This is a genomic window from Arthrobacter sp. A2-55, assembly GCF_025548615.1.
In the GTDB taxonomy this organism is placed as follows: domain Bacteria; phylum Actinomycetota; class Actinomycetes; order Actinomycetales; family Micrococcaceae; genus Specibacter; species Specibacter silviterrae.
Genome location: NZ_JAJLOZ010000014.1, coordinates 1 through 57,671, shown reverse-complemented (window position 1 = coordinate 57,671; position 57,671 = coordinate 1). Strand labels below are relative to the sequence as shown.

The window sequence follows — 57,671 nt, the reverse complement described above, 5'->3', positions numbered from 1 at the left end:
GATCTAGGGTAGCTCACCCTGTCTTCTTGCGGAATCAATACGCAACAAATTGGCGTAATTCCTACATACATTGTCTCCGCTGGGTTGATGCGGCTATCATTACTGCGTCGCTCACTGCAGCCCAACTTGCAAGATTCGGCTTCGATAAGTCAGATTTGAAAATCGGGAATATGACCGTGTCGTACTGGGCGTGCGGCATCCTGCTCGGTCTTGCGTGGTACGTCATGCTTGGGGCATGGGACAGTCGGAAGATTCGAATAATTGGATCTGGAACTGAAGAATTCAAACTTGTCGTGACCGCGACGTCATGGCTATTTGGCACGGTGGCTATTATATCCTATGCATTCAACCTTGACACCGCAAGAGGATATATACTCCTTGCCCTTCCCTTGGGCAGTGCAGGAATCCTTTTGGCGCGTTGGATCCAGAGACAACTTCTACACCGAAAGCGCCGATTTGGACTCTCAACAGCCCGCGTAATGGTTGTGGCGGGGCCGTTTTCAGCGGCTCACCTAACCAAATCACTGGCTCGCCAGCCCTTCGCCGGTTTCACACCCGTCGCAGTTCATGTTCCGGGGCTGTCAATAAATGTAAAGGGCGACGCCGATGTTGCCCTAGGAGCACCTTTAGCTGGGACAGGCGAATCCGTGGAGGATATCCTGGATTCAATCTCCCGCTTTGAAGCTGACACAGTGGCTCTTTCATCTGGTCTAGCCATGCCTCCCCACAAAATTCGGGATCTGGGATGGGCACTTGCCGACCGTCACATCCGCCTCATCATGGCACCGGCACTAACGGACATAGCTGGCCCACGGATACATGTTCAACCGGTTTCAGGCCTCCCTCTGGTCCATGTATCGACCCCACAGTTCAGCTCTGGAGCACGCTTCGCGAAGCGAATTTTTGATATCGTCTCGTCATCATTGCTCATTATCGTCCTCAGTCCGCTATTCGTGGTTCTAGCCTCGGTTGTAAAGGCCACAGGTGGTCCCGCATTGTTCAAACAGCCCAGAGTCGGCCTCCAGGGACAGATTTTTGAGATGCTCAAGTTTCGGTCAATGGTTGTCGGCGCAGATGAGCAGGTTGCGGGCCTCATTGACGAATCAGATGGCAATGGCGTCATGTTCAAGATGAAAAATGATCCGCGTGTGACTTCTACAGGCAAATGGATGCGGCGATTTAGCCTGGACGAACTTCCACAACTTTTCAACGTCATAGCGGGAAACATGAGCCTGGTCGGCCCGCGCCCTCCCCTGGAGAGCGAAGCTGCCGTCTACGAGAAGCACGTTCACAGACGTTTCATGGTCAAGCCCGGGATTACAGGACTTTGGCAGGTTAGCGGCCGATCTGATCTATCGTGGCAGGATACCGTTCGGCTTGATCTGTACTACGTGGAAAATTGGTCGTTAGCAGGCGACTTCATCATTCTACTCAAGACTTTGAAAGCTGTCATGAGATCGGGCGGGGCCTACTGAGCATGGAAATCTTAGGTCAGAAGCCCCAAAGGAGGATTGCGAGGGAAGATATTGCTCTTATTCACGAAATCGGCTCAGGGCGAGCTGCAATCCTAAGCCTGAGTTCCAATCAACCTGTCATCCTGAAAGGTACCGCGGTTGAACTTTGGCTCCTCATTACTTCCGGGATGACTCCTCACGAGCTGATTCAGCACCTGATGAATAAATATGAATTGGACTTGAATGAAAGCCGAATTCAAATCAATGGCTTCATCCAATCGATGATGGTATATGGGTTCATAGCCGACCCAATCGAAATTGCGATAGACAAAACGAGTTGGGTTGCCGAAAAACATTATTAGAAATAAACTTAACTCTTTTATATAATCAAATTTCTTTCTTCATATTGACGGCATTGTAGATCCTAGAGGTAGTTGCAATGAGAAATCGCCGTGGAACACAGTCCAGGCGATATTGGCGACAACATTGATAGTATCTCCAATCGAATCCAAACTTTTAGTGTGAATATAATTTTCAAAGTTGAGACTCGGAACAATACAAGGCCACTCGGCCAACCCAAACGCCTTACAGTTCGAGACATCAATACTTAAATTCAATTAGGACAAAATGGCACTACTGACAACGAGCAACTTACTTACGAAAGCAAGAGTCTCATGGGGCCTTTATGGCATATTGTGTTGCTGTCTGGCTGTCATGAACCCTCTCATCGGATTGGGTATGATCATTGGCCCCCTCTCCATTTGGCTCCTTGCTTGGAAGTCTTGGATACGTATTAGTGTCGTTATTGGAGGTGGATTTTTCGTCCTCGGATCAAGCACCGATGTCGGCCCTTTGAAGATTGCGTACATGGTCACAGTAGTGCTGTGTTTTATTATATCTACTTGTCGTCTGATAACGAATCCCCCCATTTGGATTGGTCGATTTAGTACCACATTCAAATGGGGAATTCTATTCCTTATTTGCATGCTCATAGGCATGCTCGTTGGAGTTGCGATATTACCAACATTTGACTTGCTAACGACTCTTCGCCAGAGTGTATTTTATCTGCTGGTCATCGCATCACCTGTTGTTGGCCTCGATGCCGGGCGTGATCTGACTCCAAGAATTGTAGTCAATTCAATAGGATTCATCGGAACAATTTCCGCTATCGGATTCGCCGCAGACTGGCTTCAACGTCGAAACATCTCTAGCGTTGAAGTCGGTCGATTCATGCTGTCGAGCCTTGTCGTGCCAGCACTGGCTTTCTCTCTTGCGCTGGTTTGCGTTACCTATACAAGGAAATTCAAGCGCTTATTGTGGTTAATATCAATTGTAATTGTCCCGGCCGCAATGATTGTTACTGGCACTAGAACTAATCTCATAATTTTCGTGGGAATTTTAGGCGTTGCGGGCGCTCGCAAATTTATGCGTGTCCCTTTACGTAAATTGCTTATTGCAATGACCGTCGCTTTCGCAGTGATGCTTTCATTGATTCCATTATTGGCTTCAAATCTCCTTCGAGATCCGGAATTCTTGGATTCCCGTTTTAGATCAATCCTTACAATTATTGGTGGAAATCCGGAATCCGATGAATCATTTCGACTTCGGGCTGATCAGTATCAGTATGCGTGGGATCACATAAAAATGAGTCCTTACTTTGGGTTTGGCCCCGGCTTTACCGCAGATATTCCCATGGACACTCCGTTGATTACTGTAGTTAAGTACGGATTTATTGGAACATCTGTTCTTATGATATTCGTATTCTCTGCAAGTCGTGCCGCGAAACATTTAGCCCGGATCTATGGTTACCATGAAATCCATTCGGCAATTCGCGGATTTGAGCTAATTTTTCTTGCCCTGATTCCATTTGGGACTCCGTTCGAGGACCGAGGATTTGGATTCACTTTGATGCTCGTTTTCATGGGTTTAAGTTCGGTTGCAGAATATCGGATCAAGATGTCTCAAGGTCGGCTGGCTTCCAGACGGCAAGAAACACAGCCTTTAGCATCGACAGCTCATTCAATCATTCCCAGACGGTCAGAAGAGTCGTCAGCCGCTAGGTCGAGTCAATTGCGAAATAATAGTAATGATCTACCCCGACGATGAAGTTTAATTCCCTCAACAGTTCTACACATTGAGATAAAAATACGCGAGTCTGAATTTCAGCAAACCCTCCGGTATTTTTCTCCAACGCGGGAGACCTCGAAAGTTGGTCACCGCATTAACCACCAATTACAATTTCCGCGAAAACCTGTAATAGCAATTTTCTGTGCAGTTGCTTTCCGTGATATTTATCGTTCCTTAACGTAACCATTGCATGCTGCCGGGATATTCGATTGCGATGTCGGCGAATTATTTGCAGAGGTCGGCAGCAGCCTGCACCCATGTCAGTATAAGTATCCGGTCAAAGTAGTGGTCAGGTGGCCTGGGCCGGTGGGGCCGAGACTGCTAGGCTCACGGCTTCGGTCATAGCGTTCTTAAGGTTGCTACCGTGCTCTTCGACTCCCAGCTGGGTTAGGCCTCAGGGCTCCGGTCATGGTCGGGGACAGACATTTGAAGTTCGTTGATTTTCGGGGGTTTTGACTGGTTGAAAGGCTGTTAATTTTGCCCGACATACGATAAAATAGAGTTAGTATTTTGTCGTCTATCGAGGGGTGAAATGATGGTTTTCATGACTGCTCAACTTCCCCTGCCTGTGACGATGGATCCTGTTGCCGTGTCGGTGGGCTTGGCGGTGTCGCTGATGGAAAACGACCATGGCGGGGAAGTTTATATTCGCGGGCAATTGTGTGACGTGTGGGATGCCGAAGACACTGCAGCACGCCGGTGGGCGGCAGTGAAATTGGTACGTCTGGGCGCGGCCTCCCAGGAGCAGATCGCGGCAGCTTTCGGTGTTTCCTCGGTGGCGGTGTGGAAATGGGCCCAGCGGGCGGCCGCCGGTGGCATTGCTGCGTTGGTGCCGGAAAAGAAGGGCCCGAAGAAGGCATCCCGACTCAGCGACACTGTCATCGCCCAGATCGTGGAACTACGCAGCACCGGCCTGTCCCAGCAGGCCGTCGGGAACGCGGTCGGCGTCTCTGAGTTCAGTGTCCGCCGGGCCCTGAAAATCGCTGCCGAGCAAGCCGCTGCTGACGCTGCGGAAATAGCCGCCGCGGGTGAACCCAGGACTCCGGACATGGTGAGGTAATGGCTGTGGCTATCAAGCACGGTTCTTGACTTCGTAGCGCAGGATGAGCTCGGTGCCTGGGTAGCGGGTTTGGGTGGTGGTGAGGTGGTCGCAGAGCTCGGCGACGGCCTGGGTTTTGGCTTGGGTGGGCAGCGGGTCCAGCCGGATCGTGAGGAAGCCGGGTTCGGTGGGGTCGATGTCGCCTGATGAGTGGAAGGCCTGGCGCATCAGGGCGTGGGCCTCATCGCCGGCGCGTTTGTAGCCGGTGTTGGTGCGGATCTCCCGCGCGATCGTCATCGCGGTGTTGTAGGCTGCCATGCGGATGCCGGTGTGGATGAGCTTGGTCTCGGTGTCCAGGACCTGCTGGCCAGGGGCCAGCTTCCCGAGCCGGATTTTCGCGGGGATCCGCTTGTGGGCAGCCTCGGCCGCCTTGAGGGCGGCTTCGGCCTTCCACAACGGCTTCGTGATCGTGTTGTGCATCGTGCTGGTCACCACGACTTTGAGTTCGGCCTGTCCCGGCGGCGCGGTGCGCAGGGCTGTCAGCGCCTCCTGGACGTCGGCGGCAACCTCGGCATGGTGCTTCCGGGCGGTGAGGACCTTTTGGTAGGAGGCTGCCTTGGCGGGGTTGGGCACCAACCGCTTCGGGTCATCATCGTCACTGGCGTAGGAGTCGTGGGAGTCAAGCTCGAAGTGCATGCGGCCGTAGCGGAACTGGTTTTCCTGCCGCCACCGCCCGCCCATCCGCCATACAGCCTCCCCGGCCGGCAGATTGCGGTTGGTGGTGAGGACGTGGATCTGCCGCGTCCCACCATCCTTCCCCTTGGTCTTGGTCTTGGCGGGAACGATGCGGCTGAGCTGGCGCATCTGGTAGGTTTCCCCGGTCTTCTTCGTTGTCGGCAGGGCCAGGTCGACGAGGGTGTCGGCCACGGACCAGGTGCGGGTTTCCCCGTGCTCGTCGGTGTGGGAGACCTCCACGAACTTCTCCGGGTCAACATCGGGTGTGGTGCCCTTGCGCCAGGTCAGCACGTCGAAGCCGTGTTCGTCCATGTGCTTGAACAGGGCCGGGGACCATCCTCCCCGGTCGAAGCCGACCAGGATGCGCCGGTCGTCGCCTACGACTGTGCGGAGTTCGGGCAGGAGCCGGCGGAGTTCCCCGGCGAGGGACGCACCGGGTTCGGCCATGACTACAAATACGGGGGCGCCGTGGGCGTCGGCGACCCAGGTTTCCTCCGTGGCGGGGACGGGGAACTTGAGCCGGGTGGAGTAGATTTTCCCGATCTTTTTCGTGCCCTGGTAGGCGCGGACGTGCCCGTCCACGTACAGGATCGCGGCCAGGTCCTCCCCGCCCGGGCCCCTCGCTTTCAGGTGGTGGGCGGCCAGGGCCGCGATCAACTCGGCGGCTTTTCCAGTCTCGGCGAGCTGGCCGGTCCGTCGGCGGATCGTTTTTACTTCCGGGGCGCGGTCCATTCCCAGGACCCTGCCCAGGTCTTCCGGGGTGAACCGGGTGGCGCCCTCGGCCCGGGCCTCCCCGGCCAGCGCCCGTAGCACCGCATCGATCAGGATGGTGTTCAGGCCGTAGAACCCGTCCGGCAGTGCGCCAAAGACGTCTTTCGCGCACTGGAGCAGGCCGGTGGTTTCCAGGGCCGGGAAGGCCAGGAACAGCCCGGCGTGCGGGACGCGGGCGGCCGGGGCAAACACCGGGGACGCGCATTCCAGCAGCCCGGACCGGGCCGCCGCCCTCTCCCCGGACCGGGGCGCCGGGACCGGCAACACCGGCAGTTGCGGCTGCACGGGCTCCCCGGCAGTTTCCGGTGCCGCCACGGCTGCTTCGATCGGGGCGCCGGCCATGGCGCGCCGGACGGTGTCGGTGGAGACGCCAGTCGCCGCGGCGGTGGCCCGCAGGCTCGCCCCGCCCCCGCGGTGGGCTCGGATCTGTGTCGCTTTCGCCTCCGTCAGCACCGAGGGCCGCTTCGGGCCCTTCTTCACCGGCGCTACCCCTGCCAGCCCGCCATCGGCCAGGTTTATCCGCCAGCGGCGCACCGACTCCGGGTTGACGCCAAAACCTGCCGCGACCTCTCCCATCGAGGCTGCCCCGGACTCAACCAACTGCGCCGCCGCCAAACGGCGCAGGCCCTCCTGGTCCGGTCCCCACACATAGGAGGCCTGGCCGTTGATGAAGATCCTGCCGCCGCCGGAGGAATCCTCAAGCAGTGCCACCGCATCCCCGACCAGCACCGCTCCGAGCTCTCCCAGCACCGGCAGTGCCTGCCGGATGGCCAAAAACGTCATCAATGGTTCCTCATCTGTTCCGGAATTTTCTCCATAACTATTTTCTCACAAATTAGGCAAAATTAACAGCCCGACAGCCGCCAGAAACCCCGAAAAATCAAGGACGCGTAAACGTCGTCACTCCTCATGTCCGGAGTCCTGGTGCTTGAGTGGTCATGCTCGCCGCCGAGATCATGGCCTGGACCCAGATGGTCGCGTTCACCGGGACGAAGGCCAGACGCTGGGAACCGAAAAAGCTCCGGGCCAGGCTGTTCGAAATCGGGGGCAGGATCGCCAGCCACGCCCGCCGAACCACCCTCCACCTGGCCTCCACCGCCCCGGACGTGCAACTCCTGATCAAAGGCATTAAACGCCTCGCGGCACTGGGCCCGCCATAACCGGGACCGCCACCCGCCCACACGACTTCAGAAAACACCAGCAGCACCGTGACCGGCGTGGAACCCGTCACCACCAACCGCCACGGCAGCGGTCACGTTGTCACACCCACATGCCAAAATCAGAACTGTCAGGCAGCCGGTAAGCCCTGATCCACGAAAATCCCCGAGTCATGAAAAATCGAGGCTAATTACTGGCGTCGGTCCGCAAATGGCGCTTGGGAGTTCCGAGGGCACGCTTGACGATAGCCGAGCGCACGTGGATTCTCAACGGCGTCTCAAACCATTTGTAGACACCGATGCTTAGCAATATCGTCATTGTCATGAGAATCCAGCCAACAGTATTTGGGAATTTACCCACACTATACAAATTCAACAGGGGTACGTGGATCATGTAAAGAGAAAAGCTCGCCTCACCCAACAGAACCACTGGACGCCACGCCAAAATGCTCTCTTGACGCTTCGGCTTGACTGCAAGCGCAAGGATAAGCAATGCGAAAAACGGACTCATTAGTAGGAATGCAGGATCTATAGGCCTAAAAACTGCGATAGTCGATAATATTGTTAGCGAAGCTGCCAAAACAATAATACGTCGACATCCAACTTTCATCCAGTCCTCACCTCCACGGATGAACAGGAGCGCCGCAGCCACGCCAATCAAAAATTCAAAGAGATGCGTCAGAGGAAATTGAAATACTATGAAGCCTTCTTGGCCCAAAGGAAAAAAGGTTCGTGCCGCAAAAATTATAAGACACTGTCCAACAAACGCAGACAACAATAGTATTGTCATATGGATCGAGGACAGTTTTCGCATTACAACGACCAAAGCGGGAAATAGGGCATAAAAAAATACCTCACATGAAATACTCCACGCTGGGCTATTCCACGGTTGATTCAGGGAAGCTGCAGGAAGCCATCCGGTAAGAGTAGTTATTTGGGCAAATAGACTACCCCCCAGATTTAAGACACTGGCCTCCTTCAATGAGTACCAATCCAGCAGTGCGCCAGTACTTCGATTTAGCAGCGCATATATAACACCAATGCTCCCCAAGACAACCGCAAGGATTGTTACGGGATAGATGCGCGCAAACCGGCTCGCGTAGAACTTAATTCTACCGCTGCGGCCAGACAGACTCGAGTAATTGTAAGCCAAAATGAAACCAGAAAGGACGAAGAACAAAGATACGGCCGTCCTGCCCCCGTCCACGAAATTGATGATCGCGGTTGGAACAGAAACTACACCACGGTAATTGAAGTGGGAAATAAGAACGGCGAAAGCCGCCAGGAAGCGGAGACCTGTAAGGGCAGGAAGCTTAGTGGCGCTATGAATCATAGTAACCGATTTACTGGGCATTTTACTCCTGAAGGACTCGTTTATTGCTCCAAGCCTATCATCTTCAATCCTACGTGGAGTTATAAAAAGTCCAAACCTACACCACCAGCCACCGACGCAGTAACCCAAACTCGTTGCTTCAATGAAAGCAACATTGGGTCAGGTTTAAACTTTCTTCAATTGACAAACAAACTAACTTCCTGACAAATAGGTCAACTCTTCTCCCAAAGGACAATGCAAGAACCCATTTGCGAAGTTCCGACTGACTATGAGCTGCAAACAAGGATAATCGCCCAATATCACTCCGCCATCGTCGGCTGCGGCACTCACCCGTGGCCAAAAGTCTTCTGGCAGTAGCTTGACTCTAGCTGATCAACAACTCTTTCAATACTGAACTTTGAAGCCACTAGGTTACGGCCGGCATGACCCATCCGACTTCTAAGGTCCGGATCAACTAACAGCGTCGAAACTACGTCTACCAAAGATCCAAGAGTCTGATCAGCCACCAAACCCGCCTGAGCCTCAACTACGTCATCCGCAATTCCGCACGGCCGGCAAAGAACGACCGGAACACCTACGGACATGGACTCAAGCGCCGACATCGGCATGACTTCACTCTCCGAGGGAAGTACAAAAATGGATGCATGTCGAATTCGATTCAAGACATCCGAGGGGGCTAGAGCGCCCTCCCACCTGACAGTCTCTTCTAGGCCTAGGTCGCGAATTCGTGTCAAAACCCTTGACCCTTCACCTCCATCAGGACCGAGCAAAGTGAACCTAACGTTTGGAAAGCTTTCAGCCAAATGATGCGCTAATTCAACAAACACCAAGGGTCTTTTTATAGAATGAACTCTTCCAAGCATTATGACTTCAAATGGAATAGATTGTTGACGTGGGGTCGTGGAGAAGAAGTCGAGACTAGTCGAGATACCATTCAACAAAATCTCAACGTCCGCGTCCTGACTAAGCCCACGAATATTCGCAACCTCTTCCGGAGTCAGTGAAAAGACTGTTTTCGCTTGCCCGAGCGCTCTCCGAATCACCAACCGATCAAGCAGTCTCGCCATAAATTTAGTAGAAAAGTCAATCATTCCATGACATTGAATGAAAAATTCTTTTCGATAAACCATGGCAATAAACGACGCAGGTGAAGTGACTAAATCACGTGCCAAATGCAAATGAACAACGTCAAAGGAACCCAACTTTCTGATCAACCACCAGATCATTCCTAAGGAGGCGAGTCCAGAAAAACCCGCACCAGGAACCCAACTATGAACTCGGAATAGTTTTACGGGAACGCCGTCCAGTTCCGTCGGCAGACCACCTTCATAGCCAATCGCCCCGCCCATCACGGTGACGTGATGCCCGCGGGCGATCAGTTCCTTTGACTGATTCAGTGCAACTCTGACCGGGCCGCCAAAAGCACCATCGGGGGTAACCAATGTAACGACATGCAATATCTTCAAACTATTCCTAAAATTAGAGTTTGGAGCGCCAGATCCCATTTCTCATTAATCTGAATCATATTAATCTGAACGTCGGGGATCCAAGATTCTGCATGAGAAACAAATTATGGCTTAGAGGGAAGTTGAAACTCAATAATTCGATGTCGCCCGTACCGAGCTTCCAATGGCGGAAGAATATCGTAATTGCCGTACAAATTTCTCAAGTAGGAATCAACATCCTCAAATACAGGAAAAACGTTATTTTCAAAATTGGCGGGGCATAACTCTTCGGTCCAAGCCCGGGTGATTGTCTCCCGGCGATAGCCGTAAGACCCACCTATCGCGGTTACCATCTTGCTGACACGCCCATTGAAATAGCGGGACACTCGTTCATGAATGCCGACCATGGACTGGAAGCTCCAAAAAACAGATACACGCGAAGCAAGTTTCCGAATGAGTCGGGAAAAGAAGCCAGCGTCGGAATTCTGAAAATATCCCGCGCGTGCCATAATGACTTGTCTAAGCAATTCCAATTGTCCCATATGCAACATACGAAGAAAAGATTGGTCGGGAACCGCATCGAAGGGAAAGATGTCAATATAAATACCCTTATGGGTTCCAATCTCCGCAACCGCCGGCTCGACAAACTTGCTATCGTTTCTGTGGAGCTTCGCGAATGGCAACGCAAAAGCTGAATTTATGTTCCAGGTCTGAATGCTAAAAATGGGTTTTAGATCATTCTGTGCGTGAAATAGAAACTTGTCATAGTCGACCCGCATCATTCCGAAGTCAATATCATCATCCCAGGGAATAAACCCTTGATGACGGACCGCCCCCAAAGCGGAGCCAGCGACGAGAAAATAGTTGATCTGATACCGTTCACATATACGTTTCACCTCATCAGCCATGGTCAACTGAACGAGATGCAATCCTTCTAACTGATCTTCGTCTAAAACCATGAGAGCCTCAATCCGGTTTGGAAAACTTTTTTCGATAGATGAAGTTGAGCCGAAAAATCCAATGTCTATTTCTTGGACAGTCCTAAGCCCGAATCAAAGGCCAGGAGAAATTGATCAGCGAGTTCTTTTGGAGGATGCTTCAATATGTCGGGCTTGTTGATCCTGCCATTCCAAGAACTGCGGCTCAATGTCATTGACTGAGCAACATGTTCGACATCATTTTCGGTTATGAACACTCCGTGCATGTGGGCGACCGATGATGCTACCCCGCAATTACGACTGACCACCACATGAAGGCCCGTTGCTAAAGCCTCGTTTACAACCAGTCCCCACACTTCCGTGCTAGAAGCCAGTATTAGTGTCGAATGTTTTGCTAACTCATCTGGAAGGTGTTTATATTCTATTGGTCCTAGAAATGTTACACGATCCAAAAGGTCCAATTCTCTGACGAGATTTTCGAGCATGTTTAAACATTCACCCCCACCAACTATGGTTAGACTGTCACGGGCATTTGCTATTCGAGCGAAGGCCTTAATGATCAGATCAACATTCTTTAAACTAATCAGTCGACCAACGAACAAGAATGAATGTCCACCTTCCTGACTAGGAGCATCCCCCTGATTCAACTTTGAAAACATCTCAATATCTATTGCATTGAATCCCTCAAAAATCCGCTCGCGCCTAACTCCCATCGCGACAATAGCTTCCGTTGCTGCCACACCGGGCGTCACCACAGAATCCAAGGAACGAAAGAAGGAAGCACGGAGTCGCGCAATCATTCCACGCCTGTGTGTATGCGTCGCCAAGATTGACTCGTAGAACCCAACTGTGGCTGTGCGCGTTATTTTGGCAACTAGAAGTATTTGCCAGTAGATCGGATCGTGCCAGCCTGTAAGGACAATCACGTCCGACCTAGCCATGTCCCGCACTTCATCCAGTGAAACTAGTATATTGAGCGGACGTCGAGAAAACGGCACTCTCTTCGAGCGAAGAACTGCCTGATCATATTTTGCATCTTCCGGCTTGTCAGCCCAATCTCTAGCCCTACCTTTGGCGTCACGGTGGAAATTCTTCTCTTGTACGAGAGTTCTTACGTGAAGGTTCACGTATTCACCTAATATGTTCCAGACCGGAATTCTATATGGCGCTGCAAGGTTGGTAACCCACGTTACTCTAGTCATCGCTCGTTGATTCTCCGATAATCAGGGAAGGAATTCTGGTTTCATGAAGCACCTATGAATGGCTAACTCTCTATTTTCATTTGTTCTGTCATAGTCAAGGTAGTTCTCGGTTTCTTGAGTTCGGTCCTCACAAGATAACTGAATCCTATTACCTGCAATATTTGCGAGACTAACGACGCAATGGCACACGCCATAGCACCATAAACTGCCCCAAATAATACAATAATCAATAATTGAACAACAATGATTACGGCCAATATGACCGCTGCTGCGCGGTCCCGGCCGAGGTTCTGCAAAGTCACGAAGAATGTTTGATTTACAACCGCCGGGATCGCGGCCAAGGCCAATACTGTAAGTACGTGACCCGAGCCCACGTAACTGTCACCTATCAATATCGGTACTAATACTGGAGCGCTTATTGCTATCAGAATAGCGATAAGAACTGCTGAGGCTGGCATCCAAACGGCACGGCGCATGCTCTGCCATGCATCCTTCATGTTTCCGGCATGAGCTACGAATGGTGCTGACGCCGAGGCAAATGCGCCGGCAACGATACTAATAGGCTGCGTCCACTTACTAACAGCTCCGTAGAGTCCGGCTGCAGTCGCACCACCAAAGAATTTCAGCAATGTTACATCCAGTCCCTGCAGGCTAATGAATATATTGGATGCACCAAAATTGACAGATCTGACCCACGGGTTCATCGCGTGCCATTGTCGCAAACTTGGACGCAATTCTTTCGGCGTTGATACGAAGGAATATATGGCTGCGACAATGGGACCTATAGACAGTGAAATCCAAAGTGAAGATGCTGAATCAACTCCGGAGAATGTGAGACATGTAAATACTATCAGAACGCAAATTCGGTCGATCAGCATCACAATTCCAACTATGTGGGCACGCCTGAGGCCACGAATTGGTGATTGCAGTGTCTGACCAGTAATTGTGGCAAACGCCAGGATAGCGCAGGGCCAAATTTCGCTACCGTCGAATAGGATACCGAAGAGCAGCCCCAATAAAATGCAAATGCTAGAGTAGATCAAAATCTTGGTCATCAATTGTCTCGATATCGATTGATGAGACTGATCTCCTCGAGCAATATCTCGGGTAATTCTTGCATTACTACCAAAATCGATAATGCCAGCAAGTGTAACGCCGATGGCTATCATCGAAACAACGCGTCCTAGCGATTCAGGATCTGTACCTCTGGCCGCAAGAACAAAGATGAGAGCTACCAGTAATTGAGCCACTGCTGCAGCCGCTGCCAGGGCCACTGATTGAAAACTAAGACTCCTTGTTTTCGGTGCATCCATTAGTTCGTCGACAATAGTTCGGAGGTAAATTGATCTGCCCCGAGGCCGGCCAACGGAGAGACCGTTCCTGATCGTTCCATCGATTTTTCGAGGGCAATTTTCAAGTCGTACATATCCAAGGGGCACCAAATGGCATTCTGTGGAATCATCTTCGCATCTTCCTTAAGAGTGATGGCACCAGCGGCAACCACATCGGTCCCTGCAACCACCGCCTTTCCCAGAATTCCACTTGGACTCTCGTTGCTGTGTGCCAATACAGCAGTGTCCACCGCTGCAATGGCGCTGTCCATTTCCAAGTCCGTGAGTATGCGATTTACTACTACAACTTTTACTCCACTTTCACGTAAATTATCCAAATATTCACCCGCCTCGTCCAAGGCCTCCTGCTGACATTGTCCCGCGATCAAAATGCCGATCTCAGATCGATGCAATAGAGCTATGCTTTGAGCAATAAGTGAGAGATTTTTCCTCATGTCGACATTGCCGAAGATCCCAAACCAATGTTTAGAATCTTCGATTTGCCACGATTCTCTAATTGACCTTATTGATTCACTCGTTGTAAAGGAAGATACCGGATCTCGTGCAACGGAATAATTCGACACGCCCTTCCAAGTCGAGGATTTGAGTATTACTATTTTTACAGAGTTCATTCGTGATGCCATAGTAAAAATTGACTTTTTGAGAGAATTATCTACCCACACACGCACGGGGTTGCTTCTATTCTGCGAGCGTTCTCGCATGATCAGAATAGATAGACGTCCGGCTCCCCGCCATTTACCTTTCCTGATCAATCGGCGAGCGAATATATCTCCGTCAGGGATAACCGTGAGATCGGCACGGAATTTCTCGGAGATTGATTCGATCGATGATAGATCGTTTGAAGTTGCAATGTACATCGATATTTGCGATTCAAAGTGTTTAAGATGGAGCTTATATTCAGGACAGTTAAAGGATTCTCTCGTGAGGCCGACGGCAACCGTGTCGCCGCGTTTTAGTGCCGCCTCTATGAGGAGCCGGACATAGTAGAAACGATGTCCCGTTCCTACAGGTTCATAAATTAGTACCCGAATTTCGCTGTTAGAATTCATCACTAGCTTGAAAACATCTTTCTTTAAATCTTTGGAGTGCCCCTACATTTCTTAATTTAACATTGAGTTGGCGGCAACTGGAGGTGAATAAACGGTAGTATACCAAACACTTGTCATTCTTTGAATCTAAAACGTTCGCCGACTAGTACAGGCGGATTACCCGAGTAAATGCTGTTTGCAGGAATTGATTTTTGTATTAGGCTCATCGGTCCGATAAGGGCGCTTTTACCTATTCTTACCCCGCCCGTAATCATCGTTCTTGAGGTAATCCAGACACCGTCATCTATGTGAATCGGTGAGGTGATGAGCCTCATGTCACTTCGGTGTGCGTGGCTCCCGGTCGTCAAAAAGGATTCCTGCGACACAACCACATCGTTGCCGATAGTTACAAAGTCTTGGTTGTGTATCCAAACCCCCTCTCCTATCCAACTTCTGTCCCCGACAGTTAGTTTCCAGGGAAATTTCACTCTCGTACGCTGTCTAAATACAACACCTTGACCGACGCGGGCCCCGAAAAGTCTTAGTACGTGGATTCGAAGTTTCGAGCTGACTTGCCAAGCATTGGTGACGAAGAGGAGTTCACAGACGGCCCAGGCATAGACCATAATTCGAGGCTTGTCCCAAGTTTCGCGCGCACCAGGTGCTGCTGAAAGGTCAATGATGGGGACAACGTTCGCGATGGGTGCCCGATTCCGCTCGTCGCTTGCCATGTTTTCCCCAGTTCGTAGTTGTGTCAGTCAGAGAGATGCCCGCCCTCTATTCTTGCATGTATGAAGTCGTCTAGCTCGAAACATCGAGTCACCATAATCGGCCTTAACTACGCTCCAGAGCCGACTGGCATCGCCCCTTATACCACAAGACTCGCTGAGTTGTTGGCCTCCCAGGGACACGCAGTCCAGATAGTGACGGGGTATCCCCATTATCCCGCCTGGAAGCTCGCCAAAGGCTACTCTGGCTGGCAGTGCCACGAAACGAGGAATGGCGTGGCTGTCACAAGACTCCGCCATTTCATCCCGAGTAACCACTCAAACTTTAACCGAATGCATATGGAACTTAGTTTTGGCCTTCGGTTGTTGTTTGCGCGGTGGAACACGCCCGATGTCGTGTTGCTGGTTAGTCCATCACTCTTTGCCAGCGCCTTCGGTCTTTTTAGGGCGAGGCTGGGGATATCCAGGCCAGCTACTGGCGTGTGGGTACAAGATATCTACACCCGGGGGCTTGCAGAGACCGGTTCCGGAAACTCAATTCAGACCAGACTCATGAAGCTGTTCGAGGGATTGGTCTTCAGGTCGGCTGTAAAGGTCACGGTCATCCACGACCGATTCAGGGACTACCTAGTGAGTGAGTTGGGCGTGAGGAGTGAAAACGTTGGGGTCATAAGAAACTGGACCCATTTGAAGCCGGTCGAGGCCTTAGACCGGTCCGCCACAAGGCAGACACTGGGCTGGGGCGATGAGACTGTAGTGCTCCACGCTGGCAACATTGGAGTAAAGCAGGCACTGGAGAATGTTGTCCTAGCGGCCCAAAAGGCCGATGACGTCAGCGCGAAAGTAAAATTTGTGCTGTTGGGGAGCGGGAATCAACGCGAGAAAATTCAAGAACTGGCCATGGGCGTCGAGAGAATCGAATTCCTCGCACCAGTTTCTGATGAGGAGTTCAATGCGGTGCTGCATGCCGCTGACATCTTGCTAGTCAATGAGATGCCCGGGCTTAGGGAAATGGCAGTACCGAGCAAATTGACTTCATATTTTTCCACCGGGCTCCCTGTTTTGGCCGCAACGGAATTTAACAGTACAACCGCGACGGAAATCGCATCCTCGGGAGCAGGATTGCGCATTAGTCCGGGGAGACCCGCAGAACTCCTTGAGGCCGTCATAAACCTCGCCGCGGACTCAGAGTTGGCAGAAAAACTGGGGCAAGCCGGGAAAAACTACGCCAAAAATGTTCTCTCCGAGGAAGCGGCTATAATTCAGTACAGCGCATGGTTGCGCGAACTCGCCACAGCCAAGTAACGCGGGCTTCACCGCCGGACGGCTGAATCAGTACAAAACACTCTATTTAGGGGGAAAAGCGTTGACGAAGCGCGCGCTCATCACGGGCATCACCGGGCAAGATGGTTCATATCTTGCCGAGTTTTTGCTCAAAAAAGGTTACGAAGTCCATGGCCTCATCCGCCGCGCATCGACCTTCAACACAACCCGCATCGACCACTTGTATGTCGACGCTCACAATCCTGATGCGAAGCTGTTCCTGCATTACGGCGACCTGAGTGACGGCGCACGTCTTGTAACCCTGCTTGCTAGCATTCAGCCCGACGAGGTTTACAACCTCGCAGCGCAGTCTCATGTGCGTGTGTCATTCGACGAGCCTGAGCACACCGCTGACACAACCGGTGTTGGAACCGTCCGACTTCTCGAAGCCCTACGTATGTCCGGCGTGAATGCCCGGTTCTACCAGGCATCGACCTCAGAAATGTTTGGGGCAACTCCTCCGCCGCAAGGCGAAGACACTCCGTTCTACCCTCGCTCCCCCTACGGCGCGGCCAAGGTCTACAGCTACTGGATCACAAAGAACTACCGCGAGGCTTACGGACTTTTTGCCGTCAACGGAATCTTGTTCAACCACGAATCACCACGACGGGGCGAGACCTTCGTAACTCGAAAGATTACGCGTGCAGTTGCCGCCATCAAGGCCGGCAAGCAAAACGATCTATACATGGGCAACCTGGATGCTATCCGCGACTGGGGCTATGCCGCCGAGTACGTCGAAGGCATGTGGCGCATGCTGCAGGTCGACGAGCCCGAGGACTTCGTCCTGGCAACCGGTGTGGGCTATACCGTCAAGGATTTCCTGCAGGTCGCATTCGACCACGCCGGTTTAAATTGGGAAGAGCACGTCAAATTCGACGACCGATACCTCCGGCCCACCGAAGTTGACGCCCTGATCGGCGACCCGTCAAAGGCCCGCGCAAAGCTCGGCTGGAAAACAACTGTCGAAACACCTGAACTGGCACGCATCATGGTGGATGCAGACATTGAAATCCTGAAGAACGCCGGCAGCCACTGGGTGGATTCGGTGGACCTGGACAGCTGGAAGAACTAGGCCATGGACGTCAATTTCACCCCGGCCGCCCTCGACAGGGACGCCACGTTCTATGTTGCCGGCCATCGCGGCCTGGTCGGCTCGGGTATCTGGCGCAAGCTTGAATCTGAAGGCTTCACCAATCTTGCAGGCCGTACATCTGCAGAGCTCGACTTGAAAGATCGAGAGGCCACGTTTGCCTTCTTTTCTGAGACCAAGCCCCGCTACGTAGTTCTAGCTGCTGCCAAGGTAGGTGGAATTCTCGCCAACAGCACCTACCCAGTTGACTTCTTGAGTGACAATCTCCGGATCCAGGTCAACGTGCTTGACGCAGCGCGCGAACACGGCGTCGAACGCTTGCTGTTCCTAGGCTCGTCCTGCATTTACCCCAAACTGGCTGAGCAGCCAATACGTGAGGACTCACTGCTTACCGGTCATTTGGAACCCACCAATGACGCTTATGCAATCGCAAAGATTGCTGGCATTCTGCAGATTCAGGCCGTACGCCGCCAATATGGGCTACCCTGGATCTCGGCCATGCCAACCAACCTCTATGGCCCTGGAGACAACTTCTCTCCCAAGGGATCGCATGTCCTACCGGCACTCATCCGCCGTTACGACGAGGCCGTCAAATCCGGTACACCGACGGTTACCAACTGGGGCACTGGCTCGCCCCGACGCGAGTTCCTGCACGTCGACGATATGGCGGCCGCCTGTCTGCACCTCATGGAGAACTACGACGGTGATGCACAGGTAAACGTGGGTACCGGTACCGATGTAACCATCAAGGAACTGGCGGAAGCCGTAGCAGAGGCAACCGGATATGCCGGCAAGATGGAATGGGACACGACCAAGCCCGACGGCACGCCGCAAAAGCTCTTGGACGTATCCAAGCTAGCCGACGCTGGCTGGACATCGTCAATCAGCCTCACAGACGGTGTGAAGACCACCGTCGAGTGGTACCGAGCTCACTCGGAATCAATCAGAGAGTAATGTAAGTTCGTACCTCAGTGAAAACGGCGGTCCCTTCTCCAGAGGCCGCCATTTCATCGAAACGAATTCAAACGCCCAACAACTCGGGATGCTACCCGGCTAGGAAGATATGGACCAGGTCGAGACGCTGACCATGCGCGAAGGGGTCTTGCTGACTCACGCCTTGCTGGCCTATTTGGCATCCGAAAACGGCATTCGAGTTCTGTTCGTAAAAGGTCCGGGCGTTGTGTTGCAAGGGCTCCGCGAAGGTCACCAGTCCACTGATGCCGATGTCCTTATTGAGCCACAGAACTTTGACCGGTTTCTGATACTGATCGAGTCACGTGGGTGGCTTCGCCGACCAACTGATCCTGACGGTGGACGTTTCCCTAGCCACTCTGTCACCTATTACCATCCGCAATGGCCCAACGACATTGATGCACACAAGTCATTCCCGGGTTTCGAAGCTGATCCGGCCACCGCATTTGATGTGTTTTGGGCGAGCCACACGACTGTGCCCATGGCCAACAGAGACATTCCCGTCCCCTCGGTCGAGGCTTCAAGGCTTATTTTGGCAGTTCACTCGCTACGGTCGGATTGGAGACCCAGAGAGCAACGCGAGTACGACTTTTTGCTCGGCTTGGAAGTCTCTGACCAAAAAGGATTCCTGTCGATCTGTACTGAAGTCGGCGCCCTTGCAGCGACGAGACCATTCATTGCCGCGAAGTTTGGAGACGATGTGATCTCGGAATGGCCGGACCCTTCGCCCGACTGGCTTTTCCGTCTGTCCGCTAAGACTGGCGGACTCGGAAGGTGGCACATGCTGCGGAAGACCCCGTGGCAGAAGATGCCTCGAACCATTTGGCGAGATCTCTTTCCGCCAAAAGAAGTCCTCCTCATGAATGACCTCTACACAGATACCACAGTTATCGGTTTGGCGAAGGCGTATTTTGCCCGCTTCGGGTCTGCCATGCGCACTCTTCTAACAATCCGATCAGAATAGAATGTCCGACCCGCTCAAATAACGAGCGGATCGGACACTTAATCTAGGAGCGCTATTCGCAGTTCGTTGTTTGCTACTACAGAACGGTAATTCCGACGGTCGAACTTGCCGTGTTATTAGCAGCGTTGGTATCGTTCGCGGCCAAAGATGCATCGATTGTCTGAGGTCCAGTCAACACACCCAAAGGCAAGGAAACCAGACCCAAGTTAATAACCTCACTTGCGCCTGGAGCAAGAACTGGCAAGATGATTGTGGCAGTTGTACCGAGGATCGTGATCGTTGCGAGTCCGTCAGCGGATACCAGCGTCAGCTGGGACAATGTTGACGGGAACGTAAGCGTCAATACTTCTCCACCCGTTGATGCAGAGGTACCAAGATTGGTCACTGTCAGGGTGTTTGCCAATGTCACATTTGCATTAAGCAGGCTACCCAATATGCCGACAGTGAGTATCTGGGACCCTCCAAAAGCAATTCCAAGGTCTGTCGAGGCGGTTGAGGCGCTCGCAGCCGGCGCGGCGATTGCTGCGGCGATGACAGGAACGGACCAGGCCGCGCCCTTGACGATTGCGCGGCGGTTGCGCGGCTTGTTGGCAAAATTCTACTGTTCGAGTTCAGGCACGAACTCCCCCTAAAAGTAGAAAGCGTATTGACCGTCCCCAAATGGATGGCCTAAACGAATTCAATCGTGGGGATTAATGGTTTACATCAGGAAAACAAAAGCCTGTCGCGAATAGTGCTCTTTGATGTCGCGGAATGTCGTTTTACGTGCCGGCGTGCGTGATTACGAGAGGGCTTCCACTTCCCTGCGCGTTGCCCGGGAGCGCGACCGCAGCTCGCTGGGATGCCCTAACTGAGCCTCCTGCAGGGTCCGGCGCATCTGCACCAGTGAGGAGAAGCCCGCATGCTCGGCAATCTTTTCCAGAGACAGCACTTCCAGCTTCGGGTCCTTCAGCAGCCTCAGGGCCAGGTCAATGCGGTGGCTGCGGATTACCTCGGCAATGGCGAGGTGGTGGCGCTTGAAATCGCGCTGGAGCTGCCGCAGGGATACGGAGAGCTCGTGGGCCAGGCTGGCCGGCGTCAACTCCCTGTTGCCCGCCGTGGCCGCTATGTACGCCATGGCCTGGTCAAAGATGCTCTTGCGGCCCGAGCCGCTCACCACGGCACCCAGGTTTTCCAGAAGAATGCCGCCCACCATTTCGTGCAGCAGCTTCTCCATGAAGTACGCCGCCACGGACGGAATGTCGCCGTCCTGCTCCAAGGCCTGCTGGATGAAGCCCAGCGTGGGAGGCAGCATGGTTGCCACGGAGTTCAGCTCGTGGAGGGTGGGAGACTCTGTAATTCCAAAGTCACGCAAAACCTGCAACGGCAGCGTGATGGAAACCAGCACGGCGTCTTCAGCAATGTCCATTTGGAAATTGGTGGACCTGCTGTACATCCAGGCGCTGCCGGGCCGGGCAACCAATTCCTGCTCCGTGTAATCTTCCATCAGGTCAAGGCGGCCGTTCTGCACGTAGGCCAGGATCACGCTGTCATGCCCGTCCGGCTGGCCCATGACATGGCTGCTGCCGGCAGTGATGGCAAGGCTGAAGATGCCCGTTTCGCCAAAGTCGATGCCGCGGATGGCGAACTGCTGACCCCTGCTGGGTTTCAGGTTCAGGCCATAGGAAGGCGTCAGACGGGCCAGGCCCTCGCGATGCGGCACACTGCCGGAACGCATGACTGAAGACGCAAAAAACCTGTGTGCAACCAAATCCGTCCCCCGGGATGATTACGTGAGGCGCCCCCCAATAGAGCGCCTGAGGCAACCATATATGCACCCGGGATTTACGGCACTATGTACTTTTGTTTGTGTCAGTGCTAGGACTCAAACTGGGTACCAATTACGGGGTTTGACTGAGTGCATCCTCGGCTGCCACCCACGCCAGCATGGCGCATTTCACACGGGCCGGAAATTTGGAAACGCCGGAAAGTGCCGCGGCGTCGCCCAGAACTTCCTCATCGGCCTCCAGCTTGCCGCGGGAACGCATCACCTCGCGGAAATTGCCGATCATGGCCTGGAACTCCTCCGCCCCCAGCCCCACGATCTGCTCACTGAGGATGGACGCGGAGGCCATGGAAATGGAGCAGCCGTCCCCCGCCCAGTGGATGCCGGAAATCTTCTTCTCCGCGCCCGTGCCCTCGGTTTCGAGCCGCAGGGTGATCTCATCCCCGCACACCGGGTTGAGCTGGTGGCACTGGCCGGTGCCGGCGGGCAGGTCCTCCCCCGACAGCTGGTTGTTGGGCAGGTCCGCCCCGGTGCGGGCCTTTGCCTGCTCCAGGATGATTTGTTGGTACAGCGAATCCAAGGCACTCATGCTCTTATGCTCCCGTGATGCCGAAGTAGGGGCGCACACCCGCCACGGCGGCCAGGAACGCATCCACCTCCCCGGTGGTGTTGTAAAGGTACGTGCTGGCGCGGGTGGAGGCGCTCAGCCCAAGCCGCCGGTGCAGGGGCTGCGCGCAGTGGTGACCCACGCGCACGGCGACGCCGGCAGCGTCAAGGAACTGGCCGACGTCGTGCGCGTGCACGCCGTCCACCTCAAAGGCGGCCAGGCCGGCGCGCGCGGTGCCGGCGGAGGGGCCAAGCACGCGGATGCCGGGGATGGCCTCAAGTCCCGCCACCAGGCGCTGGCCCAGGGCTGCCTCCCACTCGTGGACCCGGTCCATGCCGGTCTCGCTGAGGTAGTTGACGGCGGTGGCAAAGGCCGCGGCCTGCGAGATGGCCTGGGTGCCGGCCTCAAAGCGCTGGGGTGAAGGCAGGTAGCCGGCCTTGTCCATGGTGACGGTGGTGATCATGGAGCCGCCGGTCAAGAACGGCGGCATGGCGTCCAGCAGCGCGGCCCGGCCGTACAGGGCGCCAATGCCCGTGGGGGCCAGCATCTTGTGGCCGGAGAACACGGCAAAGTCCACGTCCAGGGCCTTGACGTCCAGGGCCAGGTGGGGCGCGGACTGGCAGGCGTCCAGCACCACCAGGGCGCCGACGTCGTGCGCCATGCGGGTCAGCTCCACCACGGGGTTGATCACGCCGGTGACGTTGGAGACGTGGGTGAAGGCAAACACCTTGGTGCGGTCGGTGAACAGGGCGGCGGCCGCCTCCATGTCCAGCGTGCCGTCCTCCATGATGGGGATGAACTTCAGCGCGGCCCCCGTGCGGCGGCACAGCTCCTGCCACGGGACCAGGTTGGCGTGGTGCTCCATCTCGGTCACCAGGACCTCGTCCCCCGGGCCCACGGCGAACTGGCGGGCTGCCTCTTTGACGGCGCCGACGCTGGCGTTGCCGAAGGAGTAGGCGATCAGGTTCAGCCCGGCGGTGGCGTTGGCTGTCCAGACCAGCTCATTTTCCTGGGCGCCGATGAACGCGGCAACGGTGGCGCGGGCATCCTCGAAGACATCCGTGGCGGCCACGGCCAGGGTATGGGCGCCGCGGTGCACGGCGGAATTGCGCTGCTCGTAAAATTCCTGTTCAGCTTCCATGACGCTGATGGGCTTTTGCGAGGTAGCGCCAGAGTCCAGGTACACCAAGGGCTTGCCGTTGACCTCCTGGTCCAGGATGGGGAAGTCGTTGCGAATGCGGCGCACCTCCGCATCGGTCAGCGGGCCGTCATGGAAGTGGTCAGCGGATTTCAACACCAAAACTCCTTAAGCGCGGTGTCCCGCGGGGTGGCGGGGCGTGTTGGGCGGGCGCAATTACGGCACATCCAACAAACCTAATTATCGCACCGATTCATTTTTGGCCGTAGTAAGGGTTTCCTTGGGTTCCTTGTTCATCCAACAGGTTCAGGAGGTAGCGTCTGCAGCCGCTGGCAAGCAAGGGCTCGGCGCAGCAGTCCAATTCGTCTCCGAAGCTACTTGGTCACTGTCCCTTCAACCCATCCGTCCCCGGCTCGAGCAGGTTCGGCAGCCATTGCAGCTCGCCAGCTGCAAGTCTGTCCCTAGTGGCAGGGTTCTGGCCCATCGGAATTATCGGAGTTCCTTAATGTGCCGGCGCATGGCCTTGCGGACTACACCCCGGGTTTGAGGGTCCTGCAAAAGGTCCTGCCAGCGTTTGCCTGGGCTGGAGGATTCTCCCCGCATCCATTCGTGAACGGCCTCCAGTTGGGCTGGGATGTCTGTCGCCGTTGCCGCACGTTCGTCACACCATTCCTCTATGAGATCGGCTTCTTCAAATTGCTCAACGGTGGCGCGCTGGTAGTCCGCGGTTGGGACCACCACACGGCTGTTGTGATGCACCCACCGTTGCAGGAGGAGATCGACCCCCACCTGGGACATGGATGCGATCCGTGTTGCAGAATTTAACGCAGCCTCCTCCACGAGGTGGGGTTCATGGAGCTGGGCGACATAATTGGTCTGGCCGATCAGGACCGGCAGGGGCATTACTTTGAACCGGCCATTCCACTGGCTGAAAGGGATGAAGTCAAACTCTTGAACTTCTGCAACAAGGAGCCGTGGCACCAAGTTCACACCATCTATACGAAGAGCACAGGGATGTTGCAGTATCAGGGCAGTTATTTGTGCGCCCTTATTCCCAAGCACACTAACGTTTGTGAAAACGTCGCCGGTGAAAATCGGCCTCGACCCTGAGACTTCATCTCCCCTTGCCCGGTACAAGGAATCCCAGTCGGGATCTTCCTTGGTACCGGGCGCCTCGAGGTTTTGTTTCAACATTCCTAGCCTTTCGACCGTATGGAAATATTTCCGTCTTCCGCTCGGAACGTCTCAAACTGCGACTCATAATTGACTCGCCAGGAAGCATCAAAACGCGTCAAGGCGTCCTCTGAGGTGAGCTGCCCACTGGCGTACTCCAACACCAGAAAAGCCTCCCCCGCTGCCCAAAGGTCAATAGGCGTCACAGGGACATCGCCTATGAGCGGAGTCTCGAACCAGGATTCAATCTCCTGGATGTCGTACTTGGATGCGATGAGGTCCTGCGCTGCCACCAGGCTGGCAAGCCGACTTCGATTGTCCCCGGACGCTTTCTCTCCCCTCCGCCACTTCTGAACCGCCGGGACGCTCACGCCAATCATTCGCGCGATGTCCCTCCACGCGAATCCTTGCTCGGCAAGAAGTTCCAGAAGTTCCTTGACACTTGTGGCTGCTCGATTTGTCGTGAGAATTCGCCATTCATGGACCAAGGCATCTATGTAATTCGCACGAACGTCATTACTTAGTGTCGTTGTACGTGAAACAAGGACACCTGCCCGTTCGGTATTTCTAAGCGCGGTGAATCGTGTGGGTGCATCAATAAGTGGCAGAGCAACACTGGATGCCGTGGATCCCGGATCGACGCCGTATGTTTGCCGGGTTGGCGCGAGATTGGTCATCGTCATTTCCGGAGCACCTCTTCCCGTAGTTTTTCTGTTATGCAATTTTCGAACATTTCGCGCACGGGCGCGTGCAACGCTTCTCCATACTCTCGGAGGAGGTCCATCGAGAAAACTGGCACCTCGACCTCCGGAACCCAAAAGCTATCCAGATCGAGCATGAAGAATTTTCCCGGATAGGCCGGAGTCTTGTGTCGGAGCTCTCCACTGGGATCGATCGCATATCCATCGCCCGTTGCATGCCGTACAACTAATGATCTCCCTGCCGAAGGGCCATATACGGAAGCCCCTTGCCATTGGTTGAGCGGCAGATCCGGGCTGGCCTGAACCTGCGGGCCCAAAAGCGAAGGAATCAGGTACTCACTCCAATTGGGATCGTCGACCCCGAAAATGCGGATCTCATCGATGTACCTAAGTCCGATTCTCTCCACACCATCGATGGGCGACGACTCATGCCGTGCCTCGCACACCGCAAGCAGGATTTCACTGAGCACTTCCCAGCCTGGATATTGAGTGGTTTCGACAATGATCGCGCCCTGGAGAAGCGATGCCGCAATGGTCATCTTGCGGTCGAAGTATTTTGGATACTCTTCTGATTGTGCGTGCGGAACCGCACCTGCTGGCCCAATCTCGACCATCTGCGTGATTGCCTGCTGGGAACGCATCACCGGCAATAGGCCCGCGAGCCGTTCCTTGATCAAGGCTCTTTGCCGCCCGTTTAAAGTCTCCGTTTGGGGATGACGAAGCTCAAACGACACTGAAACAAGCGGCGCATTCGGGTAAACCTCACGCTCTTTCATACCCTGATGATACCCATACTGAAACCAAAACGGTAACCTATAATTCGCCCTACCCGTCCCTCACCTCGAGCAGCTCCGGCAGCCACTGAGCGTGTAGCAGCCGGCTCGCTGCAGAAGTGCCCATGCTGACTCATTGTCCGCGCCGTGCATGCCTCGCCGTTTGAGGAGGTCCATTTGCTCCAGAAAGGTTCTGTGTGGCTTTGGATCCATCCCCATATTCTCCTCGTCAGTGAAAAGTAAAGACCGGCCCTGGACCCCTCGGGGGGGCGGAGCCGGTCGTGTTGACACCAATTTACCGTAGTTGTCGCCTCGAACAGGCGATCTGCTCCTGGGTTGGTGTTGCCCATTGGCGGGGCCACTATGGCGGGGTCCCATCCATGGGCCAGGCCGACATCCCGCCGGGCGCGGGATTGAGCTTCAAAGATTTCTCGCCTGGTTCTTCGCCAGCGCCAGCTGGCACCGTTGGGCTACCGTCCGCCCCGGCTGAGCAGGGCATGCTGGTTAACTTGCGAGCTTGTTCGCTTGCAGGAGCAAATGGATTGCTTCGCGCACCAGCTCGCTTTCACCCTTGCCAGAAATCTGGCGCAGCCTCGCCAAGGCCGCGTAGTCAACATCCGGGATCCGTCCTCTGACGGTGGGTGAGAGGCCCCCCTTTTGCGTCTCCAACACGCGGTCGTCCGGCTCGGATTGCCCGATTAATTGCCTCCTCGCTGCCATACTCCGCAAGCATCAATTCATGTCCGGCATCGGCCGCGGCAGCCCCGCGCAGCGGCGGCTCCGTGGCCACGATGGGACCATCCCCATGCAGTTTCTCAATGAGTGCTTCGTAGTCAATCGTTGACTCAGTCATTTCTGGTACTCCTCCCATAAACGGCGAGATTTTGGCCCGAGTTCCATCGCATGGAAGATCTCCGCTATGGCGGTGGCACCTGCAGGGCTTACTGGCTTCGACGTAAAGATCAACGCCCTAACACGACGTCAGCCTCTGTCTGCTCCTCGGCTCATCCGCATTCGGCTAGATTTTCCGGCGGCCAGTCCAATGTTTCATCAGCAGTTCTTGCCCCTGCTGCTCCGTCATTTGGGCAATTTGTTCAGGGCCAAGGTTGAGCTGGTCGCTGAGGGCGGCCTGAAGCCAGTCCGGCATGGCAGGATGCTTGGGTGGTTCGGCGGCGGCCTCAACGGATTCGTAGAGACGTCCCATCTGGGTGATGACGTCCTTGAGCGGCTGGAGCTGGGGGTCGTCCCCAATCCGTGCGACGCGGGCCATGAGTTCCTCGTAGACCTCGCTGTCGGACCGGACGCCCACGGCCCATACCTCGGAAATGTCAAGGATAAGTGTGCCGTCGGTGTCTTCGGTGACGCGCCAAACAATGCGCCAATGCCGGTCACCGACAACGAGTTTGCGGAAGCCAATCAAGGCGCCCAGCAAGGGTTCACCGGCGTTTGGCGACCGCTCCAGGAGCAGCATCTTCTTGAATACGCTCCGGACGATGTGGGGGTCTTTCTTGGCGAGGCGGTGCAGGTCGGCAACGGCATCCTCGGTAAGCCGGACCACGCAGACGCGCTTCGGATGTGTCGTCACGCCCGTCCTGCCGCGATGTCGGCGGCAATCTCGGCTTCCAGCTCAGCGCGGGTGAAGCCGAAGAATTCCATGGCCTGGTCGAGGTCGGTGCGGACGCCTGTGTCTGTGGCGAATCGGGCCATGACAAGGGCCGCGTCGCGAAGAGTGTCACGGTCACGCCGCAGGCTGGAGATTTCCTCCGCGGACACCACTTCGGCGACAACTTTGCCGTGTCGGGACAGGGGCACGTCGTGTCCGGCTTCAGCCGAGGCAACCAGCGAGGACAGCCCGGCACGGGATGCTTCAGTAATGGTCATGGTGCTCATACCAAAACTATACAGATTTCTGTGTAGTTTCCCAAGAGTGTCTCACAGCCCGCTTATTCCGCGGTGTCCCGATTGCTGTGGCCGTGGTGCACCAGCAAGGCAATTAGCCTCTCCCCCCGGCGCTGCCAACGGCAGACGGCATGGCGGCGAACCGTTCCAACCCCACCGGTTTCCCAGCCAGCAACTCGCGCGCCCTGCCACGCGGCGTCACGCGTGCGCCGGACTGACGGCGAGTATCGCGCATGCATGAAACTCCTTGGCTGACGGTCAAAGTCATGCGCAAGACCCAACGCGGGTTCTGCGCAAGTCACCTCACGCCGAACCCACGCCGAGTCCGTCGCATAAACGTCAGCCCCCCGCGTCAATTATGCTCCTGACCCGTGCTGGGTTTGGCGCACGTCAACTTATGCGCCACACCCAGCGTGGGTCACGCGCATAAGTTACGGGGCCGGCGTGGCCGGGATCCGGAACGCGGCGGCGCGGCTACCCATCCCTGGCCTCGAGCAGTTCCGGCAGCCAGTCCGCGTGGAGTTCCTCGCGGCTGCCCACACCCAGCTTCGAATAGATCCTGTACAGGTGGCCCTCCACGGTGCGCTGGGAGATGGTGTAAATCTCCGCAATGTCCCGGTTGCTGCGGCCCTCATGTACCAGCAGGGCAATCTCCCGCTCGCGCGGCGTGAGGCCGGCCGCAACGGCCAGCTCGGCCACCGGGGCACTGCCCACGGCCTGCAGCGGGAACTTCAACTCGCGCAGCTCCACCATCACCCCTGCCCGGCCCTTCGCATCCCCGCGCTCCGTGTAAATCCGCAGCGCATAGGCCAGGGCCTCGGCGCCCAGCACCGCATTGTGCGCAGCCTGCGGCATGGCCGCCACCCGTTCCAGGGCCACGGGATCCCCCGCCAGCAGCGCGTGCGCCATGCGGTGCATCATGGCGGCGGCCGGACCGTCTCCCTCGCGGCTGATGTCCGCCATGCGCTGGAGCATCTCCGTGCAGCCGGAACGCAGCAGGATGTCCAGGATGGCCAGCTCCACGGCCGTGGACCCGTGGTGGTGCGCCTTCTCCGCCAGCCCCTGCAGCCGGTGCCACGCCTTTTGGGTGGCCCGTTCACCCTGCGGGCCCGCGGTCATGGCCCGGGCCCCCACCGCGTACGACCTCGACAGCAGCCACAGCAGCCCCTCCCCCACGGACTTCTCCGCATGCCCTGCGGCAAACTCCGCCGCCAGCGCCGCCGACTTTTCAACGTCCCCCGCCAGCGCACACGCATACGCGGCACTGGCCTGGGCAAACGGCAGCACGCGCACCGGGTCCGCATCACCCAGGGCGGCCAGGCCGGAATCGAACTTCACCAGCGACTCCCCCAGCCTGCCGGCGCCCATGGCCGCGAGCGCCTCCACCAGCCCCACCACGCCGTCCAGGTTTTCCCGGCCAAATCCCTGCAACCCCGAACTTCCCGGCACGCCCTGCCCCTGCGGCCCCTCGGCCTTGATCTCCCGGGCCATGGCCAGCGCCTGCCCGTGGGCTCCCGTGGCGAACAGGAACAGCAGGTGCCACCCAGTGAGGATGTTGCCCAGCACGCCCAGCCGCCCCGGATGTTCGGCCAAAAGCTGCCGCGCCCGAACAAAGTCCTGGTGGGCGCGGGCGTCGTCGCCCTCCATAGCGGCGTCCTGGGCCAGCAGCGCCGTGGCCGCAAACCGCACCTCCGGGTATTCCCCGTCCCGCCCTGCCTGCTCCAGCGCCGCCCGCTGCCACCGGTCCAGCTGCTCCCCCGCATTGATGGCCACCAGCGCATCCACCAGCCCGGCCCCCTCCATGCGCGGCACCCGCAACTGGGCATACACCGCCCGCCACGCAGTTGCCGCCGCCTCCAGCTTCGCCGGGACAAACCCCTCCAACACCCCAAGCACGACGGCGAGCCCCGCCACCGCGTCGATCCCACCCTTGGTGCGTGCCTGGTTCAGCAGGGGTTCCACGATGTCGCCGGCCTGCGTGTAGTGGTGCAGGGCGATGTGCGAGAGCGCCATTTCCTGCCGGGCCGCGAAGTCCAGGTCCGCTCCAGGGTCTGCACCCAGGTCTGCGTCCGGGTTCGTGACGGCAGCGGCGAGCCGCAGCGCCAGGGTGGGGTTGTTCCGGGCGTTGGCGATCCGGGCTGCCTGCAGCAGCTGCCGGTCCGAGATGTGGCTCCCCGTGTCCAGGCTCCACCGGGCCCGGCCCAGCAGGGCGCCGCTGGTCAGCGGCGCGGTCCCCTGGAGTTCTTCGACGCGTTGTTGCAACTGGCGGCTGCGCCCCGGAGGGATCCGCTCCCGCAGGCCGTGGCCCAGAACGGGTGCGGCCAGGCTGACCAGGCGGCGGGCCTGGTCGTTGATGGTTTGGGCTCCTTGTGCCGGGGGGCGGGGCGTGTCCAAGGTGAGCAGGCCGTCCGCCACCCTGCGCATGTCCACCGCGGGGAACAGCGAGCGCAGCAGCCCCAGCGGGACCGGCTCAGCCAGTGCCACGGTTTCCAGCAGCCCCTGTTCCTCCTCTGTGAATTCGCGCAGCACGGTCACGGCCAGCTCGCCCAGCGGTTCCGTCAACCGCGATGCCGCAGTCTCCCATGCAGCCGGCTGCAGTGCCACGGCGTACGGCTGCACCAGTTGCAGTTCGGCAGCCCGCGTACGGGAAAAACGCCACACCCCGTGGTGCTGGCCCAGCGCGCCGGCCTGGAGCGCTGCGTCTATCACGGCCTGCAGGAACAACGGATGCCCGCCGGACACCCCGGCCAGCGCGTCCGCAGTGCTGGCAAGCACCTTGCCGCCCAGCCGCGACTCGCAAGCGGCGTGGACCTGGGCCGGGCCCAGCAGCGACAGGTGGTGCTGGGCCAGGAGGGTGTCGTCGGTGAAGAGCAGGCTGCCGGCCACGGGGCTGCTGCCCGGGCGGCACAGCAGCAGCATCTTCACGGTGCCGGAAAGGGCCAGCTGTTCCAGCACGGCGCAGCTGGCGGCGTCGATCCACTGGGCATTGTCCACCACCAGCAGCGGCTCGGCACCCCTCTCGCGGATGTGCGACTGCAAGCTCGAATGCATGGCCTGGACCATGCCGAACGTGGTTCGTGCCAAGGCCCCGTCCAATGCCATCGGGTGGCCCGCCGGCCACTCCGGGCCCGACCCGCCGCCGGCCTCCCCCGGCGTTCCGCGACTGATTGCCTGGCTGTTTCCCTTGCCGTTTGCCTGGCCGCTGCCGCCCATGGCGAGGAACAGTTCCAGCACGCCAAACGGCACGCCGGCCAGCAGCTGGTGGGCCTGCAGCCACCGCACGTCGCGGCTCCCCTCCAGGGCGGCCCCGGCTTCCCGGCCCAGGAACGACTTCCCCATGCCGATCCCGCCCACCACCAACGCCCCGGCGAGCTGCGGCTCCGCCAGGGTGGACAGGATGGCCCGGGTGCCGCCGTCGTGCATCAACGGCGCGGCGGCGGGAAGGACAGCGGCGGCAGGCGGCCTGCGCCCGGCAAGTGTTGCGGGAAGCGTGTGGAGCACCTGGCTCACCCCCCAACGAGGTCCAGCAGCGGTCCCAACTCTTCGCGGTTGGTGACGTGGAGCTTGGCGTATGCCTGGTAGAGGTGGCCCTCCACGGTGCGGACGGAGACGCCCACGGATTCGGCGATGTCCCTGTTGCTGGCACCCGCCGCGGCCAGGGCGGCCATGGCGGCCTCGCGCCCGGTGAGCCGGGTCCGCAGCCGCGTGCCGGCGAGCTCCGGCGGCAATTCCACCAGGCGTTGGAGCTGGTGCCGGACGCCGCGGACAGACGTGGCGGGGGCCAGGGCCAGGGCCTGCCGGGCGGCGGCGAGCGCCAGGGCCGGGAAGTCCATTCGGCTGGCCAGTTCCACGGCCTGCACCAATACTTCGCTGTCCTGCGACAACAGTCCCTTGGCGTAGACGCCCACCGCCTCGGCCAGCGGGCCCTGCTGTTCGGCCGCGGCGTGGTGGAGGGCGGTGCAGTCTTCCTTGCCGCGCGCCTTGGTGGTGTCCTTGCTGCTTTGCGTCCGGAGCTTGGTGAGGAGGGTGAGCATGCGCTGGAGCGGGAGGTCATCTTCCGGCCAGGTGTCGAGGATTTGGGAAGTTGTCGGGGCTGCGTTGGTTGTTGCCGTTGGTGCCGTCTTGCTTGCGGTCTGGGCGGCCAGGCACTGGGCCAGGGTCCGGTACAGGGCCGGAACCGCGGGGCTGGCGTGGACCGCGTTGAGGAGGGCCACGACGCCGTCCGGCGAGCCGGGAGCAGTGTCCGCACCGGCCATTGCAGTGGAGGGGCCGCGCGTCGTACTGGCGGCACGGTCCGCGGCGGAAGCACGGCCTGCGGCGGAGGTGCCTCCCATCATGGCGAGGCAGTGGCTGACGGCGATCCTCGCCACGGCCTCCCACCCCTGCTCCGGGGTGCGCGACAACTGTGCCGCGCCCCTGTCCAACAGCTCCAGGGCCTGATCGTAATGACCGCGGAATGCCTGGATGAGCCCGTGAGCCACCTCAATCGCGGCGCATTCGGCACCCCCGGCCACCACGCCCTGCTGGAGGCAGTCGGCCATGAGTTCGTCCAGCCTGCGCCATTCGCCGCCGGCCACATAAACGCGCATCAGGCTGCCCACCAGCCCCGGGCCCACGCCCGTTCCCAGGGCGGTCCCGAGGGCGGCGGCCACCTGGAGGGCGTCGTCCTGGTGCCCAGCCAGGGAGAGCGACTCCGCCCGGCGGCCCGCCAACACTGCCTCCTCCGGCAGGCACGCGGCGAGGTCGGCCGGCAGCGCCCCGGCCACGGTGTCCGACACCCAGCCCGGGCTCGCGGCCACCTCCGCCGGCAGCACACGGTCCGGCGATGCCTGCTGCAGCACCCGAGCCAGCGCCGGATGCGCCACGGTGAGGAGCTGCCTGCCGCCGCCGGCAAAGCGGAGATCGCCCGATTCAAACAGGGCATCCACCTCCTCCGCAGGGAAGCGCTCCAGCAGCGTGGACACCGGAATGCTGCCCGCCTGCCCCACCAGGTCAAGGATTTCCCGGCTGCCGTTCGTGGCGTTCACCAGCCGCGCTGCCTGTGGCGCTGCCTGCTGTGCCGCCTGAGGTGCCGCCTGAGGCACGACGGCGGCGCCCGCCGGGTGTGTTTCGAAATCGGCGGTGAAGGCCGAATTAAACGCTGTGTTGACGGCCGTGTTGAAGGCCGTGCCGGATGCGGCGGCAGGGCCGTTCCACACCCAGATGCCGTGGGTCCGCAAAAAGGCGCCGTCTGCAACTCCCTGGTGCAGCAGCGCCTTCAGCTGGAACGGGTTCCCGCACGACTCCCGCCATAGCAGGCTTGTCACGGCCAGCGAGCACGGGCCGGCCAGCTCGCTTTGGACGAAATTGCGGGTTTCGGCCGCGTCCAAGGCGGACACGTCCAGGCGCAGCAGCCGGCCGTCGCGCCACAGCCGCGAAAATTCCTGCGGCAGGGCATCCACCCTGCGGCAGCCCAACACCAGGCGGATGTCGCCGTTGGCGGCGAGTTCGGAGAGGGCCAGGGCGGACCAGCTGTCCGCGTTGTCGGCGTTGTCCACTGCCACCACGCATCCGTCTGTGAGGTTTGCCCTCAGGGCCTGCATCACCACGCCTAGCAGTGGGCTGCCCGGGGTGGTGGACGGGATAGTGGGCGGGTTGCCGTACGGGGCTTCCGTCGGGGTGCCATACGGGGCTTCCGACGGGGTGCCGTACTGGCTGCCAGCCGGGGTGCCGGCCGGACCTCCAGCCCGGCTTGGGTCCAACGGCGACGCCGGCCCCATCAACAGACTGAGCATACCGAAGGGCACCCGGCTGGCAAAGGGAGTGCCCCGCAGGTACTGGAACGCAGTGCCGTCGGGCAGGCCGGCCAGCACCTGGTGAATCAGCGCTGTCTTCCCCACGCCGCCCGGGCCGGTGACAACCGCCCCCAGCCAGCCGGCGTCGTGCATCAAGGCGTCAAGCGCAACGGCACTCTGGAGGGTGGCTGAGATGGTTGGGGCGGCATTTTTACTGGGGGGAGCCGACGACGGCTGGGGGAAAGCCTTGGTCTCAAAAGGCTTGTCCGCCGCCGGCTCCGAATCGGGAGCTTGGCGTTTGCCACCAAGCTTTTTCTTCCGCCGGTCTGCCCGCACGTCAGTATTTGCCTTCTGCAGCTGGTGCGCCCCGGGGCTCTGTATTCCCCCAGTGAACTGCACCACCGCGTGCGTTGATTGAGACATCTGAGACCTTCTCACGCTTCATGTCCGGTGGGATGACATAAGTAAACGTCTGTATAGGTCCCCGCTGCACCAGTGAGCTGTACGTGTTTTCACAGGAAATTCCAAGCCCTGGGGGGCCAGACTACTTGGACAGGTACTTGTTTTTTCGATTTGGACTACTTGGTTTTTGGGCTGATGGCGGCCGGGCTGGTGCTCATGGTGCCCGTGGGGCCAGTGTTATGGTCACCAACGGACTAAGTGAGTGGTGCGAGTACGCAAGTGTTTGGGCCGTACCCGTGCAATGGTGGAGGGCCCTTGGTTCCTGCTTGCTCGCAGCCCTCCCGGGATTCGGTGGTGCAGCACCTGCGGGGTCGCCGCACTCCCGGCCGCCGAATTTCCCCTCGAGTCAGCAGCGATGGCGACTTAGACCCGTCCTATGTCGCCATCGCTGCATACTCACCGGCCAGTCGGTGTCTCAAAGGTGCCGATCCGATCCTCGGCGACCACGACGACCCACCGTATCTGTACCTTCGGAGTCCGTTTGCGCCTCCTCCCCACCATTGCTGATTCGATGGTGCAGCACCTGCGGGGTCGCCGCCCTCCCAAGAATCGACGGTGCAGAAGATGCGGGTTGGGCACCGAAAAGGTCGCAGGAGCTGCACCACCGATTGTCGCGGGCTCCATTTCGGCACTCGGCGATTGAGCCTGTCGAAATCCGGGTCCCGGCCGCCGAATTTCCCCTCGAGTCAGCAGCGATGGCGACTTAGACCCGGCCTATGTCGCCATCGCTGCAAACTCACCGGCCAATTGGTGCCTCAGAGGTGCCAATCCGACCCCCGAGTCCGCGCCGGCCAACCATATCTGTACATTCGGAGTCCGTTTGCGCCTCCTCCCCACCATTGTTGATTCGACGGTGCAGCACCTGCGGGGTCGCCGCCCTCCCAAGAATCGACGGTGCAGCACCCGCGGGCTCGCCGCCCTCCCAAGAATCGACGGTGCAGCACCCGCGGGCTCGCCGCCCTCCCAGGAATCGGTGGTGCAGCATCTGCGGGCCATGCATCGAAAAGGTCGCAGGAGCTGCACCACCGATTGTCGCGGGCACCATTTGGGCACTCGGTGATTGAGCCTGTCGAAATCCGGGTCCCAGGCCCTGAATTTCCCCTCGAGTATGCAGCGATGGCGACTTAGACCCGGCCTATGTCGCCATCGCTGCATACTGGCGCGCTCGCAGGGCTCGCTGCTCTACCAGCGGGGTGCGGGGTCGGGGTCTCGACGCGCTCGCAGGGCTCGCTGCTCGACCACCGGGGTGTGGGGTCGGGGTCTCGACGCGCTCGCAGAGCTCGCTGCTGGACCACCGGAGCCCTATTTGCCGATCACCAGGGCCAATTCGCTGCGGGCCGTGATGCCGAGCTTTCCGTAGCTGCGGTACAGGTGCCCCTCCACCGTGCGCACCGATACATGCAATTCGGCGGCGATGTCCTTGTCCGTCAAGCCGCCGGCGGCCAATCGGGCGATTTCCAGTTCGCGGCGGGTCAGTGTCTCCTGCACCACCAGCGCGCCGGCCTGCGTCAGGGGATCCGTCACCAGCCCCAGGGCGGCACGCGCACGGACCAGCCCGGCCCGGGCCAGGTGGGCCACCGAGCCGTGGCGCCCCTGAACGGACCGGGACTCCGCCAGCTGGAACGCCGTCACGGCCAAGCCGAACATTTTCGTGGACATGAGCCGGTCCGCCGCGTCCAGCATGCCGTGCCCCGTTCCCTCCTCCACAGCCTTGCCGAATCCTGCGAGCGCGGCAGCCCAGTGACCCTCCATGCGTTCGGCCACCCGCCGCAGCCGCGGACTGATCGCATCCACGTCGAAGTCCAGGGCCAGCACCAGCGCGTTGAGTTCGGCCAGCACCATCCCCCGCTCCGCCCACTGATCCGCGATGGCGGTCAGCTCGGCGGGACCGCCGCCGTCGTCCTTTTTGACGTTCGCACCCCGGCGCCGCGCAGCCTCCAAGTGCGCCCGGCCCGCGGCAAGGAAGGCCGCCTCGTAGGACGACGTCACGAACATGCCGTGGTCCGGCCGGTACTGGCCCAGCAGCCGGACGGCCTCCTCCCGCTCCCCCAGCGCGGCCGCCGCATAAAACGTCGCGGCCGTGCAGCAGCCGGCAAGGTGCTGCGGGTCGCTGGCCGCCAGGGCATCCCCGGCCGCACTCAGCGCGGCCAGCGCCTCCGCAAGCCGCCCCTGCCGCAGCAGCATCAGCCCGCGGGCCCCCGCTGCGCTGCCCCCAAAACTGACGACGGCGGCCGGCAGGTCGGTGTCCACGGCGCGGAGCAGGTCCACCACCTGGCCCCATTCGCCCGCGGCCAGCGAGGCGCACAGCATTCGTTCCAGGATGGTTTCCGGGACAAAAAACACCTCGTGGCCCTCGATCTGGTGGATGGCCAGGGCTTCCGAGGCCCGTGCCATGCCCTCGACGGGACGGCCCTGGGCGCTGAGGCGCTCGGCTTCCAGAGCCAGCATTATGGCACGGTTGATCCAAAACTCGGGATCGTGCGTGCGCTCCGGAATCGCAAGGGCCCGTCCCGCCAGCTGGCCCAGCTGCTCATAATCGCCCTGCCGTGAAAGCGTCAGTGCGTCCAGCACTTGGGCCCGGCCGTCGGCCTGGAGGCGGATGATCTCGGCATTGGCCGGATCCTCCAGGGCCAGCCGCGCACCGGCAGCCCGCACGGCCTGCCCGCTCGCGAAGCCCAGCTCCGCCGGCTCGCGCAAGGCCGCCCGGGTCTCCGCCCGCACCAGCACGCCCACCAGCAGTTCGCTGACATTCGTGGCCCGCTCCTCCGCACCGTCCAGCAGTTCGGCGGCTGTGGCGTAGTCGCCCAGGTTGTAGTGGGCGCGGGCCTTCACCGCCCGGGCACGCTGGGTGTAGCCGGACCCCGTGACGGCGTCGGCCAGGCGCAGTGCCAGGGGCGACTGGAACAACTTGCACGCAAACATGGCTGCCAGCAGCAGCTTGTCGCTGGGCACCCGTTCACCGTTGTCCAGGGCCCACACCACGCGCCGGATCAGCGCTTGGGGCAGGAAGCTGTCCGCCTGCACGCGCTCCTCCAGCTGGCGGTGCAGCATGAGGCTTTCCGCGCGCGGCACCATGGTGCGGATGACGTCCCCGTACACGGGATTGATGAGCTGGATCTGCCCCGCCCCCGTCACCGAACCATGGATCAGGTGCCGCCCCCGCAACTCTCCCAGCGCCTCCCGGCCGGCAATGTCAGCGATCACCGCCGCCGACACCGGCTCCGAGAGGGCCACCAGGTTCAGGCTGTGGCGGGCCTGGGGGGACAGCCCCCGCAATTGCGCCCTGACCACGTCCTGCAAGGCGCGCCCCTGCGGCCTGTTCTCCAGCGGAGCCAGCCACACGCCGTTGTGCTTCATCACCCAGCCGTTTTCGGCAGCGTCCGCCATGAGGAGGCGCATCAGCAGCGGGTTGCCGCCGGCGCTGGACCAGAAGTGCCAGCTGGTGCCCTGTGCCACCCGCCCGCCCAAAACGCCCACGCAGAACTCATGGCCTGCGGCCCGGTCCAGCGGCTGGAGCTGGATCCTTTCGGCCAGCCCGTCATGCCACAGCTGGGGAAGCGGGTCCACGGGCTCACGCGTGGGCCGGTGCGAGACCACCAGCTTGGCACTGCCGGAATGGGCCAGGCTCACCGCCACTTCCGCCGTCGAGCTGTCAATGGAGTCCGCCTCATCAATGGCCAGCAGGGGTATTCCGGCCGGCTCACCCGTGGCGCGCCGGATTTCCTCGGACCGTTCGGCAAAGAGCCCCAGCATTTCCCTGATGGCGTCGATGTGGGACAGGACCAGGGTGGCCGTGGCGCGCTTGAGGTAGGGGGCCAGCACACCGAAGGGGACTTCAGCGAGCGACGGCGTCCCGTGCAGGAAGATGACCGGCGCATTTCCCGGGGCGGACGTGGCGAGCCGGCGCAGGATGGACGTGGTGCCCAGACCCATGTCCGCGGCCAGGAATACTGCCCGGCACTCGCGGTCCAGCAGCCGTTCGGTGATCTCGGCCAGCTCCGATTCACGGCAGAAGGGTGTCCCCAGTGCCTGCCCTGCCTGCCTGCGCCCTCCCTGGCGGGAAACCATTGCCGTTACAGTTCCTGGTCCTGCTCCAGCTCGCTGCGGCTGGTGATGCCCAGCTTGCTGTACACCTGGTACAGATGCCCCTCCACCGTGCGCACGGACACACCGATCCGCCCCGCGATGGCCCGGTTTCCCAGGCCACGCTTGGCCAGCTTGGCCACTTGAAGCTCGCGCTGGGTGAGCTTGACGCCTTCCGTGTGGGGCTGCATGGGAAGCCGTGCCAGCTTGGCCGTCAGCCGGTCCAGGCGCTGCTTGGCCTCGCGGGCCAGGGCGTTGGCCCCCGTCTCCCTCGCGAAGTCCAGGGCGAGCACCGCGCACCGCGACTCAACGGCGTCGAGCTTCAACACCTGCGCCGCGGCGGCCGCCTCCAGGGCCAGCACCGGATCGTGCCGGCGGCAGCTGCGGGCCAGCATCACATTGATTTCCGGCATGGGCCCCTGGCGGCGCAGCGAGACGTCCTCCAGCAGGGCGAAATCCTTCTCCGTGCCGCTGATGGTGCCGCCAAAAAGCGACATGGACGCCGTGGAATAACGGCCCTGGCGAAGGTCCGCGCGGGCCGAGGCGTGCAGCTTCTCCCCCGCGTCCGGATCGTCCAGCCAGCGCAGGGCCATGAGGCGGAAAAATTCGGCCATGGCGCGGTTGGTCCACAGCGTGGGGCTGCCGGCGGAGGCTGCCAGGGCCAGGTATTCCATGGCGTCCTTTTCATTGTTGTCCTGCGCCAGCGTGAACGCGAGGGCGGAATACGCCAGGCCCAGCGCATTGTCGCTTTCGCGGACTTCCAGCTGCGCTGCGGCGGCCAGCAACACTTCGGCGGCGGCGCTCCCCCGGCCGGCATAGGCCTGCGCCAGGCCCAGGCTGAGCTCCAGCAGGCCGCCACGGTACTGGGCGGTCTGCGGCATGGTTTCCAGTTCGCTGCGCAGCAGGTCCACCGACTCCAGCCAGCGCCCGCTCCACGTCAGCGCCAGCGTCAGCCCGTCCCGGCAGTGCCGCGCAAACTTCAGCGAAATGCCGCGGTCCTCAATCTCCTTCGTGACCCTGTGCCCCACGGCCACCGCATCCAGCTCCCGCCCCAACACGGCCAGCGTGGGCACCAGCAGGCACGCGCAATTGAGGCTGAAGTTGAGGTCGGGATCATGGCTGGCTTCCTCCAGCTCCGACACGATCTCCGCAAATTCGCCCCGGTGGACCTGGTATTCAAAGTACGCCAGACGCAACAACTGGCGGGCGGCCTGAAGTTCGCTTTCCGGCACCGCGGTTTCAGGCACCACACTTTCAGGCACGACGGCGGCGCCTGGCGGCGCGTCGCGGCGGCGGCGCTCATCGATTCGGAGCCGGGACTCTGCCTCGGCCAGGATGCCCGGAATGCGGGCGTAACCCTCCGGCACCCACAACAGGGCACCGGTCAGGGCCAGCACCCACTGGCAATAGTCCTGCAAAGCCAGCCCGGCAAGCTGCTCTGGTGCAACGGCGTCGAGCACGTCAACGGCACCACGGTAGTCCGCCACAATCCCATAGGCTTCGCTGCGCAACTGCACCGCCTCGAGGAAGCGGGCATGCCCCGGGGGGATGTGCACCGTGCAGCGCAGGGCCAGCTGGGGGTCAAATTGGGTGAGGGCGCGGCGGGCTGCGGCCAGGCCAAAGCGCGGTTCCAGGATCAGCCCGGCGTCCAGGGTCCAGGCGGCCAGGGCCATCAGTTCCTGGGAGTCAAGGCTGTCCACCTCGTGGTTGAGCACCTCGGAGAGCTCCACGAGCAATTCCATCATGCGTTCGGGGTCCAGCGAGCCGCGCACAATCTCCCCCACATAGCGTTCGCTCAGCTGTGCGTGGTGGCGGCCGGCGGGGTCGATGGCCAGGAAGCCGCGCTCCTCCATCTCCCACACGGTCTCCTGCCCCAGCGCGGCAGTGACAATGGACAGCGGCGCCGTGCCCAGCAGCGACAACTTCTCAACGCCGAGGCGCACCTCCTCGGTTTCCCTCCCCAGCCGGGCCCGGACAATGTCCGCCAGCGCGCTGTCGGGGTCCGCGTTCACCCGTCCGGAAAGCACCCAGACGCCGCGGCGCAACTTCAGGCTGCCGCTGGCTACCTGCTCGCGGAACAGGGCCTGGAGCACCAGCGGAATGCCGTTGCTGGCCTTGTGAAGTGCGGTGACGGCCGACGCCGAAACCAGGTTCCGGGTGGCCTTGGCAACCAGTTCCCCCACTTCGGCGCGGTTGAAATAGTCCAGGCGCATCTCGCTCAGGAGGCCGTCCTTGGCCAGCCAGACCAGGTCCTCGGGCAGCTGGCCGCCGTCCCTGACCAGGACCAGGGCCTTGGCACCGCCGCTGAGGAGCAGGTGCATGACGACGCCCACCGACATGGGGTCAAGTGCGGGGAGGTCGTCGATGACCAGGAGCACGTCCCGGCCGTCGGCGTCGTCGTGAATCAACCTGTCAAGGCCGTGGATGATGCTGGCGGGCGAATCCGCGGCACCGGGGGCCAGGCGGGCCATCCAGACGGCCAGCGAGCCATAGGCCACGGGGGTTTCCGTGGGGGAACCGAACAGCCTGACAACGTGGGTGGTTTCGGCAAGCGCGGCCTCGACGGCGCGTGCCAGAGTGGTTTTGCCGACGCCCCAAGGCCCCACCACGACGGCGCCGTACGTTGACGGATCGTTGATGGCGGCAAGGGTCTGGTCCATCTCCCTCTGCCGCGCAAAGGAAGCCCACACCTGCCTGTCCGCCGCCCCCATTGCTTCAAAAGATGGCGACGGATCGTCACCAGTCCACATGGAAGTGACGGCCACATCATCGATCGACATGCCGGAACCCCGTATTTCCTGACTGGCGAACTCCCCTACAATCCGCCGTTGCGCTCACCTGTGATCATAACAGTCGGGAGCGGTGAACAGAATATTTAAATGGGGCTGTGGCCGCCGTTCCGGGCCCGGTTCCGGACCATGTGCCCTGCCTTTGGCAGACGCGGAATGGACCAGTGCCTAGCTGTCTCCCAAGGGGTCTCCCAAAGCCTCGAGGAAGTCCGGCATGCCCGAAGACGGGTTGTCGTCGGGAAACATCGTATGGTCGCGCCGATGCCGGGCTGACAGTTGCTTCGCCCTGCGGACGGCGTCCTTGCGTCGAGGCATGTAGACACCGGCATCGATGCCCTTGCCGGCCCTGCCATCAAGGGAACGGCTCTTGCGTTCGACAACTTCAGTGCTCGCAGAACTCGTGAAGTCCTCATAGTGCAGAATCAGCCAGACTTCAAAACAGGGGTTGGAAATTGCGAGTTTTATCCCATGGACCCGCGCAAGTTCCACAGCCTGCCGGAGGTTGGGGTGGTTTTGCGGGAACTCCACGTCGAATAGGCACCAACATTCGTCAACTTCAACGTCCTTCCTTCGCTTCACGGCCATCTGGACAAGCGTCAGGGGCACGCCCTGAAGGGGATGTATTTCCAGATTTAGGGCTGTTCTTTCCGCCAGGTGGGGCAGCCGTTTCAGTCCGTTAATGTAGTCCGGCTCCGATTTCTTGCCTTCACAGAATGCGACGATTGTTCGGAGTTCCGGCCGACGCCCTGTGACCCTCTTGAGCGATTTTCCCCCGCGGTGTCGTTGCCCCATGAGCAATTAGCCGATCAGCCCGAGAGCTCGATACAGTCCGGCGTTGTCAATTTGCGGCAACGCGCCAAACCGGCCATGAAGGTAGGCATCCTCAAGGTTTTGCGACTTCCGGACACGCTCACCTGCGAAATCGGCAAGTGCACCCAAGCGCGTCGAGCCGTCCGCACGCTTGTCAGTTAGCCACACCTCATCACGATTTAGGTGGCTGAGAAGGCTCGTATCATGTGAGGTGAAAATGAGCTGCGCCCCCCAGGGGTTGGTACCAGGGTTGTGGAACAGCCGGATTAACTCCGCCGACAAGGTGGGGTGCAAGCTGGCATCGAGTTCGTCGAAAAGCACCAAGGAGCCTTGTCGCAAGGCTTTCAGCACGGGCCCGATCAGTTGAAACCATGTTTTGGTTCCTTCGGATTCTGCCGCGAAGTCAAATGGCACACTGTCTTCATTTGATCGATGCAGCAGGCGCAGGCGGCGCCTCGTTCTGACCTCGCTTGAATCGGAGTAGCTGACCTCCTGTGTGTCCACCAGGACGTCTTCTATTCCCAAGTCGGCCAAGCGAAGCAGGGCCAACGCCTGTTGGCGATCGTACGGCACGTGGATGTCCAGCTCCGACTCGTCAAAGAGCGAAGTTTGTTCGGCGGAATGTTCAAACCAGCGCATGGTTTCGCTTGAGCCGGGAGCCAGGCGAGCGGAGAAGTCGATTCCGGCCAACTGGTACCGCTGCGGTACATTTCCAAGCGTCTGTGTATTTAGCAGATCACGGGCGAATGTGGACACCAACGGTTCATTGAAGCGCCTTGCCACTGATAGGGCCAAAGTTCGTTCGGTGAGAAGTTCCCGCGTCCCGGACAGTCCCCCGAGGCCCCGCTGCAACTTCAGCTCCATCCCGTCGCGCTCGAAAATTCGCCGGCGCTTCTTCTCCGGGTAGTGGAACAAACCCTCGTAAACGACTCGCTCCCGGTCGACTTCGAGGACATATTCGTTCCGGACGCCATCCACCGTTGATTCGACCACAAATTCACTTGACATGGCTGGCCCGCGTCCAAAAGCGAAGGGCTCCAGCGGAATTTGTTCGTCCCACACGCGCAGCGAATTCGCTACGGCATCACGCACCCACCGAAAGGCGGCAATGACATTTGACTTGCCGGATGCGTTTGGCCCAAAGATTGCGGCAACCGGAAGCAGACTCTCCCCGAGGAGTGCCTCCGTCCGCGCCTCAACGCGATCGCGATCCACAGCAACCATTGACAATTCAACAGTCTCACCGATCGAACGGAAGTTCCTGGCTTCAAATCTAATCAACACGGGCTGCAACCTCCTTGCACCATCAATGCACCCATAAGCCAATAATCGCACAGAATTGACGAAAATGGTGGTCTGAGTGCAAATATTCGGCAGCTCGGTACGGCGTCAGCAGTGCCAACTGTCCATTAGGCGCTGTGGAACTGCTCCTGGGCCGCCGTGAGGCCTTCGGCGATGAGCAGTTCCACGGCATCCGCGGCGGCGCCAATCAGGAAAGGGAGGTCCTTGTTTTCGGTGGAGCTGAAGTCGCGCAGCACGTGGCTGGCGGCGTCCGCCCGGCCCGGCGGGCGGCCCACACCGGCACGGACGCGGAAGTAGTCTTTGGTGCCCAGGGCGCGGGAAATGTCGCGCAGGCCGTTGTGCCCGCCTTCGCCGCCGCCCTGTTTTAGCTTGACTGTGTCAAATGGGATGTCGATCTCGTCATGGATGGCGACCACCTGCCCGGGGTCCACGGCGAAGAATTTGGCGAGTCCCGCCGTCGGGCCTCCGCTGAGGTTCATGAAAACCGAGGGCTTCGCAAGCACCACCCTGGGGCCGCCGATGCCCAGGCGCGTTTGGGCGATGAGCGCCCGCGCCTTGTGGGTTTTGAAGGTGGCGCCGTGGCGGGAGGCAAGTTCCTCAACCACCATGAAGCCAATATTGTGCCTGTTGCGGCTGTAGCCGGGCCCGGGATTCCCGAGCCCGACTACAAGCCAGGTGTCACTCATGAAGGTGAGGCTACTCTGCTGCTGCTTCGGTTTCCTCGGCGACGGCGGCCGGCTCGGCCAGGTGCACGATCAGCAGTGAGGGGTCGGTCAGCAGCTCAACGTTGGCCGGCAGCTTCAGGTCGCTGGCAAGGATGTGCTGGCCGGCGGTGAGGCCGCTCAGGTCAACTTCGATGTGCTTGGGCAGGTGCGTGGCGTCGGCGGAGAGGCTGACGGACATTTCTTCCTGGTTGGCAACCACGGACGGGGCAGGCTCGCCCACGACGACGACGGGAATGTCAACGATGACCTTCTCGCCCTTCTTCACGGTCAGCAGGTCGATGTGCTCAACGATCTGCAGGAGGGGATCGCGCTGGACGTCCTTGACCAGGGCCAGGTGCTCCGTGCCGTCAACCGTAACGGTCAGCAGGGCGTTGGAGGCGCGGATGGCGCGGACGGTGGCGCGCTCCGGCAGGACGATGTGCAGCGGGGCTGCGCCGTGGCCGTAGATGACCGCGGGGATCTGGGCTGCGCGGCGGATGCGGCGGGCGGCACCCTTGCCGAATTCGGTGCGGGCTTCGCCGGTGAGGTTCAAATCAGACATGAAAATGCTCCTTCATTCTTTGGTGTGGGCGTGGACTAAACAGGTCAACACAATCCATCAAGAATTCAGGAGCTGTGGGACCCAGTCGATCACGGACGCTTTGGGGGCGTCCCTCGCCAAGGTTTACTGGATGAGTTTAGCAGACGTGACTTTGAATTCTGTACGTCCATGGGTGCCAGCGGTGCTCCACTTGGCAAGTGGCGCGCGGGCGGCAACCAACCGCGCGCCACTTCAAAGTGAAGGCTAGGCGTTGCCGTCGAACAGGCTGGTGACGGAGCCGTCCTCGAAGACTTCCTTGATGGCGCGGGCCAGCAACGGGGCAATGGAGAGCACGGTCAGCGTGGGGAAGCGCTTGGATTCGGGGATGGGCAGCGTGTTCGTGACAACCACTTCGCGGGCGCCGCAATTGGCCAGGCGCTCGGAGGCCGGCTCGGAGAACACGGCGTGCGTGGCGGCAATGATGACGTCCTTCGCGCCGGCGTCCTTGAGCACGCGGACGGCGCCGGCAATGGTGCCGCCGGTGTCGATCATGTCGTCGATCAGCACACAGGTGCGTCCCTTGACCTGGCCCACCACGGTCTTGGAAACTGCCTGGTTCGGCACGGTCAGATCGCGCGACTTGTGCACGAAGGCCAGCGGCGCCCCACCCAGGCGGTCCGCCCACTGCTCAGCCACGCGCACGCGTCCGGTGTCCGGCGAAACCACAGTGACGGCGTCGTCCCCCACCATTTCACGGATGTGCCCGGCCAGCAGCGGGATAGCAAAAAGGTGGTCCACGGGGCCGTCGAAGAAGCCCTGGATCTGGGCGGTGTGCAGGTCAACGCTCATGATGCGGTCGGCGCCGGCGGTCTTGTACAGGTCCGCGACCAGGCGGGCGGAGATGGGCTCGCGGCCGCGGCCCTTCTTGTCCTGGCGTGCGTACGGGTAGAACGGGGCCACCACGGTGATGCGGCGGGCGGAGGCGCGCTTCATGGAGTCCACCATGATCAGCTGCTCCATGAGCCAGTTGTTCAGCGGCGCCGGGTGGGCCTGGATGATGAACACTTCCTTGCCGCGCACGCTCTCCCCCGAGCGGACGTAGATCTCACCGTTCGCGAAATCGTAGGCGGACATGGGCAGCAGCTCCGTCTCCAGGCAGCGCGCCACTTCTTCAGCCAGTTCGGGGTGTGCGCGGCCGGACGCCAACACCAGTTTCTTGTCGACGTTATGGCTAAGTTCGCTCATGATTTTCTTTCTCGCGGGGGTGGGGGAGGTGAGAAGTCTTAGTTTGCGGTGGCTGCTGCGGCGGCGGCGGCGGCTTCGGCGGCTTCGGCGGAGATGCTGCCGGGGCGGTTGGCCGCCGTCCAGCCTTCGGCATTGCGCTGCGGGGCCACTGTCAGCGTCAGCGCGCCGGCCGGGACGTCCTTGCGGACAATGGCGCCTGCGCCGGTGAAGGCCCCGTCCCCCACGGTCACGGGCGCCACGAACACCGTGTTGCTGCCCGTCCGCACGCCCGATCCGATAGTGGTCCGGTGCTTGTTGACGCCGTCGTAGTTGGCCGTGATGTTGCCGCAGCCAATGTTGGTGTCCTCGCCAATTTCCGCGTCCCCGGCGTACCCGAGGTGGCTGAGCTTGGAGCCGCGCCCGATGGTCACATTCTTGGTCTCGTAAAACGCGCCGATCTTCCCGTCAGCGCCCAGCACGGTTCCGGGGCGCAGGTAGGTGAAGGGGCCAACATGCGAGTTTTTGCCGATGACGGCGCCCGAGCCCTGGGTGCGCGTGACCTCCGCGCCTTCGCCGATCTGCACATCCGTCAGCGTTGAGTCCGGACCGACGACGGCGTCACTCGCCACAGTGGTTTTGCCGTGCAGCTGGGTGCCGGGCAGGATGGTGACGTCCTCGGCCAGCCGCACCGTGGAGTCGATCCACGTGGTCTCGGGGTCGATGACTGTGACGCCGGCGCGCATCCAGGCTTCAACAATGCGCCGGTTGTGCTCCCTGCCCAGGGCCGCGAGCTGCACGCGGTCGTTGGCGCCTTCCACCTGCCACCTGTCGGCCGTGACCACTGCGGCGACGCGGCCGCCGTCGTTCCTGGCAAGGGACAGGACATCGGTGAGGTACATCTCGCCCTGGTTGTTGTTGGTGGTGACGGACTTCAGGGCGGTGCGCAGGACGGCGGCGTCAAAGGCGTAGATGCCGGAGTTGATCTCGCGGATTTCGCGCTCGGCGTCAGTGGCGTCCTTGTGCTCGCGGATGCCCAGGACCGTGCCGTCCGTGGCGTGGCGGAGGATACGGCCGTAGCCGGCGGCGTCGTCCAGGACCGCGGTGAGGACGGTGACGGCGTTGTTTTCTGCTGCGTGCGTGGCGGCCAGTTCTTCCAGCAGTTCGGTGGTCAGCAGGGGGACGTCGCCGTACGTGACCACCACGGTGCCGTCCACTTCCGCGTCCGCGTCCAGTGCCTCAAGTGCGGCCTGGACGGCGCGGCCGGTGCCGGGGACTTCATCCTGGTCAACGATCAGCGCGTTGGGGTGCGTTGCGGCGATGTGCGCGGCAACCTGGTCCCGCTCAAAACGAACCACCACGGCCAGGCGCTCCGGGTTCAATCCCTCTGCTGCGGCCAATGCGTGCCCCACCATGGAAATGCCGCCGATGGGGTGCAGGATTTTCGGTAACCGGGACTTCATCCGGGTTCCGGCTCCGGCTGCAAGCACAATAACGGCGGCAGGACTGATTGATTTGGTGTTCTGGGGGCTCACTAAGTGGCACTCCTACCCGGACCAGGGTCCGTCAAACGTACGCAATGGAAACAAGTCCATGTTACCCGCTCGGGGCTTTCGTTTTTGCGTGGGTTCCGCCCATAGGATTCGAACCTATACTCCACAGCTCCAAAGGCTGGGGTGCTGCCGTTACACCAGGGCGGAATGTGGTTCCGCTGCTGTTCGCGCGATGCCCACGAGAATATAGTGTGCCACGCCCGATGCAGGTTTCGCGACTTGGCAGCCACTTTGGGGCCCCACCGGTGTTGCTGCCGGCCGGTGCGCCCCGACTTTCCGGTGGGGACGAACTCGCCGCGAGTTGTGCCCCGGGTGCACCCGGGGCGGAACTGGGCTCGAGTTTTGCCCCAGCGGAAAGTGCAGTGCGGGAGCGGGATGCGAATTAGCGGGTCAACGCGGCTTCGCGTCAATGATTGTCAGCGCCTGCTGCACCCATTTCAGCATGGTCTCCGGATTATCAAGCACCATGCGGGCCGGAATGCGCAGGCACCACAGCCCGTTGAGGACCAGAAGGTTGTCCCGGCGCAGGTCTTCTGTCCAGCCGTCGCCCGTGTTGTGGTAAGTTTCACCATCCGTTTCAACCGCCAAGACGCCATCCACCAGCAAGTCCAGGTGCCCAACGCCCTTGACGAAAAACTGCGACTGGACGTTGAAGCCTGCCTGGCGGATGAGGTAGCGCGCAATGGTCTCGACGATCGACTGGGACTGTGGATCGATCATGCTGATGATTGCGCGGCCTGCAGCATCCTGGCGGCCGGCGAATGAGCGCCGGAGCTGGGCAAACGTGCACCTCTTGAGCACGATCGCGGATTCCAGCACGCACAGCGCCTCCAGCTCGCTGCCGCACTTGACGCATTGATGCAGGACGTCCATGAGCGACTGCCGGCCGCGAATCCTGTGGACCACGCACCCCGGGACCGGGTGCCCGTGGTGGACGGCAATGTGGACGCGCTCCGGCTCTTCAATGACCCACAAGCCACGCCGCTTGGCCTCACTGAGGCAGGACCGCCCACCTTTGAGCTTGGCCAGCATCACGTCGATCGCGTTGGCGCGCGGCAAGCCATAGTAGCCCGGGGCCACCAGCTGGATCCGACCGTCCGACAGCGCCCGCGAAATCTGCCAGGACGTGATTCCCACGGCCGTCAGGTCTTTTCGCCTGGCCACCGTGCCGTACAGGGAGATGACACGTTCTACGGTGGGGGCCGCGCTCACATTTGCCATGACCCCAGTCTTGCCGCCCGGGACGGTCCGCGGGGCACCAATTTGCCAGGCTGTGGATAACTTCCCACTTTCCGCTGGGGCAAAACTCGGGACCAGTTGTGCCCCCGGTGCACCCGGGGCGGAACTGGCCCCGAGTTTCGCCCCACAGGAAACTACTCCAGCACCTCGGAGGCCTCAAGCCATTCCAGCTCCAGCCCTTCCTTTTCGGCGGCCAGCTCAGCCAATTTCGCGTTCAATTCGCCCAATGCCTCATAGTCGCCCACCTTCGCGGCCATCTGCGTGTGCACCTTCGCCTCCGCGGCCGCAAGCTTGGACAGCTGTCGCTCCACGCGGTTCAAGTTCTTGCGGGCATCACGCTTTTCCGACTCCGACGGCCCGGCGGCAACAGCGGCGGGTGCACTTTTCGCGCTAGATGCGGCCAGCGCCTCCCCGCGCAGTTCCAGGTACTGGTCCACTCCCCCGGGCAGCCCGCGCAGCTTGCCGTCGCCCAGCAGCGCCATCTGGTGGTCGGTGACGCGTTCCAGCAGGTACCGGTCGTGCGAAACCACCACCAGCGTCCCCGGCCAGCCGTCCAGCACGTCCTCCACCGCCGCCAGGGTGTCCGTGTCCAGGTCATTCGTGGGCTCATCCAGCATCAGCACATTCGGCTCGCCCACCAGCAGCCGCAACAGTTGCAGCCGCCGCCGCTCGCCGCCGGAGAGGTCGCGCACGGGCGTCCACTGCTTGTCCTTCGTGAACCCCAGCTGCTCCACCAGCTGCCCCGCCGTCATGTCCTTCCCGCCCACGTCAAAGGAGCGCTTCTCCCGCTCGATGACCTCCAGCACGCGCAGATCAAGCACGTTGTCCAGCTCGTTCACTTCCTGCGTCAGCACGGCGGTCTGCACGGTCTTGCCCCGCTTGAGCCGCCCGGACGACGGCGGGACCTCACCGTTGAGCAGCCGCAGCAAGGTGGTCTTTCCCGCACCATTGACGCCCACCAGGCCCAGCCTCTCGCCGGGGGCCAGGCGCAGCGTGATGTTCTTGAAAATTTCGTTCTCGCCGTAGGACAGGGACACGTTTTCCAGGTCCAGCACGTCCTTGCCCTGGCGCGCCGTGGCCATGCGGGACAGCGCCACGGTGTCGCGCGGTTCGGGGACGTCTGCGATGAGCTCGTTCGCGGCCTCGATGCGGAACTTCGGCTTGGCCGTGCGGGCCGGGGCGCCGCGCCGCAACCACGCGAGCTCCTTCTTGACCAGCTGCACACGCTTGGATTCCATGACGGAGTTCATGCGGTCACGCTCGGCCCGGGCAAGCACATACGCCGCATAGCCGCCGTCGAACGGGTCAATGACGGCGTCATGTACTTCCCAGGTGCGCGTGCAGACCTCATCGAGGAACCAGCGGTCGTGCGTGACCACCACAAACGCGCCTTCGTTGGCCCGCCAGCGCTGTTGGAGGTGCTTGGCCAGCCACGCCACACCCTCCACGTCCAGGTGGTTGGTGGGTTCGTCCAGCATGATGACGTCGTCGTCGCCGATGAGCAGCTTGGCCAGGGCAACGCGGCGCTTCTGCCCGCCGGAGAGCGAGTGGATGTTGGCGTCCCAGTCCACCTCCCCCACCAGTGCGCCCATGATCTCGCGGATTTTCGGGTTGGAAGCCCACACGTGGTCCGCGGACTCGCCCACAATCGCGAACCCGACGGTGCTGTCGCCGTCGAGCACGTCCGACTGGTCCAGGTACCCAACCCGCACCCCGCCGCGGACGGTGACCCTGCCGGAATCGGCGGTTTGGCGCCCGGCCAGCAGCCGCATCAGGGTGGACTTGCCGTCACCGTTGCGGCCCACAATGCCGATCCTGTCGCCGTCCTCCAGCCCCACCGTCACGCCGTCAAGGACCGTTCGGGTGGCAAAGGCAATGCTGAGATTTTCCCCGCCAAGGAGATGTGCCACGTCAAACCACTTTCATTGAGGAATTCATGCGTCAAAAATTCGTTGCGCCCCATGCACGGGGCCCTGCACGGCCAGCGCGTGGTGCCCGGCGTCGGCCAGCCCGGCAGCGAGCTCCGCGGCGTGTTCGGCGTCGAGCGCCAGCATGGCCACGGTGGGCCCGGAGCCGGAAACCAGCACCGCCAGCGCGCCGCGGTCCCGGCCGGCCTGCAGCGTGTGGTGCAGGGCGGGGGCCAGGTGCAGCGCCGCGGCCTGGAGGTCGTTGACCAAAAACGGGGCCAGCATAGCCGCATCCCCGGCCCTGAGCGCGGCCAGGATGCGCGGGTCCACCTGCTCCGGCGCGGCGGGCTCGGCCCCCTTCCGGAGGGTGTCCAGCGCGCCGTACACCACCGGCGTGGACAGTCCCAGGGGCGACTGCACCAGCACCCAGTGCATCGGCTCCGGTGCCAGGGCCGCGGTGAGCTTGTCCCCCACCCCAAGTCCGACGGCGGCGCCCCCCAACAGCGCGAACGGCACGTCCGCGCCGAGCTCGCTGCCGAGGTGGGAGAGTTCCTCCCGGGAGAGGCCGGCGTGCCAGAGCGCGTCGCAGGCAACCAGCGTTGCCGCAGCGTCCGCCGAGCCGCCGCCCATGCCGCCGGCGATGGGGACGTGCTTGGTGATTTCCAGGTGCACGCCGCAGGGGTTTTCGCTGATGTCCGCCACGAGCTGCGCTGCCCGGACGGCCAGGTTGCTCCCGTCCAGCGGGATGCCGGCCAGCAGTTCCGGGGCCAGCGAGCTGTTGGGGCTGACGCTGACAGTGACGTCCTGCGCAGGGGTCCCGGGTTTCGCCGTCGCCTGTACCTCTTCATACAGCGAGACGGCCAGGTAGGTGCTCGCCACCGAGTGGTAGCCGTCCTCGCGCAGCGGGCCCACGCGGAAGGAAGCGTTGATCTTGCCGGGCGCGCGGACGCGGACGTGGCGGGGGCGGCCGGCCCAGTCATAGTCCGGGCTGTCGGGGCCCTGGATGATGCCGGGCGGGCCGGCGGAGCGGGTGTTCTTGGGGTTCACTGCTGCTACGCCACCAGCGGGATTTTGGCTTCGGCGATGCGGGCGTAGGCCTGCACGTCGATGACTTCGCCGCGGGCGCTGGGGTCCACACCTGCTATGCGCAGGTACTTCTCCGCCTCTGCCGCGCCGCCGGCCCAGCCCGCCAAGGCCGCGCGGAGGGTCTTGCGGCGTTGGGCGAAGGCGGCGTCGATCACGGCAAACACTTCCTGCCGGCTGGCGCGCGTCACGGGCGGTTCGCGGCGGGTGAATTCCACCAGGCCGGAGGAGATTTTCGGTGCGGGCCAAAACACGTTCATGCCGATCACCCCGCCCTTGCGCATCTGCGAATACCAGGCGCCCTTGACGGAGGGCACGCCGTACGTTTTGGAGCCTGGGCCCGCCACCATGCGGTCCGCCACCTCGTCCTGGACCATGACCAGCCCGTGGTTGAGGGAGGGGAAGTGTTCCAGCAGGTGCAGCACCACGGGCACGGCCACGTTGTAGGGCAGGTTGGCCACGAGTGCTGTGGGAACGGCCGGCAGCTCGGTGACGCGCATGGCGTCGGAAAGCACCACGTCAAGGTTGGCTGCCTGGTCGGGGCGGAAGGCCTGCACCGTGGAAGGCAGCTTGGCGGCCAGGACGGGGTCAATTTCGACGGCTACCACGCGCGCCGCGGCGTCGAGCAGTCCCAGTGTCAGGGAGCCCAGCCCGGGCCCCACCTCAAGGACGGTCTCGGCGGGGTCAACCTTGGCAGCGGCCACGATGCGGCGGATGGTGTTGCCGTCAATGACAAAGTTCTGGCCCAGCGTTTTGGTGGGGCGCACGCCTATTTCCTCCGCAAGCCGGCGGATTTCGGTGGCGCCGAGGAGCGGCTGGGTTGCGGGGCTGGGCTGGGGCAAGGTCACCGCTCAATGGTATCCGCTATTGATCGCACCCCTCGCGGCCCCCCTTAACAACTGTGAGTCAGTAGTTGCAGTGGAAACCGCTTTCACGGGGTCATTTTCTGCAACTACTGACTCACAGTTGGGGGAAGGCTAGCGTACGGCGCCGGCGCAGCCCCACGGGCCGAGGCCGCGCTGGGCGTAGACCTTGTTGGCAATGTCGATCTGCTGCGCCTTCGTTGCGAGGCTGGCGTTGGGGGCGTAGGCGCCGCCGCCGTTGCTGATCCAGGTGCCGATGTCGAACTGGAGGCCGCCGTAGTAGCCGTTGCCGGTGTTGATGGCCCAGTTTCCGCCGGATTCACACTGTGCGATGGCGTCCCACATGGCCGTGTTGGACATGGCCGGGGCGGCAGCACCCGTGTTGGTGCCGGCGGCGGGTGTCGCAGCAGGTGTGGCGGGGCGGTCCTTGCCGCCCACCGTGACCTGTGCGGCAACGGCGGCCGTGACCACGGAGGAGCCGGTTTCAACGCGGTCCACCACGTGGCCGTCAATACTGATTGTCTTGAACGTCTTCTCCAGGGTTCCGGCCACGCCTGCGCGGACGGTTTTCTTCTGGTCCTTGAACATGGCCGGATCAACGGTCTGGACGGTGTCGAAGGCAATCGGGGCGGTTTCCGTCGCGGCCGAGGAGTTCACCCGGGAGACCTTGATGACCATGTGCTCCACCACCTTGGCGGCTTCGGGCACGGACACCAGGTCCGTTTTGGCCACCTTGACGCCGGCATCCGCGAGGACGCTGGAGACGGTTTCCGCCGTCGTCGTCTTTACCGTCTTTTTGCCGTCGGCAACCACCGTGACCTGCTTGGGGGTGATGATGCTGATGTCGCTGGAGCTGGCCACGAGGGAGTCGAGCGGGGCGGAGATGCGGGCGTTGGAGGCGATGCCCAGCTGGCTGATCAGCCCGGAAACCCGGCTGGAGGTGGTGGAGACGGTGTGCTGGGCGCCGTCGAGGGTGACCGTCACGTGCTTGGCCGTGTTGACCGTAATGGCCGTGCCGTCCGATACCTGGGTGGTGAGTGCGGGCGTGACCTGATCGGCCTGGCCCACCGTGACATCGGCCTTTTTCAGGACGCTGGCCACGGTGCCGCCGAAGGTTGAAACTGAACTGGCCTGGCCGTCCACCGTGAGTGAAACGGACTTGTTGGCGCCGGCAAAGGCGAGGAGCCCGGCCACGAGTGCGATCAGCACCGCGGCCTGCCCGGCAAGCTTAAAAACGTTCAGTTTGCCATTGGCGGAATAGAGAAAACTCACTGGATCCCGTAACTACTAGAGCACCCGGGCACGGGGAAGTACGGGAAAATTGCACAGCGCGGCCCCAGCTGGGTGCCCTGCAATTTTCAACCTCAAGAACGGTTGCCACAGGCCCAAAATGAACGGTGGGCCAAGCAGCATTTCATCCGTTGGTCTTCCCCGACCACGGCTAATAGTCCCCCAGCGTAACCCAATCGTTATCAATAAGACAAGGAAAGGTAACGGTTAAAGTCCCTCAATGGGCGTTTCGGGCGCTGCCGCCTGGTGCGACATTACCCCTCGGTAGCTTCTTTTGGGCGCTTAGTTTGCTGTGCTGTTTTTGTGCCATGGATTGCACCGTGCCACTGTTTGCCTGGCGGGGGTTCTGGCTTTCTGGACATCCTTTCGGCGGCCTGATACGGGCGCTTCCTTCCGGCGGCAACGGGGCCGAAGCAGCCGTCCGGGTGAGGTGCCTCAAAATATTTTGCAAAATTAGTGGTCAAAGTTCCCGCAGTGGCCCTTCGGCCGGCCGTTCTCGCCGCTGATTTCAGCCAGGACCGGGCGTGAAGAAGCGCGGATTGGTAACGCGGATTGGTGGAGGTGGCGCGACGCCCGAGAAAACGTTGCCTCCGCGTACTGTCCAGCTGTGTCGAGTCACTTTGAAGCCTTCTTGGGGTGCTCTTGTGGCGCTGTGGCAGATTTCGGCATCGTGGTCCGGGGCGGCTCCGGGGCGGCTCCGCCGGACGGTTCGCAAACTTTCCTGTGGGGCAGAACCCAGCTCGAGTTCTGCCCCCGGTGCACCCGGGGCAAAACTCAGCATGGGTTTCGCCCCAGCGGGAAGTCCAGCATGGCCAGTGCCGGGGGCGGTGCATCGCAATGGCCAGCACCGTTTGACGCTCCATCACCTTTCGGGGTGTTTTTGCCAACCCTCCCTCACCAACTGCGGGACGGTGCGCAGGAGGTGCCCCGATTGGAACCGAGCGTCGAGGAAAGGACCGCAGGAAGTGACCGAGCGTCGACGAAAGGACCGCAAAAAGTGATGGAGCGTCGGGGGCGGGGCGTTAGGAGTCCCAGGAGCCGTAGACCGCCTCCGTGTTGCTCCGCAGCAGCATCCCCAAATCAGCCAGGTCGCGGCCCAGCAATTGTGCCATGGATTGCACCGTGTACGGCAGCATATAGCTGGCATTGGGGCGCCCCCGGTGCGGATGCGGGGTCAAAAACGGCGCATCGGTTTCCACCAGCAACAGCGCCGGATCGGCCACCGCCAGCGCGTCGCGCAAGTTCTGCGCATTCTTGAACGTCAAAGTCCCCGAAAAGGACATGTACCAGCCATTGTCGTTGCAGATTTTCGCCAGTTCCGCGTCGCCGGAGAAGCAGTGAAAAACCACGCACGACGGCGCCCCCTCCTCCCGCAGGACCGTCACCACATCGCTGTGCGCGTCACGGTCATGGATCTGCAGTGCCAGCGAGCGCCGCTTGGCAATGTCGATGTGGCGCCGGAAGGAATACTTCTGGTCCGCAATGCCGTCCGGCCCGGTCCGGAAATAGTCCAGCCCGGTTTCGCCGATGGCCCGGATGCGCGGGTGGGCCGCCATCGCGTCAATTTCCTCCAGCGCCGCCTCGAGGGCTGAGCCGCCTGCGGACGAGGGCGCCCCGGCCAGTTCGGGTGCGTCGTTCGGGTGGATCGCCACGGCTCCCAGCACGCGCGGGTCCAGGTCCACCGCCTCCACCGTAAAGCGGGACGATTCCAAATCGCAGCCAACCTGGACGGCCCCGGCAATGCCCACGGCCTCCGCGGCGTCGAGCGCATCCTTCAGGGCCACGGGCGAATCGCCGAAGTCAAAATGGGTGTGGTTGTCGTGCACCGGCACGGGCAGCGGGGTGGGCGCCGGCGCAAAGGACGGCCGGGAGTCGCGCCGGGACCCGCCAGCACCCTCGGCACCTGCGGAAGCGCCGCCGTCGTCCTTGAAAACGTCGCGGCGGTAGGGGCGGGGAATCTCGGGGGTGCACATATTTGTCAAATATACCCATCCGGAGCCGGTCGAGTTCAGCCGAACGGGCCCAACGATAGTAGCGTGGATCACAACCGTATAAACGTGGCAGTCCACAAGACCCGAAAGGTTGGGCATGCACCCGCGCGAAACTCTGACGGCGGCAGGAATATCCCGCCCGTCCCAGCTGGAAAGCACCGCTTCGGCGAGCCAAAACGGCCAAAAATCCGCACCCATGGGCTCCGAACGGTTTGCGGAGCTGAGCCGGGACATCATGGCCGCCATGAACACGGTGATCGACGGCAAGGGCGAGGCCGTGGAGCTGGCGCTGACCGTGCTCCTGGCCCGCGGGCACCTGCTGCTCGAGGACGTGCCGGGCGTGGGCAAGACCCTGCTGGCGAAGGCGCTGGCCCGCACCCTTGACTGCTCCGTCAGCCGCATCCAGTTCACCCCCGACCTGCTCCCCAGCGACATCACGGGCGTGTCCATCTACAACCAGTCGGAGCAGAGTTTCGAGTTCCGCCCGGGCGCCATTTTCGCCAACCTGGTCATCGGCGACGAGATCAACCGCGCCTCCGCCAAGACCCAGTCCGCGCTGCTGGAGTCCATGGAAGAGCACCAGGTGACGGTGGATGGGATGTCGTACAGGCTGCAGGAGCCGTTCATGGTGATCGCCACCCAGAACCCCATCGAGATGGAGGGCACCTACCCGCTTCCCGAGGCGCAGCGCGACCGCTTCATGGCCCGGATTTCCATGGGCTACCCGGACACAGCGGCGGAGCTGGCCATGCTGGAAACCCACCAGTCAGTGAACCCGCTCGACGCCGTTCAGGCCGCGGCTTCCAGCGCGGAGGTCGCCGCCATGCTCGACGTCGTTGCCGCCACGCATGTGTCCGCCGCCGTCAAGGAATACACCGTGGCGCTGGGCCAGGCCACCCGCGCCAGTGCTCAGCTGCGCCTCGGGGCCAGCCCGCGGGCGCTGCTGCAGCTGCTGCGCGCGGCGAAGGCGTCCGCGGCGCTGGCCGGGCGCGGCTTTGTGCTCCCGGACGACATCCGCGACCTCGCCGAACCCGTCCTGGCCCACCGCCTCATTGTGGAGCGCCGGGCCGCCGGCACGGGCACCACCGCCGCGGACGTCATTGCGGACGCCCTGGCCCGGATTCCGGTGCCGGCGCAGGCCGCGCGGTCCGCGGTGGCGGCGCAGGCTGCGCGGCCGGGGGTGGCTGGTGCGTCAGCGCGGCTGGGGCGGGCTCCGGAGTCGGCGGGGACTGCGACCCAGGGAGCACCCGTCCGGCCGGCCCAGCCGCCGCAGCCCGCCCGGCCGCCAGTCCAGCCCGGAGCGAGGTAGGGGCCATGGCTGGCGGAGCGGCGGAACCACGCACAGCACCACGCCCAGAACCACGCACCCCAAATCCGAGCGGAGCCTGCCCATGGCCCTGATTCCGGACCGGATCTTCCGCCCGCGCGGCTGGCTGCTGATCGCCGCCGGCCTGCTGGCCCTGCTGCTGGCCGCCGTCATGGGCCGCCGCGACCTCCTGGTGGTGGCCATCTTCCTGATCGCCCTGCCCCTGCTGGCGAGCGCCGGCCTGCGCTTCTTCGCCCCCGGATTCACCGTCAGCCGCCGCTTTTTCCCCGCCTTCGTGGAGGCCGGGACCACCGCGCAAGTGACGCTCGACGTCCGCGGGCACACCCCCGGCGGCGCCCGCGCCCGCATCACCGAAGACCTCCCGGCGCACCTGGTGGACGTCCCGCGCTTCGACTACCCCAGCCCCGTGGCCCCGCGCAGCCTCCTCAGCAGCTACTCCTACTACCTCCACCCCAGCCGCCGCGGCGTGTTCACCATCGGCCCGCTCACGGCCAGGTTCGGCGACCCCTTCGACGTGGCGCTTCTCAAGCGAAGGCTCGACGACGGCGACCCCCTCACCGTGGCGCCCGCGGCCGTGGTGCTGCCCGAGATTTCGCTGACGGGCGGGCGCGGGCAGGACGGTTCACGCATGACCCGGCAGCAGGCAAACCCCAGCGACGACGACGTCATGACGCGCGAATACCGCCACGGCGACCCCCTCCGCCGGGTCCACTGGCCCGCCACGGCACGCCAGGGCAAACTCATGGTCCGCGCCGAGGAATCGGTCACCACGCCGGAGGCCGCGCTGGTGCTTGACCAGCGGCTGTGGGCGTACGGCGGCGCCAGCAAATCGATGCATGCCTCGGACGCACTGCTCAGTTCGCCGTCCTTTGAATGGGCGGTGGTGGCAGCCGTGTCGATTGCCGCGCACCTGCTCGATCGCGGCTACACCCTGCGCGTGCTCGACGACCAGGGCGGGCCCGGGTTCGCAGCCTCCGCCTCCGCGCATGAGCCGGACCGGGAGGACTTTGCCGGGCAG

The 57,671-nt window shown here is 61.2% G+C and carries 43 protein-coding genes and 1 tRNA gene; 11 read left to right on the top strand and 33 right to left on the bottom strand.

The features are described 5' to 3' along the window. Positions 1–26 precede the first annotated feature (26 nt). From LPN03_RS06060 to LPN03_RS06045, 4 genes are all read left to right on the top strand, one after another. Positions 27–1,475 (top strand): sugar transferase, encoded by a 1,449-nt coding sequence (locus LPN03_RS06060; RefSeq protein ID WP_262453521.1) that lies wholly within the window; start codon positions 27–29, stop codon positions 1,473–1,475. Between the two features lie 2 nt (positions 1,476–1,477). Continuing rightward, positions 1,478–1,816 (top strand): PqqD family protein, encoded by a 339-nt coding sequence (locus LPN03_RS06055; RefSeq protein WP_262453520.1) that lies wholly within the window; start codon positions 1,478–1,480, stop codon positions 1,814–1,816. A gap of 634 nt (positions 1,817–2,450) precedes the next feature. After that, on the top strand, positions 2,451–3,560 hold the full coding sequence (locus LPN03_RS06050; protein WP_262453519.1) for an O-antigen ligase family protein: 1,110 nt from the start codon (positions 2,451–2,453) through the stop codon (positions 3,558–3,560). A gap of 565 nt (positions 3,561–4,125) precedes the next feature. After that, entirely contained in the window at positions 4,126–4,641 is a 516-nt protein-coding gene (locus tag LPN03_RS06045; protein ID WP_262453518.1) for a helix-turn-helix domain-containing protein, read from the top strand. 12 nt (positions 4,642–4,653) lie between these two features. Here LPN03_RS06045 and LPN03_RS06040 read toward each other — a convergent pair whose 3' ends face one another. Further along, complete coding sequence (locus LPN03_RS06040; RefSeq protein WP_262453517.1) at positions 4,654–6,909, bottom strand: putative transposase; 2,256 nt, start codon at positions 6,907–6,909, stop codon at positions 4,654–4,656. Positions 6,910–7,064: 155 nt separating this feature from the next. Here LPN03_RS06040 and LPN03_RS06035 point away from each other — a divergent pair, with 155 nt between their 5' ends. Next, complete coding sequence (locus LPN03_RS06035) at positions 7,065–7,286, top strand: transposase (RefSeq protein ID WP_262453530.1); 222 nt, start codon at positions 7,065–7,067, stop codon at positions 7,284–7,286. A gap of 184 nt (positions 7,287–7,470) precedes the next feature. On the opposite strand, the gene LPN03_RS06030 is transcribed toward LPN03_RS06035, so the two are convergent. The 6 genes from LPN03_RS06030 to LPN03_RS06005 form a co-directional block, all read right to left on the bottom strand. Further along, entirely contained in the window at positions 7,471–8,637 is a 1,167-nt protein-coding gene (locus LPN03_RS06030; RefSeq protein WP_262453516.1) for an acyltransferase family protein, read from the bottom strand. 305 nt (positions 8,638–8,942) lie between these two features. After that, a complete protein-coding gene (locus LPN03_RS06025; protein WP_262453515.1) occupies positions 8,943–10,082 on the bottom strand; it encodes a glycosyltransferase in 1,140 nt (379 codons plus the stop codon). 104 nt (positions 10,083–10,186) lie between these two features. Then, entirely contained in the window at positions 10,187–11,020 is an 834-nt protein-coding gene (locus tag LPN03_RS06020; RefSeq protein ID WP_262453514.1) for a phosphorylcholine transferase LicD, read from the bottom strand. 65 nt (positions 11,021–11,085) lie between these two features. Continuing rightward, the gene (locus LPN03_RS06015; protein WP_262453513.1) at positions 11,086–12,126 is read right to left on the bottom strand and encodes a glycosyltransferase family 4 protein; all 1,041 of its coding nucleotides are present in this window, start codon (positions 12,124–12,126) and stop codon (positions 11,086–11,088) included. Between the two features lie 137 nt (positions 12,127–12,263). Beyond that, positions 12,264–13,514: a lipopolysaccharide biosynthesis protein gene (locus LPN03_RS06010; protein ID WP_262453512.1), complete on the bottom strand. Its 1,251-nt coding sequence runs from the start codon at positions 13,512–13,514 to the stop codon at positions 12,264–12,266. Further along, on the bottom strand, positions 13,514–14,602 hold the full coding sequence (locus tag LPN03_RS06005; protein WP_262453511.1) for a hypothetical protein: 1,089 nt from the start codon (positions 14,600–14,602) through the stop codon (positions 13,514–13,516). Before LPN03_RS06005 ends, LPN03_RS06010 begins: the two co-directional genes overlap by 1 nt. A gap of 770 nt (positions 14,603–15,372) precedes the next feature. Here LPN03_RS06005 and LPN03_RS05995 point away from each other — a divergent pair. From LPN03_RS05995 to LPN03_RS05980, 4 genes are all read left to right on the top strand, one after another. Continuing rightward, positions 15,373–16,614, top strand: a complete 1,242-nt coding sequence (locus tag LPN03_RS05995) for a glycosyltransferase family 4 protein (protein ID WP_262453509.1) — start codon at positions 15,373–15,375, stop codon at positions 16,612–16,614. A gap of 61 nt (positions 16,615–16,675) precedes the next feature. After that, entirely contained in the window at positions 16,676–17,704 is a 1,029-nt protein-coding gene (gene gmd / locus LPN03_RS05990) for a GDP-mannose 4,6-dehydratase (protein WP_262453508.1), read from the top strand. Positions 17,705–17,707: 3 nt separating this feature from the next. Further along, positions 17,708–18,676: a GDP-L-fucose synthase family protein gene (locus LPN03_RS05985; RefSeq protein WP_262453507.1), complete on the top strand. Its 969-nt coding sequence runs from the start codon at positions 17,708–17,710 to the stop codon at positions 18,674–18,676. A 109-nt stretch (positions 18,677–18,785) separates the two neighbouring features. Continuing rightward, positions 18,786–19,658: a nucleotidyltransferase family protein gene (locus tag LPN03_RS05980; RefSeq protein ID WP_262453506.1), complete on the top strand. Its 873-nt coding sequence runs from the start codon at positions 18,786–18,788 to the stop codon at positions 19,656–19,658. Positions 19,659–19,734: 76 nt separating this feature from the next. Here the strand turns inward: LPN03_RS05980 and LPN03_RS05975 are convergent, their stop codons facing one another. The 26 genes from LPN03_RS05975 to LPN03_RS05850 all read right to left on the bottom strand — a co-directional run bounded on the left by LPN03_RS05975 (position 19,735) and on the right by LPN03_RS05850 (position 55,308). After that, complete coding sequence (locus LPN03_RS05975) at positions 19,735–20,091, bottom strand: hypothetical protein (protein WP_262453505.1); 357 nt, start codon at positions 20,089–20,091, stop codon at positions 19,735–19,737. 348 nt (positions 20,092–20,439) lie between these two features. After that, positions 20,440–21,375: a helix-turn-helix domain-containing protein gene (locus LPN03_RS05970; protein WP_262453504.1), complete on the bottom strand. Its 936-nt coding sequence runs from the start codon at positions 21,373–21,375 to the stop codon at positions 20,440–20,442. A 163-nt stretch (positions 21,376–21,538) separates the two neighbouring features. Further along, the gene (gene sufU, locus LPN03_RS05965; RefSeq protein ID WP_262453503.1) at positions 21,539–22,012 is read right to left on the bottom strand and encodes a Fe-S cluster assembly sulfur transfer protein SufU; all 474 of its coding nucleotides are present in this window, start codon (positions 22,010–22,012) and stop codon (positions 21,539–21,541) included. 4 nt (positions 22,013–22,016) lie between these two features. Next, complete coding sequence (locus LPN03_RS05960) at positions 22,017–23,327, bottom strand: cysteine desulfurase (RefSeq protein WP_262453502.1); 1,311 nt, start codon at positions 23,325–23,327, stop codon at positions 22,017–22,019. A gap of 330 nt (positions 23,328–23,657) precedes the next feature. Further along, the gene (locus LPN03_RS05955) at positions 23,658–24,362 is read right to left on the bottom strand and encodes a hypothetical protein (RefSeq protein ID WP_262453501.1); all 705 of its coding nucleotides are present in this window, start codon (positions 24,360–24,362) and stop codon (positions 23,658–23,660) included. Between the two features lie 2 nt (positions 24,363–24,364). Beyond that, positions 24,365–25,024 carry a hypothetical protein gene (locus LPN03_RS05950; RefSeq protein ID WP_262453500.1) on the bottom strand — a complete coding sequence of 220 codons (660 nt, stop codon included), beginning with the start codon at positions 25,022–25,024 and terminating at the stop codon, positions 24,365–24,367. After that, entirely contained in the window at positions 25,021–25,818 is a 798-nt protein-coding gene (locus LPN03_RS05945; protein WP_262453499.1) for a TIGR04255 family protein, read from the bottom strand. Before LPN03_RS05945 ends, LPN03_RS05950 begins: the two co-directional genes overlap by 4 nt. A gap of 1,015 nt (positions 25,819–26,833) precedes the next feature. Beyond that, positions 26,834–27,400: a type II toxin-antitoxin system RelE family toxin gene (locus LPN03_RS05940; RefSeq protein WP_262453498.1), complete on the bottom strand. Its 567-nt coding sequence runs from the start codon at positions 27,398–27,400 to the stop codon at positions 26,834–26,836. Further along, complete coding sequence (locus LPN03_RS05935) at positions 27,397–27,705, bottom strand: type II toxin-antitoxin system Phd/YefM family antitoxin (protein WP_262453497.1); 309 nt, start codon at positions 27,703–27,705, stop codon at positions 27,397–27,399. The genes LPN03_RS05940 and LPN03_RS05935 overlap by 4 nt, the downstream gene beginning before the upstream one ends. 483 nt (positions 27,706–28,188) lie before the next feature. Next, the gene (locus LPN03_RS05930) at positions 28,189–31,224 is read right to left on the bottom strand and encodes a helix-turn-helix transcriptional regulator (RefSeq protein WP_262453496.1); all 3,036 of its coding nucleotides are present in this window, start codon (positions 31,222–31,224) and stop codon (positions 28,189–28,191) included. Next, positions 31,221–33,911, bottom strand: coding sequence for a helix-turn-helix transcriptional regulator (locus LPN03_RS05925; protein WP_262453495.1), 2,691 nt, complete (start codon positions 33,909–33,911; stop codon positions 31,221–31,223). The genes LPN03_RS05930 and LPN03_RS05925 overlap by 4 nt, the downstream gene beginning before the upstream one ends. 1,341 nt (positions 33,912–35,252) lie before the next feature. Continuing rightward, the gene (locus tag LPN03_RS05920) at positions 35,253–38,018 is read right to left on the bottom strand and encodes a helix-turn-helix domain-containing protein (protein WP_262453494.1); all 2,766 of its coding nucleotides are present in this window, start codon (positions 38,016–38,018) and stop codon (positions 35,253–35,255) included. Between the two features lie 5 nt (positions 38,019–38,023). Next, positions 38,024–40,693, bottom strand: a complete 2,670-nt coding sequence (locus LPN03_RS05915; protein WP_262453493.1) for a helix-turn-helix transcriptional regulator — start codon at positions 40,691–40,693, stop codon at positions 38,024–38,026. Between the two features lie 297 nt (positions 40,694–40,990). Beyond that, on the bottom strand, positions 40,991–41,614 hold the full coding sequence (locus LPN03_RS05910; protein WP_262453492.1) for an RloB family protein: 624 nt from the start codon (positions 41,612–41,614) through the stop codon (positions 40,991–40,993). Between the two features lie 6 nt (positions 41,615–41,620). Next, a complete protein-coding gene (locus LPN03_RS05905; protein WP_262453491.1) occupies positions 41,621–42,916 on the bottom strand; it encodes an AAA family ATPase in 1,296 nt (431 codons plus the stop codon). Between the two features lie 125 nt (positions 42,917–43,041). After that, complete coding sequence (gene pth, locus LPN03_RS05900) at positions 43,042–43,620, bottom strand: aminoacyl-tRNA hydrolase (RefSeq protein ID WP_262453490.1); 579 nt, start codon at positions 43,618–43,620, stop codon at positions 43,042–43,044. Positions 43,621–43,630: 10 nt separating this feature from the next. Further along, positions 43,631–44,200: a 50S ribosomal protein L25/general stress protein Ctc gene (locus LPN03_RS05895; RefSeq protein ID WP_165181751.1), complete on the bottom strand. Its 570-nt coding sequence runs from the start codon at positions 44,198–44,200 to the stop codon at positions 43,631–43,633. Between the two features lie 243 nt (positions 44,201–44,443). Further along, positions 44,444–45,424, bottom strand: a complete 981-nt coding sequence (locus LPN03_RS05890; RefSeq protein WP_165181753.1) for a ribose-phosphate diphosphokinase — start codon at positions 45,422–45,424, stop codon at positions 44,444–44,446. 38 nt (positions 45,425–45,462) lie between these two features. Beyond that, a complete protein-coding gene (gene glmU, locus LPN03_RS05885; protein WP_262453489.1) occupies positions 45,463–46,935 on the bottom strand; it encodes a bifunctional UDP-N-acetylglucosamine diphosphorylase/glucosamine-1-phosphate N-acetyltransferase GlmU in 1,473 nt (490 codons plus the stop codon). 93 nt (positions 46,936–47,028) lie between these two features. Beyond that, positions 47,029–47,100: transfer RNA gene (locus LPN03_RS05880), tRNA-Gln, on the bottom strand. Between the two features lie 243 nt (positions 47,101–47,343). Beyond that, on the bottom strand, positions 47,344–48,174 hold the full coding sequence (locus LPN03_RS05875) for an endonuclease domain-containing protein (RefSeq protein WP_262453487.1): 831 nt from the start codon (positions 48,172–48,174) through the stop codon (positions 47,344–47,346). Between the two features lie 152 nt (positions 48,175–48,326). Next, the gene (locus LPN03_RS05870; protein WP_262453486.1) at positions 48,327–50,102 is read right to left on the bottom strand and encodes an ABC-F family ATP-binding cassette domain-containing protein; all 1,776 of its coding nucleotides are present in this window, start codon (positions 50,100–50,102) and stop codon (positions 48,327–48,329) included. A gap of 24 nt (positions 50,103–50,126) precedes the next feature. After that, positions 50,127–51,104: a 4-(cytidine 5'-diphospho)-2-C-methyl-D-erythritol kinase gene (locus LPN03_RS05865; RefSeq protein ID WP_262453528.1), complete on the bottom strand. Its 978-nt coding sequence runs from the start codon at positions 51,102–51,104 to the stop codon at positions 50,127–50,129. Positions 51,105–51,151: 47 nt separating this feature from the next. Further along, on the bottom strand, positions 51,152–52,024 hold the full coding sequence (gene rsmA, locus LPN03_RS05860; RefSeq protein ID WP_262453527.1) for a 16S rRNA (adenine(1518)-N(6)/adenine(1519)-N(6))-dimethyltransferase RsmA: 873 nt from the start codon (positions 52,022–52,024) through the stop codon (positions 51,152–51,154). A gap of 135 nt (positions 52,025–52,159) precedes the next feature. Continuing rightward, on the bottom strand, positions 52,160–53,317 hold the full coding sequence (locus tag LPN03_RS05855) for a resuscitation-promoting factor (protein WP_262453485.1): 1,158 nt from the start codon (positions 53,315–53,317) through the stop codon (positions 52,160–52,162). A 1,040-nt stretch (positions 53,318–54,357) separates the two neighbouring features. Next, a complete protein-coding gene (locus LPN03_RS05850) occupies positions 54,358–55,308 on the bottom strand; it encodes a TatD family hydrolase (RefSeq protein WP_262453484.1) in 951 nt (316 codons plus the stop codon). Between the two features lie 115 nt (positions 55,309–55,423). Here LPN03_RS05850 and LPN03_RS05845 point away from each other — a divergent pair, with 115 nt between their 5' ends. Both LPN03_RS05845 and LPN03_RS05840 read left to right on the top strand, forming a co-directional pair. After that, positions 55,424–56,635, top strand: a complete 1,212-nt coding sequence (locus tag LPN03_RS05845) for an AAA family ATPase (RefSeq protein WP_262453483.1) — start codon at positions 55,424–55,426, stop codon at positions 56,633–56,635. A gap of 82 nt (positions 56,636–56,717) precedes the next feature. Beyond that, a partial coding sequence (locus tag LPN03_RS05840; RefSeq protein ID WP_262453482.1) for a DUF58 domain-containing protein occupies positions 56,718–57,671 on the top strand: 954 nt, incomplete at its 3' end.

What these genes read in the sequence shown, in the direction of transcription:
- LPN03_RS06055 (WP_262453520.1), top strand. Translation starts at nt 1,478, where the DNA reads ATGGAAATCTTAGGTCAGAAGCCCCAAAGGAGGATTGCGAGGGAAGAT.
- LPN03_RS06050 (WP_262453519.1), top strand. Translation starts at nt 2,451, where the DNA reads ATGCTCGTTGGAGTTGCGATATTACCAACATTTGACTTGCTAACGACT.
- LPN03_RS06045 (WP_262453518.1), top strand. Translation starts at nt 4,126, where the DNA reads ATGACTGCTCAACTTCCCCTGCCTGTGACGATGGATCCTGTTGCCGTG.
- LPN03_RS06040 (WP_262453517.1), bottom strand. Translation starts at nt 6,909, where the DNA reads ATGACGTTTTTGGCCATCCGGCAGGCACTGCCGGTGCTGGGAGAGCTC.
- LPN03_RS06035 (WP_262453530.1), top strand. Translation starts at nt 7,065, where the DNA reads ATGCTCGCCGCCGAGATCATGGCCTGGACCCAGATGGTCGCGTTCACC.
- LPN03_RS06030 (WP_262453516.1), bottom strand. Translation starts at nt 8,637, where the DNA reads ATGCCCAGTAAATCGGTTACTATGATTCATAGCGCCACTAAGCTTCCT.
- LPN03_RS06020 (WP_262453514.1), bottom strand. Translation starts at nt 11,020, where the DNA reads ATGGTTTTAGACGAAGATCAGTTAGAAGGATTGCATCTCGTTCAGTTG.
- LPN03_RS06010 (WP_262453512.1), bottom strand. Translation starts at nt 13,514, where the DNA reads ATGGATGCACCGAAAACAAGGAGTCTTAGTTTTCAATCAGTGGCCCTG.
- LPN03_RS06005 (WP_262453511.1), bottom strand. Translation starts at nt 14,602, where the DNA reads ATGAATTCTAACAGCGAAATTCGGGTACTAATTTATGAACCTGTAGGA.
- LPN03_RS05995 (WP_262453509.1), top strand. Translation starts at nt 15,373, where the DNA reads ATGAAGTCGTCTAGCTCGAAACATCGAGTCACCATAATCGGCCTTAAC.
- LPN03_RS05985 (WP_262453507.1), top strand. Translation starts at nt 17,708, where the DNA reads ATGGACGTCAATTTCACCCCGGCCGCCCTCGACAGGGACGCCACGTTC.
- LPN03_RS05980 (WP_262453506.1), top strand. Translation starts at nt 18,786, where the DNA reads ATGGACCAGGTCGAGACGCTGACCATGCGCGAAGGGGTCTTGCTGACT.
- LPN03_RS05970 (WP_262453504.1), bottom strand. Translation starts at nt 21,375, where the DNA reads ATGCGTTCCGGCAGTGTGCCGCATCGCGAGGGCCTGGCCCGTCTGACG.
- sufU (WP_262453503.1), bottom strand. Translation starts at nt 22,012, where the DNA reads ATGAGTGCCTTGGATTCGCTGTACCAACAAATCATCCTGGAGCAGGCA.
- LPN03_RS05955 (WP_262453501.1), bottom strand. Translation starts at nt 24,362, where the DNA reads ATGTTGAAACAAAACCTCGAGGCGCCCGGTACCAAGGAAGATCCCGAC.
- LPN03_RS05950 (WP_262453500.1), bottom strand. Translation starts at nt 25,024, where the DNA reads ATGACGATGACCAATCTCGCGCCAACCCGGCAAACATACGGCGTCGAT.
- LPN03_RS05945 (WP_262453499.1), bottom strand. Translation starts at nt 25,818, where the DNA reads ATGAAAGAGCGTGAGGTTTACCCGAATGCGCCGCTTGTTTCAGTGTCG.
- LPN03_RS05935 (WP_262453497.1), bottom strand. Translation starts at nt 27,705, where the DNA reads ATGAGCACCATGACCATTACTGAAGCATCCCGTGCCGGGCTGTCCTCG.
- LPN03_RS05925 (WP_262453495.1), bottom strand. Translation starts at nt 33,911, where the DNA reads ATGTCTCAATCAACGCACGCGGTGGTGCAGTTCACTGGGGGAATACAG.
- LPN03_RS05920 (WP_262453494.1), bottom strand. Translation starts at nt 38,018, where the DNA reads ATGGTTTCCCGCCAGGGAGGGCGCAGGCAGGCAGGGCAGGCACTGGGG.
- LPN03_RS05915 (WP_262453493.1), bottom strand. Translation starts at nt 40,693, where the DNA reads ATGGACCAGACCCTTGCCGCCATCAACGATCCGTCAACGTACGGCGCC.
- LPN03_RS05910 (WP_262453492.1), bottom strand. Translation starts at nt 41,614, where the DNA reads ATGGGGCAACGACACCGCGGGGGAAAATCGCTCAAGAGGGTCACAGGG.
- pth (WP_262453490.1), bottom strand. Translation starts at nt 43,620, where the DNA reads ATGAGTGACACCTGGCTTGTAGTCGGGCTCGGGAATCCCGGGCCCGGC.
- LPN03_RS05895 (WP_165181751.1), bottom strand. Translation starts at nt 44,200, where the DNA reads ATGTCTGATTTGAACCTCACCGGCGAAGCCCGCACCGAATTCGGCAAG.
- LPN03_RS05890 (WP_165181753.1), bottom strand. Translation starts at nt 45,424, where the DNA reads ATGAGCGAACTTAGCCATAACGTCGACAAGAAACTGGTGTTGGCGTCC.
- LPN03_RS05875 (WP_262453487.1), bottom strand. Translation starts at nt 48,174, where the DNA reads ATGGCAAATGTGAGCGCGGCCCCCACCGTAGAACGTGTCATCTCCCTG.
- LPN03_RS05850 (WP_262453484.1), bottom strand. Translation starts at nt 55,308, where the DNA reads ATGTGCACCCCCGAGATTCCCCGCCCCTACCGCCGCGACGTTTTCAAG.
- LPN03_RS05845 (WP_262453483.1), top strand. Translation starts at nt 55,424, where the DNA reads ATGCACCCGCGCGAAACTCTGACGGCGGCAGGAATATCCCGCCCGTCC.